Genomic DNA, 56,547 nt, shown 5'->3' on the forward strand with positions numbered 1-56,547 from the left:
CCAGTCATATCGATAATGATGATTATGTCAAATATGAAATTCGGCAGGGAACATCGCTGAAATCCTGACCTGACGCGACCAGAATCCCGCCTCACCGGTCGCCCGCCGCTCCGATTTCCATCGTGAACGCGGCTGCGGCAGGACCGGCGACAGGCAATGCACCGACGGCCGCCCACCAGACGCCGTGCAAACCCGCCCGCAACAGGACGATCAGGACAACCACATCCCCTGCATCTTGTGCGAGAAATGCGCGCGCTCGGCCGTCTCCATCAGCGACAGGAATTCGTCCTGCATCATATGGATCAGCGCTTCGTGGTCGCCGGCCTCGAAATACACTTCCGGCTGCTGCGCGAGGTGTTCCTCGAGGAACGTCTTCATCCCGTACGCCATGCACACCGGCGGCAACGCGCCGAGGTCGCAATCCTTGAACAGTTCGCGCAGTTTGATTTCCCTGGCGAGCACGAGATGACGACCGGTCTTGACCCAGAGGTCCGACAGGCGCACCGCGTGCGACGTCGGCAGCACGGCGGCGACGTATCCTTCGTCGTCCTCGAGCAGCACGGTTTTCGCGAGGCGATCGCCGGGGATATGCGCGGCGGCGGCCGTCTCCATGCTGGTATGGCTATACGGGTGGTACACGACTTCGTACCGCGATGACTTCTGGCGCAGGCAATCCTGCAGGGTGGCTGATACAGGCATGGCACACCTCGTCTGGACAAATCGGGCGAACGAAGTTCGCTCCGGATTCGTTCAGCATAGGTCGCATTGCGGCTAATGGAAATGCCCTCGCACGACGTCCACACGGACGGCCCGATACCGCCTTCGGCCCCTTTTCCGGTCGACACGGCCGCCCTCGCCGGCATGCGAAATTCGGGCCTGGAATGCACCTCAAACACACCGACAACGCCGCCTTTCCTGAAGACAAAGGGAGCGATAACCGGCGCAGTGTGATGACGCGAACCCATGCGATGACGGGCTCAGGCCAGACCGTTAGTTGCATTTAATGAAAGTGCGTCGGCACCTGAAAATCGTCCTCGTTGGCCGCCCGCGTTCAGCCGGCCCGGCAACGGCGAAACCGTCGCACACCGCGCCCGACAAAGACCGAACCGCGCCCTATACTGAGCCAACCGCCCATCATCCTGTGGCGGCCGATTTCGGGAGAGATCATGCATTACCAGTTGATCTACGAACTCGTCGACGATTACCTGTCCCGGCGTGAACAGTACCGCGCCGAGCACCTCGCACTCGCGCAGGCGGCAACCGAGCGCGGTGAGCTCATGCTTGCCGGCGCATTGCAGGATCCAGCCGACCGGGCCGTTCTCGTCTTCGAGGGCGATTCGCCGGAAGCCGCCGAATCGTTCGCCCGCGCCGATCCATACGTGCAGCACGGCCTCGTCAAATCCTGGTGCGTGCGTCCGTGGCGCGTCGTGGTCGGCAAGCACGCCCCGCACTAGCGGCGCCCCCTGCTACAGCCACCCCGCCCGCTTGAAGCGCCACCACAACGCGAGATCGGCGACGACCATCACCGCGATGCACCCGTAGAAGCCGTACTTGAGGTGCAGTTCGGGCATGTTCGCGAAGTTCATCCCGTAGATGCCGGCGATCATCGTCGGTATCGCGAACAGCGCGGCGAACGAGCCGAGCCGCTTGGTCACCTCGTTCTCCGCGAGCGAAATCATCCCGAGGTTGACCTGGATCGCGGTCACGACCATCTCGCGCCGTCCTTCGATCGTCTTCACGATCCGCTGCAGGTGGTCGTACACGTCGCGGAAGTAATGCTCCATCCCGCTGCAGACCTGCGGAATGCGTCCGCCGGTGAGCTTCGCGAGCGGCTCGATCAGCGGCGCGATGTGCTGGTGCAGCGTCACGAGCCGGCGTTTCAGCGAATAGAGATCCTCGATGATCGCGCGCGACGACGCGGGCGAGGCCTTGGTGAAGATGCGGTCCTCGAGCTCCTCGAGCTCGTTGCCGAGCGTCTCGAGGATCGGGAAATAGCGGTCGACGACCTGGTCCATCAGCGCATAGAAGACGAACGCCGACCCTTCCTGCAGCAGATGCGGTTCGCGCTCGCAGCGCTTGCGCACGTCGCGAAAATCCTGCTCGGTATGGTTACGGATCGACAGCACGTAGTTCGGGCCGACGAACACGTTCAACTCGCCGACCTTGAATTCGCCGTCGTCGTCGAGCTCGACCATATGCAGCACCGCAAACAGCGAATCGCCGTACTCCTCGATCTTCGGCCGCTGATGCCCCTTGCGGGCATCCTCGAGTGCGAGCTCGTGCAGCCCGAATTCCTCGCCCATCAGGTCGATCTCGTCCGGCGTCGGATCCTTCAGCGCGACCCACACGAAACACTCGGGCTTCGACACGTAGTCGCTGATGGCGTCGATATCGATTTCGGCCAGCTTGCGGCCGTCCTGGTATGCAGCACAGTTGATCAGCATGTTGTCCGTCATGTTGCAGTTTTCGCATCAGTTTACCGGTTTGACGCGCGGGCGGCCCCGGCTTGCGCGACACGCCGATATTGGTCATGATCGGACTACGTGCGACGCGGCACGCGCACGGCATCGCTTCGACAGACGCACGGCACGGCCGTGCGGTCCAACCGTCAAGGAGACAGACCCATGTGGTATTTCTCGTGGATACTCGGCATCGGCGTGGCGCTCGGCTTCGGAATCATCAACGCGATGTGGCTCGAAGCGGAAGTCTTCTCGCGCGGGGACAAGCGCACCGACGCATCGCGCGCGGATCCGGGGGGCCGGTATTCGTGACGCACCTGGTTTTCTTCTGCGGTCATGCCGGCACCGGCAAGACCACGCTCGCGAAGCGGCTGATCGGGCCGCTGATGCGCGCGACCGGCGAAGCCTTCTGCCTGCTCGACAAGGACACGCTCTACGGCCGCTACAGTTCGGCTGCGATGGGCGCCCTCACCTCCGATCCGAACGATCGCGACAGCCCGCTCTACCTGAAGCACCTGCGCGATCCCGAATACCAGGGCCTGCTCGACACGGCCCGCGAGAACCTCGCGCTCGGCATTGGCGTGCTCGTGGTCGGCCCGCTGTCGCGCGAAGTGCGTGATCGGCGCATCCTCGACCGCACGTGGCTCGGCATCGGGCCGGACGTCGTGCTGACGGTCGTGTGGGTCCATACCGCGGAAGACGTCGCGCACCAGCGGATCGTCGCGCGCGGCAATCCGAACGACGCGTACAAGCTCGCGCACTGGGACGAATACCGGCAACGCCGCTTCGTGCCGACCGGCCACGAATGCGACGGTATCGTGATGTTCGACAACACCGCGCCGTCCGACGCGGACATCGATGCGCTACTGTACCGCATCGCGCCGCCGGCGCCGCGGGCAACGATCGTTCCGCCGCTGCCCGCCTGAACGGCGCGCACCGCCCTGCTCTTTCCCGCCGCGACGCGTTTCGACGCGCTCAAAAAAACAACGCCGGAAGCGCTGTTGCGCTCCCGGCGTCGCACGGCCCTCGTGCCGGAGACCGTTCGTCAGGCGACTTCGTGCACGCGCTCCATCGTGCCACCTTCGTACAGCTTGCCGAAGCGGTTCGCGAGGAACGCCTTCAGCGACACTTTCTCCTGCGGGATGAAACCGCTCTGCGGCAGCTTCTTTTCGCGGAACAGATCCAGCACCGCGCACATCGCGCCAGCCGTCGTGATCTGGATCGCGCTCATGTGCATCCCGCACACGTCCTTCGCAAAAATCTTGCGCGTAAATACGTCCTGCACGAGCTGGCCGTCCTTCACGCCCGTCACCGTGACGAACACGAGCACGACGTCCTGCTTCGTCGACGGCACCGCGCGGCGCATGATCGACTTCAGCGTATCGCGGTCGCTCGACAGACGCAGGTCCTCGAGCAGGAACTGCACGAGCTCGCGGTGGCCCGGATAGCGCACCGACTTGTAGTCGAGCGTCTCGACCTTGCCCGACAGCGTCTCGCACAACGTGCCCAGGCCGCCCGACGTGTTGAACGCTTCGTATTCCGTGCCGTCGAGCGAGAAATGCTCGAGGCCTTCGAGCGGCTGCACCCACTGCTTGCGGCCGTCGCGGATCGCTTCGCACGGCTGGCAGTATTCGTTGATCAGGCCGTCGACGCTCCACGTCAGGTTGTACTTCAGCGCGTTGGTCGGATACTCGGGCAGCGCGCCGACACGCATCTTCACGTCGCGCACTTCGCTGAAACCGTTCACGAGCTCGTGTGCGGCGATGCCGATGAAGCCCGGCGCGAGCCCGCACTGCGGCATGAACGCGCGGTCCGAACCGTCCGCCAGTTCGCGGATTGCATGGGTCGCGCGCACGTCTTCGGTCAGGTCGAAGTAATGGACGCCGGCAGCCTTGGCTGCCGCGGCGACGTTGACCGCGAGGTAGTACGGCAGCGCGTTGACGAGCGCATCGAAGCCCTTCACGGCTTCACGGATCGCATTGGCATCGGCCGAATCGACACGCTGCGTCGCGATGCCTTCACGCGACAGCTTGGCGAGCGCATCCGCGTCGCGGTCGAACGCGACCACTTCGTAGTCGCCCGTTTCACGCAGCATGTGTGCAATGGTGTGGCCGATCAGACCTGCGCCGACGATGGCGATTTTCATGCGCTTATCTCCTGATGATGAGTGTGGTGTTGGTGTACGGCGTCGAGCCATGAACACAGTTTAGGGACGCTCAAAATCAGTTCCAAGACGAAGAATGATGCGAAACGACCGTTTAACTCGACGATATGACGATGCATTTCGTCACAACGACCAGATCGCCTAAAAATCGCGTATATGACGCGCCGCAAACGGGCCGTGACCGACGCGTCTGGACGGGCACGCAGGAACATGCAAGGCGGAAGATGCGCAAGCGAATGTATCGTTGCGCGCGCCCCGGCCGGCGGTCGACGCAACGACGCTCGCGTGCAGATGCTCGAGCCAACGCCCCGCCCCGCGGCGAGCGCCGGCGGCGGGTATCAGGGGAAGGGAAAGGAGGGAAAAACTGCGCGACGAATCGCATCGCGCCGCGATGTCACACGCGACACCGCACGCGATACGTCATCCGCCGATCGTGCCGCGATCGATCTTGCGCGACAGGATGATCGATGTCGTCGTGCGCTCGACGCCTTCGAGCGTGCCGATCTGGTCGAGCAGATCGTTGAGCCGCTCCGGCGAATCCGCACGCAGCCACGCAACATAGTCGTATTCGCCGCTCACCGCGCACAACAGCTGCACCTCGGGCATCCGGTCGAGCTTGCGCAGCACGTCCTTGCCGAACTTCGGCGTGAGGATGATGCCGACGTACGCATAAATGCTTGCATCGAGCACGTCCTGTCCGAGCCGCACGCTGTATCCGGCGATCACGTTGGTGCGCTCGAGCCGCGCGATGCGCGCGACGACCGTCGTGCGTGCGACGTCGAGCTGTCGCGCGAGATCGGCGACGCTTGCGCGCGCATCCGCTTGCAGCAGCGCGACGAGTTGCCGGTCGAGGTCGTCGAGTTGGTCGAGGCGAGGTGGACGCATGAGGCTGGGCCGGCGTGCAACGCGCCGGCGAAATGGAACGTGACGCGATGATAGCGCCGAACGCCGGTGCGCCCAAACGGCATCGCACGCGGTCAGGGGCTCGCGCGTTCGCATCGCCTGCCTCGTTCGCGTGCGGCGTCCGGCGTGTCGATCGAACGCTGTCGACCCTCGCCCGCCCGCTATGGCCCTTTCAATTGCGATTCGTATCGGATGTAAGCAAGTGTCGCTTTCGCTGTCGCGTTACGCGCAACGTGCTACTAATAACGGGTGACACGCGTTGCGTGCCCGCGGCATGAACCGCCGCGCCCGCTCGCACGACACCACCCCGGAGAGCCAACCATGAAGAAAATCTCGCTCACCCTCGCCACGCTCGCCGTTGCGGCCAGCGCATTCGCGCAAACTCCGCCGCAACCGCAGACGCCCGCCCCGGCGACGGCCGCATCGGCCCCGAGCGCCGAACAGCGCGCGGCGCGCCACGAAGCGCGCGTCGAGCAGCGCATCAAGTACCTGCACGATCAGCTGAAGATCACGTCGGCGCAGGAGCCGCAATGGAAGACGTTCGCCGAAACGATGCGTGAAAACGGCGACACGATGGGCCGCCTCTATCGCACGCGGATGGAAAGCCAGAACGTGTCCGCGGTCGACGACATGAAGCAGTACGCGGAACTCGCGCAGGCGAACGCGGACGGCGCGAAGAAGCTCGCCGATGCATTCGCGCCGCTCTACGAGAGCTTCCCGGCCGATCAAAAGGCTCTCGCCGACACGACGTTCCGCAGCTGGCTGCATCACGGCGGCGAACACCGCGGCAAGGGCAAGGCCGGGGCCAAGGAACGCAAGGCAGGCGCCGCGCCGGCCGCAAGCGCGCCCGCACAACCCTGACGTCCGCCCGCCGGCGCCACGCTGCCCGCCCGGGCCGAACGGCGTCGCGCACCCCGCAGGAACCCGGTGCGTCACACGGCGCGCCGGATTCGGGATAAGCTCCCGGCTTTTCCTGCACTCCCCCCCCCCGCCATGCTCGAACTCAAGCACATCGATCTGCATACCGACCCGCAGGCCCGTCGCGTCGTGAAGGACGAAACCGTCACGGTCGCATTCGCGGCGGCCGACGGCGAACTGATGAGCCTCGAAGGCCCGAATCGCTATGTCGCCGGCGACGCGCTGATCACCGGCTCGACCGGCGACCGCTGGGTCGTGTCGCGCGCACGCTTCGACGCGAAGTACCTGCCCGCCGATCCGGCGCTCGCGCACGGTGCGCCGGGCGCCTACCGGAACCGGCCGGCCGTCGTGCTCGCCCGCCGGATGGACGAGCCGTTCACGATCGCCCGCTCGGAAAATGGCGACACGCTGCACGGCATCGCCGGCGACTGGGTGATGCAGTATGCGCCCGGCGACTACGGCGTCGTCCAGGCGCAGCGTTTCGCGCAGGTCTACCGCGACGCGTAACGCATCGCGCCGGCGCGCGCGTTCACGTCAACGTTCAGGCAAAGTCTTCGTCGAGTTCGAGTTCCGCATCGCGCTCGACGGCCTCGCCGGCCGCGTGCCGCTCCTCGAGCGAGCCCAGCATCGCTTCCGTGTACGCATGCAGCACCGCATGGCTGCGGGCGCGCTGCATCGGCCGGAGCGCCAGATAGCGCGCCAGCGCGGCCGGCACGATGCGGATGTCGAGTGTCATCCGTTTCGGCGTCGAACCGAAACGCATCGCGACCCACTGCACGGACAGGAAACGCCCGCGTTCGTCGTTGCTTTCGGCAAAGCGCGTCTGCTCCGGAAAGAGATCGCAGATCACGCGCGCGAGCGCGTCGAATTCGGCGCTCTGGCATTCGATCAGATAGTCGTCCATTCCGCCTCTCCCGTCAGGCCGCCGCACGCGGCGACCGGCACGTCTTCATCAGCACGGCGACCAGGATCGCGGCCAGCACGAAATACACGGCCTCGAGCGATCCGGCCGGCAGCACGCGCACCTGATACAGCAGCGCCGGCGTGACCGCCAGAGCATGCAGCACCATCGCGAGCGGCAGCACGCCCGCGCGGCCGGCGCGCACGCCGCGCCACACCAGCACCGACAGCCCGAGTTGCACCACGAACGCCGAGCAGCGCTCGAGCAGCAACAGCAGCATCGACTGTGCCGACAAGGTCGCCAGCATCACGTGCAGCCGCACGACGGTATCGCCCGGCAGGTCCGCGAGCTGCGTCTCGAGCTGGCCGCGGCTCGCGAGCCATGCGAGATACGACCACTGGCCCCATACCAGCACGCCGACGAACCAGGCTTCGGCACCGGCATGGCCGATCCCGTAGCCGATGCCGCGCCCGTCGCCGGCCGACGCGCCGTAGCGGCGATTCAGGAATTGGATCCCGAGATAGCGGCCGACTTCCTCGAACACGGCGGTCGCGAGCGCGCTGTACGCGACGAACGCGAGCGGCTGCGTGAGCCAGCCGCCGGCGGGCGTCTGGCTCAGCACGAGGCCATGGAACGCGCGTTCGACGATCATCGCGAACAGCGTGAAGACGGCGACACCGACGATCGTGTCGCGGCGGTCGAGCGAAAGTGGCTTGCGCAGGATACGGAAGAGAACGAACGGCAGTAGCGCGATGATCAGCGTGGCGGCGATCAGCACCGCCAGCGTGACGGGAGCGACAGTCATGTATTTCCTTGTTCGGGGCAGCGCACCTGACGCGCCGCGTGCCCCGAATGATACTCAGCTTGCGGTCGACGCGCGCGCAATCAGCTCGCCCGGCAGCAACGCGACGCGCACGTCGCCGGCCGCGCCGTCGATGCGCTCGTGCACGAATTCGACGGCCTTGTAGCCGATCTCGTAGGTCGGCTGGCGAATCGTCGTGATGCCGATCAGTTCGGCCCACTCCGGATCGTCGATCGACAGCAGCGCGGCCTTTTCCTGCCACGTCGCGCCGAAACGCGCGCGCAGATGACGCGCGATCGCGAGCGCGACCGGCGCGTTGGCGGCGAACAGCGCCGCACGCACGCCGCGCCGCGCCGCGTCGTCGATGCGCGCGTCGACGTCGGCAAGCGCCGCCGCAGCCGCAGCGGGCTCGTTCAGGTCGAGCACGACCGTCGGCGGCACCGGCAGTCCGCGCGCGTCGAGCGCGGCGCGAAACGCGGCCTCGCGCAGGCGCCGCGAGCTGACGTGCTCGAACGGCTGCACGACGAAATGGATCGCATCGAAGCCGCGCGCCACCAGGTGCGCGATCGCCGTCTCGATTGCATCGGTATTGTCGAGCCCGATCAGGTCGGCCTCGAAGCCCTCGACCGTCCGGTCGACGAGCACGGCCGGAATGCCGGCACCGCGCAGCGGGCGCAGCACGTCTTCCTCCGCGCCGAGCGCGTTGACGATCAGCCCTTCGACCCGGTAGGTCGTGAGCAGCTGCAGGAAGCGCCGCTCCATCTCGACCTCATTGGCCGCGTGACAGATGAGCGGCATGTAGCCGAGCGCGTGGCACCCGGCCTCGACGCCCTGCAACACTTCGACGGTATATGGATTGGTCAGGTCGGCCGCGAGCATGCCGAGCAGCCGGTTGCGGCCGCGCTTCAGCCCGCGCGCCATCTGGTTCGGCCGGTAGTTGAGACGCGCGATCGCCGCCTCGATCCGCTGGCGCAGATCGGCGGACAGCACGTGCGTCTCGCCGTTCAGATAGCGCGAAACGCTGGTCTTGCCCGTGCCGGCTTCGCGTGCGACGTCGCTGATCGTCGCCGGACGCTGCGTGGAAGGTTGCGAATCGCTCAAGTCGTGCCTCGCGACGTACGATCCGCGCCGCGTCGTGTGCGGACGGACCTTTGTTGTGGGATACGAAAGCCACCCGGCGGACGCCGCCACTGCCCTGCTTCGCGGTCGATCGAAGCCGGCGCGTTCGCGCCCGCTCCGGTCGCCCGAAACGCACGGCGATCGGCCGCACCGGACCTGGCACGGATGCCCGCCGCCGAACGCCGCCGGCCACGTGGCCGGGTCGTCGATGCGACGAGCGGGCGATCATAACGCAGCCTGCCCTCCCGTACCAAGATCATCGCCTCTAACCCGGCCGGCTGACCGCCTCCCGCTCAGGCGCGCGCGAGCGCGTCGGGATTGACGAGGTTCGTGCGCAGCGTCCCGGCCAGCGCGCCGACCAGGTTTTCAGCAGCGCAGCGCGCCATCGCATGGCGCGTCTCGTGCGTCGCCGAGCCGATATGCGGCAGCGCGACGACATTGTTCATCCGCAACAGCGGCGAATCCGCCGGCAACGGCTCTTTCTCGAACACGTCGAGCCCCGCGCCGCGAATCGTGCCCGCGCGCAGCGCGTCGACCAGCGCGGCCTCGTCGACCACGGGCCCGCGCGATGCGTTGATCAGGATCGCGCCGCGCTTCATCTTCGCGAATTCGGCCGCGCCGATCAGGTGATGCGTCTCCGGCGACAGCGGCACCTGCAGGCACACGAAGTCCGACCGGGCGAGCAATTCGTCGAGCGTCACGCGACGGGCGCCGTACTGCGTTTCGGCTTCGGCATGCGCGGAACGATTCGCGTACAGCACCTGCATCCGGAAACCGAGCGCCGCGCGGCGCGCGACCGCGCCGCCGATCCGCCCGAGCCCGACGATGCCGAGCGTCTTGCCCTGCACGTCGGTGCCATACAGATCGGGGCCGATGCTGCGATGCCAGTGGCCGGCCTTGACCCACTCCGCCAGTTCGACCACACGCCTTGCGGACGCGAGGATCAGCGAAAACACGGTATCGGCGGTCGATTCCGTCAGCACGTCGGGCGTATGCGCGAGCACGATGCCGCGCCGCGTGAGATCCGCGACGTCGAAGTTGTCGTAGCCGACCGAGATCGTCGACCAGGCCTTCAGTCGCGGGGCGCGATCGAGCATCTGCGGCGTGACCTTCAGGCTCGCGCCGATCGCGCCGTCCGCGTCGCCGAGGGCATCGGCGAGCGCGTCGGCGCCGTCGGCCTGCACGACTTCCGCATGCTCGCGCAGATACGCGAGCACGTCATCGGGCAGCGGCTTGTACGCGACGATACGAAGCTTCATCGTTTTCATTTTCCTTGCAGCGGCGTCGCGAGCGGGTGCGCGTCGCGCGCCTGGGGTTTGACGGACAGCGTGAGGACCACCGCGGCCACGAGCGCGGCGCTCATGAACGCATACGATGCGACGGGCGACCCGGTCGCCCCGTTCAGATAGCCGACGAAGTACGAGCCGACGAACGAGCCGAGCGCGCCCATGCTGTTGATCAGCGCCATCGCGCCGCCTGCGACGTTCTTCGGCAGCAGCTCCGGGACGATCGCGAAGAACGGGCCGTACGGCGCGTACATCGCGGCGCCCGCGACGACCAGCAGCGCGTACGAGATCCAGAAATGCGACGAGCCGAGCGCATACGATGCGGCGAACGCAGCCGCGCCGACGAGCAGGAACGGCCACACGAAGCCGCGGCGCGACCCGACCTTGTCGGACGCCCACGACGCGACCAGCATCGCGATCGTCGCCGCGAGGTACGGCAGCGCCGACAGCCAGCCGGTCGCGATCATGCCGAGCTCGGAGCCGTTCTTGACGATCGACGGCAGCCACAGCACGAAGCCGTACACGCCGATGCTCCAGCAGAAGTATTGCGCGCACAGCTTGATCACCGCCGGCGAGCGGAACGCCTCGCCGTAGTTGCGCACGGGCTTGATCGCCGCCTGTTCGGCCGCGAGCGCGGCATCGAGGTCGCTCTTTTCCTGCGCGGTGAGCCACGGCGAATCGGCCGGCTTGTCCTGCACGAGGAACCACCAGCACACGGCCCAGATGATGGCCGGCACGCCTTCGGCGATGAACATGTGGCGCCAGCCGAATTCGTGCACGAGATAGCCCGACACGATCGACATCCACAGCACGGTGACCGGGTTGCCGAGGATCAGGAACGTGTTCGCGCGCGAGCGCTCGTTCCTCGTGAACCAGTTGCTGATGTAGATGAGCATCGCCGGCATCACGGCCGCTTCGACCACGCCGAGCATGAAGCGGATCACCATCAGCGACGGGATGTTGGTGACGACGCCCGTGAGCGCCGCGCAAGCGCCCCACAGCACGAGACTGGCAAACACGAGCTTCTTGACGCTGCGGCGCTCCGCATAGATCGCGCCCGGAATCTGGAAGAAGAAGTAGCCGAGGAAGAACAGCGCGCCGATCAGCGACGACAGGCCCTTGCTGATCCCGAGGTCCTGGTTGATGCCGGCCGCTGCCGCGAACCCGTAGTTCGCGCGGTCGAGGTAAGCGAGGCTGTACGTGATGAAGACGATCGGCATGATCGTCCACCAGCGTCGTGCTGCGAGATTGGCTGCCATCAGAGTGTCTCCTGGGTAGACCGGAGTGGGCGCTCGAGCGCTTGCTCCCGTCCCGTCCTTTCGGGAATCGACCGGCGTCGGCGCATCGGCACCTGCTCCGGCCTCCTGCAAAACCGTGCACGAAGCACGTAATGGGTCCGCGGATTGTGCCGTGTCCGGCCTCTCATTGCGCGGTGATGCTTTCCTCTAAGCGATCGGCGCGATTGCTGACGTTTTCGAGCCGATCGAGCGCCTCGCGGGTCGGCAGGCCTTCCGAATCGCCGATCACCTGGATCGCGAGCGCCCCGATCCGGTTGCCGCGCGCAACCGCCTGCTCGACGGACCGGCCTTCCAGCAGCGCGCTGACCACGCCGACCGCGAAGCCGTCGCCGGCGCCGACCGTGTCGACCACGTTCGCGACGCGCTCGCCCGCGACCGTGCCCTCGCGGCCGTCGGCCGTGCGGAAGTACGCGCCCTCGGCGCCCAGCTTGATCACCACGCCGCGCGCCCCCTGGGCCAGATAGAAGCCCGCGATGTCGGCGGGCGTGTCGTGCCCGGTGAGCTGCTGCCCTTCGGCGAGGCCCGGCAGCACCCAGTCAGCGAGCGTCGCGAGCGCGTTCAGCGTCTTCGCCATCACGTCGGCGGACGGCCACAGCGTCGGGCGAAGGTTCGGATCGAACGAGATCGTCTTGCCCGCCGCGCGCATCTCGCGCGCCAGCTGGAACGCGAGTTCGCACGACGTCGCGGAAATCGCCGGCGCGACGCCCGTCAAGTGCAGGTGACGCGCGCCAAGCACGTAGTCGGCCACGTAGTCGTCGCACGACAGGTGGCTCGCGGCCGAGCCCTTGCGGAAATATTCGACGGTCGGGTCGCTGCCGTCGTCGTTGCGCGACTTCAGCTGAAACCCGGTCGGATAGCGCGGGTCGACGGTCACGCACGACGCGTCGATACCTTCGCGCGCGAGCGTGTCGAGCACGTAACCGCCGAACGAATCGCGGCCCACCCGGCTCATCCAGCCGACCCGGAAGCCGAGCCGCGACAGGCCGATCGCGACGTTCAGGTCCGCGCCCGCGATCCGTTTCGTGAACTGCGACGCGTGCGCGAGGTGGCCGGGCTCGGCGGCGACGAACATCGCCATCGCTTCGCCGTAGGTCACGACATCGAGTGCTGCCTTCATGAGTGAATTCCTCCGTATCCTTCCTGCGTCACGCGGCGGCGAGCCACGCCACGCGCCGGCCGGCATCGCCCGCCAGGTCTGCGGCATCGAACGGGAATTCGATGCCGCGCGGCGCCGCTTGCGGCAGGGCCGCGAGCACGCCCGTGACGAGCGTGTCGCCCGGCGCCGGCGCCACCGCGAAACGGCGCGCGCCCTCGCCCTCGACTGCCTTGCAATGAATGTATTCCACATGCGGCGCGAGCGCGTGCGCGCACGCGAGCGGCGCTTCGCCCGGCCACTGCCAGTTGCCGATGTCGAACGTCATGCCGAGCGCATCGGGCACGCCCGCGTCGGTCAACGCGGCGAACAGCCCGCTGAATTGAGCGAGCGCGCCGCCCACCGGCAGCTGACCGTTCTCGACCACCACGCGGGCACGCGCGCCGCGCGACAGCGCGACGATCCCGGACGCATGGGCGTCGCCTGCGAAACCGCCGAGCTGGAACTTGACGAAGCGCGCGCCGAGTGCATCGGCTTCCGCGAGCGTGTCGCGCAACGCGTCGGCATCGAGCGCGCCGGTTTCCGTGTACAACGTGGCCGGCGTCGAATAGACCGACCATAGCCCATGCGCGGCCAGTGCCGTGCCGAGCTCGGCCAGCGCGCCGGGCGTCGCGTCGTCGTCCGATGCGAACAGCTCGCGCCGCACCTCGAAACCGGTCGCGCCGGATGCGGCCGCGGTCGCGATGAATGCACGGTGGCCCTCCTGACGCACGCGGTCCATCCCGAATGCGCTCGCCACGATCACGATGTCTGCCATTTCTGCCCTTTTTTTACCGGAATGGAACCGGTTCCATTTGCTTGAGACGGATGGTGCGCTTCGCGTCCGGTGCACGCCATAGAGGAAATCCCTAGGCCGGGCCGCCGCGGCGTTCCGGGACCCGCACCGGCGCCCCTATTCGTCGTGCGTGATGCACATGCCGAGGAACTGGGCCGCCACGCGCGACGGCGCGGCGCCGTGCGGCACGAGGATCGAGAAATGGCGCGTGAGCGGCGCCGGGGCCAGCGAGCGCGGCACGAGCGCCGCATCCTCGTGGCGCAGCGACATCGCGGACACGAAACCGACGCCCATCCCCGCGCGCACGGCCTCCTTCACGGCCTCGACACCCGCGATCTCGAACGCGACGCGCATCGGCGCGCCGCCATGCGCGAACGCGCGTTCGACGAGCTGGCGCACGCCGGAACCCTCCTCGCGCAGCACGAGCGGATGCGGGGCGAGCGCGTCGAGCGTGACGCCGGCTTCGTATTCCGGCCCGGCGAGCGGATGTCCGGCCGGCACGACCGCGACGATCTCGTCCTCGTGCCACGCATGCACGGCGGTGCCGGGCGGCAGCGCCTCGCCGGGCGGCCCTTCGATCATCGCGATGTCGAGCGACGCCAGCGCTGCGACCACGTCGGCCGTATTGCCGCTCATCGTGTGGATCGCCACCCGCGGCACCCGCGGCTGGAATGCCGCGATCAGATACGGCAGCAGATAGCTGGCGGGCGTCGTGCTCGCGCCGATCCGCAGCGTGCCTGCGTCGAGCCCGCGCACGGCGTCGCGAAACGCGCGCGCCTGCGCGAACGTGTCGCGCTGCGCCGTCGCGTACTGCGCAAGCTGTTCGCCGACCGGCGTCAGGCGGATGCCGCGGCCCTCGCGCTGGTACAGCGGCTCGCCGAATTCGTCCTGCAGCAGGCGCAGCTGGCCCGACACGGCTGGCTGCGACAGATGCAGCGCCACGGCGGCGCGGCTGATGTTCAGATGTTCGGCGACGGCGGCGAACGTTATCAGTTGATCCGGGGTCATGAGCGTGAATTATCGGATTTCCGGATAGTTTACGTCACAAATCACAATTTTTCATATCGATATAACCAAATTAGGATTAGGCCATCGCAACCTGTTTCATCACGGTGCCCCATGTCCACTGCTCCGACTCCCCATCTCAATCACGCCGCCCCGTCGATGCGCGGCCAGTTGAACGGCGTGCTGTTCGTCGCGCTGTTCGCCGCCGCCGACACCAGTCTGTCGCAGCTTCCTGCAATCGCCGGGCTCGGCCTGTCGCCGCTGATCGTCGGCATCGTCGCAGGCGCGCTGTACGGCAACGCGCTGCGCGACGGGATGCCTGCGAGCTGGGCGGCCGGCGTCAACTTTTCCGCGCGCAAGCTGCTGCGCATCGCGGTCGCGTTCTTCGGCCTGCGCGTGAGCCTGCAGGAAATCGCGCAGGTCGGCCTGCCGGGCCTGACTGTGTCGGTGCTGGTCGTCGTGAGCACACTCGCGATCGGCACCTGGGTCGGCATGAAGGTGATGAAGCTCGATCGCGACGCGGCGCTCTTGACCGCCGCCGGCAGCGCGATCTGCGGTGCGGCCGCCGTGCTCGCGTTCGAGTCGACGCTGCAGTCGAAGCCGCACCAGAGCGCGATGGCCGTGGGCAGCGTGGTGCTGTTCGGCACGCTGTCGATGTTCCTCTACCCGGTCGCGTATCACGCCGGCCTGCTCAATCTCGACCCGACCGGCCTCGGCCTGTTCTTCGGCGGCACGATCCATGAGGTCGCGCAGGTGGTCGGCGCGGCGAGCGACATCAGCCCGCAGGTCGCGCACGTCGCCACGATCGTGAAGATGACCCGCGTGATGCTGCTGGTGCCGGTGCTGCTCACGCTCGGCTGGTGGCTCGCCCGCTCCGCACGCTCGGCCGGTGCGAGCGCCGACGGCGCGCAAGGCAAGCGCAAGGTGGCGGTGCCGTGGTTCGCGCTCGGCTTCCTCGGCTTCGTGATCGTCAATTCGCTGAACGTGCTGCCCGCCGACGTCACGCACACGCTGAACGTGCTCGACACCTTCGCGCTGACGATGGCGATGACCGCGCTCGGCATCGAGACCCGCGTGTCGCAGATCCGCGAGGCCGGCCCGCGGGCCCTGACCACCGGCCTGATCCTGTACGTGTGGCTGATCGCCGGCGGCTACGGGATCACCTGGGCCGTACAGCGCTGGCTTGGCTGAGCCGCGCCTCCACGCCGCGACACGCGCCGCGCCCGACGGGAAGATCCCGCGGGCGCGGCGCAGTGCTATGCTTCGCGTCGTTTTCCTTCGTCCTTTTCACCATCCTCTTTCAGCCGTGCTCTCGTTCCTGCTGAAGCTGCGCACTCGCGCCCAGACGCTGTTCCGCCTGTCGGACGCTCATACGATGCTGATCTGGTCGGCCATCGTCGGCGTCGGCGGTGCCTTCGCCACCATGGCGTTTCGTGAAGGCATCGACTTGATGCAGCGCCTGATCTCCGGGCACAGCGGCAGCTTCGTGCAGATGGCGCGAAGCCTGCCGTGGTACGTGCGGTTCTGGATGCCGGCCGCGGGCGGCTTCCTGGCCGGCTGCGTGCTGCTGCTCGCGACGCGCGGCGTCCGGAAATCCGGCAACACCGACTACATGGAAGCCGTCGCACTCGGCGACGGCGTCGTGCCGGTACGGCAGAGCCTGTGGCGCAGCGTGTCGTCGCTGCTGACGATCGGCAGCGGCGGCTCGATCGGCCGCGAAGGCCCGATGGTCCAGCTCGCGGCGCTCGCCGCATCGCTGGTGGGCCGTTTCGTGCACTTCGACCCGCCGCGCCTGCGCCTGCTCGTCGCGTGCGGCGCGGCAGCCGGCATCACGTCCGCCTACAACGCGCCGATCGCCGGCGCGTTCTTCGTGTCCGAAATCGTGCTCGGCACGATCGCAATGGAGAGCTTCGGGCCGATGGTCGTCGCATCCGTCGTCGCGAACATCGTGATGCGGGAATTCGCCGGCTACCGGCCGCCGTACGAGATGCCGGTATTCCCGGCCGTGACGGGCCCCGAGGTCCTGCTGTTCGTCGTGCTCGGCGCGCTGTGCGGCGTGCTCGCGCCGCAGTTCCTGCACCTGCTCGATGCGTCGAAGACCCAGTTCAAGCGGCTGCCCGTGCCGTCGCCGGTGCGCCTCGCGCTCGGCGGGCTCGTGGTCGGCGTGATCTCGGTGTGGATTCCGGACGTGTGGGGCAACGGCTACAGCGTCGTGAACCAGATCCTGCATTCGCCGTGGACCTGGCAGGCGCTCGTCGCGGTGCTGGTGTTCAAGGTGATCGCGACCGCCGCGACCGCCGGCTCGGGCGCGGTCGGCGGCGTGTTTACGCCGACGCTGTTCGTCGGGGCCGTGTTCGGCTCGCTGTTCGGGCTCGCGATGAACGCGCTGTGGCCCGGCCACACGTCCGCGTATTTCGCGTATGCGATGGTCGGAATGGGCGCGTTCATGGCCGGCGCCACGCAGGCGCCGCTGATGGCCATCCTGATGATCTTCGAGATGACGCTCAGTTACCAGGTCGTGCTGCCGCTGCTGGTGTCGTGCGTGTTCGCGTATTTCGTCGCGCGCGCGACGGGCACGACGTCGATGTACGAGATCACGCTGCGCCACCACCAGGACGCGCAGGAACGGCTGCGGCTGCGCACCACCCAGATGCGCGAGCTGATCCAGCCCGCGCAGACGGTCGTGCCGCTCACCGCGAGCGTCGCCGACATGACGCGCGTGTTTCTCGAGTATCCGGTGAAGTATCTGTACGTGACCGACGACGCCGGGCGCTTCCGCGGCGCGGTCGCGTTGAAGGACATCACGTCCGACCTGCTCGAGAAGCGCGACACGACCGACAAGACGGCAGCGCACTACGCGCATACGCCGTTTCCGCTGCTCACGCCCGACATGCCGCTCGCGACCGCGCTCGAACGCTTCATGGCGTTCCAGGGCGAACGGCTGCCGGTGATCGAAAGCGAGGCCGAGCCGACGCTCGCGGGCGTCGTCTACAAGACGTCGCTGCTCGACGCGTACCGGCGGATGACCGGCGAGCGCTGACGTACACCGTGGGCGGCGCCCGATACGGCGTCGCCGCATCCGCGCTCGCGGAACCGTCCGCGCCGACCGACCGCCGCCCCGTTCAGTCCGGCGCGCGCCCCAGCACGACCCGCGCGAAGAACCCCGCCAACACCGATTCGGCCACGTCGGCCGAAACATGCTGCGGATCGGCCGTGTAGTACGACTGCACGCCGTCGCACAGGCACATCAGCCCGAACGCGAGCGTCTCGGCCGGCAGCAACAGCGGCGTGCCCGCGCGCTCGGCGAAGCGCTGGATGAACTCGGCCATCTGCAGCCGCTTGCCGTGCAGGAACTGGTTGAAGCGCACGCGAAACTTCGCGTCGCGCGCCGCCTGCAGCTTCGCCTCGCCCCACAGCAGCGAATATTCGTCGTCGCGAAACAGCGTCCGGTAGTACGCGAGCGCCATCGACTCCATTTGCTCGCGCGGCCCGCCCACCTCGAAGATCGCCTCGAAATCGGCCCGCACCGAATCATGGTCGCGCTCGAGCAGTTCGAGCAGCAGTTCCGACTTGCTGCGGAAATTCGAATAAAACGCGCCGCGCGTATAGCCGGCCGCCGCCGCGATGTCCTCGACGCTCGCGGCGACATAGCCTTTCTTCAGAAAAATCCGATGCGCGGCATTCAGCAGACGTTCGCGCGTCTGGTCCCTGCTCTGCTCGCGAGTTAAGCGCTGTGGTTTCATGGCGCGCAGTCTAGCACCAACTCCCTTTCAGATTCATCTTTGCATTCAGATACAGGTGTGTATTAGAATCCGCCACAGTTTCCGAACGACCTCGTTCGACTGTTTCGTGCGCGCCGGGCCGGCGCCACTCGGGGCAAGCGCCCGCCGCGCTTGCCGGCTTCGTTCCGTTCTCACCTCATCTGGGGGTTTCGTGAATCGCTCCGGTTCCCGCGCCGTGCTGCTGATCGGCACCGCGCTCGTCCTCGCCGCCTGCCACCCGAAGGAAGCCGCGCCGCCCGCGCCGCGCCCGGTCGTCGCGCTGCCCGCGCACGCCGACGGCGCCGCGGCGGCCGCCACGCTGCCCGGCGAGATCCAGCCGCGTTACGCGACGCCGCTGTCGTTCCGCATCGCGGGCAAGATCGTCGAACGCAAGGTGCGGCTTGGCGACACCGTCAAGGCCGGCCAGGTCGTCGCGCTGCTCGATCCGTCCGACGTCGAGAAGAACGCCGCGAGCGCGCAGGCGCAGCTCGATGCCGCATCGCACGGCCTCGCGTTCGCGAAGCAGCAGCTCGACCGCGATCGTGCACAGGCGCGCGAGAACCTGATCGCGACCGCGCAACTCGAACAGACCGAGAACAGCTACACGTCCGCGCTCGCGCAGCGCGACCAGGCGCAGCAGCAGCTCGCGCTCGCGAAGAACCAGCTCCGCTATGCGACGCTCGTCGCGGACCACGCGGGCACCATCACCGCCGAACAGGCCGACACCGGCCAGAACGTATCGGCCGGCCAGGCCGTCTACCAGCTTGCGTGGTCGGGCGACGTCGATGTCGTCAGCGACGTGCCCGAGGCCGCGCTCGCGTCGCTCGCGCCCGGGCACGCGGCGAGCGTCACGTTGCCGTCGCTGCCGGGCCGCCGGTTCGACGCGATGGTGCGCGAAATCGCGCCGGCCGCCGATCCGCAAAGCCGCACCTACCGCGTGAAGCTCACGCTCGCCGCGCCCGATCCGGCCGTGCGCCTCGGGATGACCGCGAACGTCGCTTTCGACGGCGCGCCGCTTGCCGGCAACGCGCCGAGCATCACGCTGCCCGCGACCGCGTTGTTCCACGACGGCCCGCATCCGGCCGTGTGGGTCGTGCGCACGAAGGACGACACGCTGGAACTGCGCCGCGTCGACGTCGCGCGCTTCAACGAACGCACCGTCACCGTATCGAGCGGCCTGCAGCCTGGCGAGCGCGTCGTGCTGCAAGGCGTGCATACGGTCAGCGCGGGCGAGAAGGTGCGGCCGATCGCACCGCTGCATGCGGAGGACTTCGCGTCATGAGCGGCCCCCGCGAAGAAGGCCGGTTCAATCTGTCGGCATGGGCGCTGCGCCACCAGGCGCTGGTCGTCTACCTGATCGCACTCGCGACGCTCGCGGGCATCCTCGCGTACACGCGGCTCGCGCAATCCGAAGACCCGCCGTTCACGTTCCGCGTGATGGTGATCCGCACGTTCTGGCCCGGCGCGAGCGCGCGCCAGGTGCAGGAGCAGGTGACCGACCGGATCGGCCGCAAGCTGCAGGAAACGCCGGCCATCGATTTCCTGCGCAGCTATTCACGGCCCGGCGAATCGCTGATCTTCTTCACGATGAAGGATTCGGCGCCCGTGAAGGACGTGCCCGAGACCTGGTACCAGATCCGCAAGAAGGTCGGTGACATCGGCTACACGCTGCCGCCCGGCGTTCAGGGTCCGTTCTTCAACGACGAGTTCGGCGACGTCTACACCAACATCTGGACGCTCGAAGGCGACGGCTTCACGCCCGCGCAACTCCACGACTACGCGGACCAGTTGCGCACGGTGCTGCTGCGCGTGCCGGGCGTCGGCAAGGTCGACTACTTCGGCGACCCCGACCAGCGGATCTTCATCGAGGCCGACAACACGCAGCTCACGCGCCTCGGCATCTCGCCGCAGCAGCTCGGGCAGGCGATCAACGCGCAGAACGACATCTCGTCGGCCGGCGTGCTCACGACCGCCGACGATCGCGTGTTCGTGCGGCCGAGCGGCCAGTTCGACAACGTCGCCGCGATCGCCGACACGCTGATCCGCATCAACGGCCGCACGTTCCGGCTCGGCGATCTCGCCACCGTGAAGCGCGGCTACGACGATCCGCCCGTCACGCAGATGCGCACCCAAGGCCATGCCGTGCTCGGCATCGGCGTGACGATGCAGCCGGGCGGCGACGTGATCCGGCTCGGCAAGGCGCTCGACGCCGAATCGAAGAACCTGCAGGCGCAGTTGCCGGCCGGGCTCAAGCTGACGCTGGTGTCGAGCATGCCGCATGCGGTGTCGCATTCGGTCGACGACTTCCTCGAAGCCGTCGCCGAAGCGATTGCGATCGTGCTGGTCGTGAGCCTCGTGTCGCTCGGCCTGCGCACCGGGATGGTCGTCGTGATCTCGATTCCGGTCGTGCTCGCCGTCACGGCCCTGTTCATGTACCTGTTCGACATCGGGCTGCACAAGGTGTCGCTCGGCACGCTGGTGCTCGCGCTCGGGCTGCTCGTCGACGACGCCATCATCGCGGTCGAGATGATGGCCGTGAAGCTCGAACAGGGCTACAGCCGCGCGCGCGCCGCCGCGTTCGCGTACACGAGCACCGCGTTCCCGATGCTGACGGGCACGCTCGTCACGGTGTCGGGCTTCCTGCCGATCGCGCTCGCGAAATCGAGCACCGGCGAGTACACGCGCTCGATCTTCGAGGTGTCGGCGATCGCGCTGATCGCGTCGTGGTTCGCGGCCGTCGTGCTGATTCCGCTGCTCGGCTATCACCTGCTGCCCGAGCGCAAGAAGCACGCGCACGAAGCGCACCTGCCGGACGATCACGAGCACGACATCTACGACACGCGCTTCTACACGCGCCTGCGCGGCTGGATCGACTGGTGCATCGAGCGCCGCTTCGTCGTGCTGCTGATCACCGGCGCCCTCTTCGTCGTCGCGCTGATGGGTTTCTCGCTCGTGCCGCAGCAGTTCTTCCCGAGCTCCGATCGCCCCGAGCTGCTCGTCGACCTGCGGCTGCCCGAAGGTGCGTCGTTCGCCGCGACGCTGCGCGAGACCGAACGCCTCGAGAAGGTGCTCGACAAGCGGCCCGAGATCGACCATTCGGTGAATTTCGTCGGCAGCGGCGCGCCGCGCTTCTACCTGCCGCTGGACCAGCAACTGCAATTGCCGAACTTCGCGCAGTTCGTCGTCACCGCGAAATCCGTCGAGGATCGCGAGAAGCTCGCGGCCTGGCTCGAAACCACGCTGCGCGACCGCTTCCCGGCCGTGCGCTGGCGCCTGTCGCGGCTCGAGAACGGGCCGCCGGTCGGCTACCCCGTGCAGTTCCGCGTGAGCGGCGACGACATCGCGACGGTGCGCTCGATCGCCGAGAAGGTCGCGGCGACGATGCGCGGCGACGCACGCACGATGAACGTGCAGTTCGACTGGGATGAGCCGGCCGAGCGCTCGGTGCGCTTCGAGCTCGATCAGAAGAAGGCGCGCGCGCTGAACGTCACGTCGCAGGACGTGTCGAGCTTCCTCGCGATGACGCTGTCCGGCACGACCGTCACGCAGTATCGCGAACGCGACAAGCTGATCGCGGTCGACCTGCGTGCGCCGCGCCCCGATCGCGTCGATCCCGCGAAGCTCGCGGGCCTGGCGATGCCGACGCCGAACGGCCCCGTGCCGCTCGGCTCGCTCGGCCGCTTCACGCCGGCGCTCGAATACGGCGTGGTGTGGGAGCGCGATCGCCAGCCGACCATCACCGTGCAGTCCGACGTGCGCGCCGGCGCGCAGGGCATCGATGTCACGCATGCGATCGACGGCAAGCTGAATGCGTTGCGCGCGCAACTGCCGGTCGGCTACCAGATCAACATCGGCGGGTCGGTCGAGGAAAGCGCGAAGGCGCAGACGTCGATCAACGCGCAGATGCCGCTGATGGCGATCGCCGTGTTCACGCTGCTGATGATCCAGCTGCAGAGCTTCTCGCGCGTGCTGATGGTCGTGCTGACCGCACCGCTCGGGCTGATCGGCGTGGTCGGCACGCTGCTGCTGTTCGGGCAGCCGTTCGGCTTCGTCGCGATGCTCGGCGTGATCGCGATGTTCGGGATCATCATGCGCAACTCGGTGATTCTCGTCGACCAGATCGAGCAGGACATCGCGGCCGGCCACGGCCGCTTCGACGCGATCGTCGGCGCGACCGTGCGGCGCTTCCGCCCGATTACGCTGACGGCCGCGGCCGCCGTGCTCGCGCTGATCCCGCTGTTGCGCTCGAACTTCTTCGGGCCGATGGCGACCGCGCTGATGGGCGGGATCACGAGCGCGACCGTGCTGACGCTGTTCTACCTGCCCGCGCTGTACGCCGCGTGGTTCCGCGTGAAGCGCGACGAACGCGACCCGCGCGACGGCCCGCCACACGACGGCTCGCCTGCCGCCCCGTCGGGAGCCTGATCATGGAACTGTCGATGAACCTGAAAACGAAGGCCGCGCGGGCGCTCGCGGCCGTGAGCCTCGCCGGCCCGCTCGCCGGCTGCGCATGGTTCGCGCCGAGCGGCGAGCCGCCCGCGATGCCGTCGCCCGCGCATTACGGCGCCGCGCCGCAAGTGCAGCAGACCGTCGCCGCGCAAGGCGTCGCGCAGCAGTTCGAGGTCGGCGCGCAGCCCGTGCCCGACTGGTGGACGCAGTACCGCTCCGATGCGCTGAACGCGCTCGTCGACGAAGGGCTGCGCAACAGCCCGACGCTCAGCGCGGCTTCGCATTCGCTGGATGCCGCGCGCGAGCAGTTGCGCGGGCAGATCGGCAGCTCGATGCTGCCGTCGATCGATGCGGGCGCCCAGGCCACGCGCCAGCGCGCACTCGGCGTGCCGATCCCCGCGCTCGGCGCGCCGACGCTGCTGTACGACACGTTCGTCGGGCAATTGCAGGCGAGCTACACGATCGACCTGTTCGGCGTGTCGCGCTTCGCGAACCGCGCGCTCGCGAAGCGCGTCGACGTCAGCGCGTTCCAGCTCGAATCGGCGCGTCGGGCACTCGCCGCGAACATCGTCACCGCGTCGATTACGGTGTCGGTGCTCAACGCGCAGATCGCGACGACCGAACGGCTCGTCGCGCTCGCGAACGACCAGGCGCACGACGCGCAACGCCGCTACGCGCTCGGCTCGGCGTCGCACAGCGACGCGCTGAACGCACGGCAAAGCGCGGACACCTTCGCCGCGAGCCTGCCCGCGCTGCGCCAGCAGCGCGACTCGGCGCGCCACGCGCTGGCGGTGCTGGTCGGCCGCACACCCGACCGGCCACCCGCCGACCTCACGCTCGCCGACCTGCACCTGCCCACGCAGGTGCCCGTGGTCGTGCCGTCCGACCTGCTGCAAAGCCGCCCCGACATCCAGGCCGCCGACGCGGGGCTGAAGGCGGCCGCCGCCGAAGTCGGCGTCGCGACCGCGCAGTTGTTCCCGCAGCTGTCGCTGTCGGCAGCCATGGGCAAAGGCGGCTTCAGCTGGCCGACGATGCTGTCGGGCGCCGGCGCGATCTGGAACGTCGGGGCGTCGCTGAGCCAGCCGCTGTTTCACGGCGGCGCGCTGCTCGCGCAGCGGCGTGCGGCGAAGGCCACTTACGAAGCCGCGGTCGACCAGTACAGGCAGACCGTGCTGAGCGCGTTCCAGAACGTCGCCGATTCGCTCGCCGCGCTCGAGCACGACGCGGAGGCGCTCGATGCGTCGTCGCGGGCCGCGCTGTCCGCGCGCGGCGCGTACGACGACGCGGCCGCCCGCGTGCGGCTCGGCGCGTTGCCGCCGTCGGCGGCGCGCGCGAGCGAGCTGCAGTACCGCAATGCGCGGCTCGACGAGTTTCGCGCGACCGGCGCACGCTTCGCGGATACCGCGCGGCTCTATCAGGCGATGGGTACGCCGCCGGTCGAGCCGACCGGCAACGCAGCGACGGCCAGGAACGTCGGCAACGCGGATCAAGGCGCTCCCGCCGCCCAGGCACGCGCGGCCGCGCCCGACGCACCGCCGTCACCGCAATAACGCACCCTTGCCCCGGACGGGCGGCGCGCGGGACCACCCCGCGCGCCGTTCCGCGATCTTCCGCTTGACCCTCACGTAGCGTAACGTTCGAGACTCCAGCGTGCGCACCGAACGGAGGACACCATGCGGCTGAAAGTGGGAGAACTGGCGAAACGCAGCGGCCTGACCGTCCGCACGCTTCATCACTATCACGCGATCGGCCTCCTGACGCCTTCGGCGCGTGCCGACAACGGCTACCGGCTGTACGACCGCGACGACATCGCCCGGCTCCACCAGATCCAGGCCCTGCGTCGCTTCGGACTGTCGCTCGCCGAAATCGGCGACTACCTGAACCAGCCCGGCACCCCGCTCGTCGAGCTCGTCGCGAAGCAGATCGCGTCGCTCGATCACCAGCTCGCGCAGGCCGCGCAGCTGCGCGAGCGGCTCGTGCACCTGCACGCGCAACTCGCCGCGGGCACCGAGCCGGAACTGGCCGATTGGCTCACCACACTGGAGTTGATGACCGTGTACGACAAATATTTTTCCGAGGAAGAACTCGCGCGTCTGCCGATGTACCGCAAGAGCCAGGCGGGCGACGCCGAATGGATCGCGCTCGTCACCGACGTGCGTGCGCTGCACGACGCGGGCGTGCCGCCCGAGGACGAGCGCGTGCGTGCGCTCGCCGGCCGCTGGATGGCGCTGCTCGTGCGCGACACGAACAACGATCCGCGGCTGCTCGCGAAGCTGAACCTGATGCACGAGCGCGAACCGGCGATGCAGTCGAAACTCGGCATCTCGACCGTGCTGCGCGACTATGTGCTGCGCGCGTCCTCGGAAACGAAGATGCGGATCTTCGAGAAGTATCTCGCCCCGGACGAGATCCGCTTCATGCGCGCGCACTTCAGCGAACACGCGATGGAATGGCCGCAACTGATGGGCGACGTGCGCGATGCGATCGATACGGGCGCACGGCCCGATTCACCGGAAGGCCGCGCGCTCGCGCAACGCTGGCTCGGCCTGTTCCGCAGCTATGCGGGCAGCGACCCGGCCACGCACGCGAAATTCCGGCACGCGATGATGACCGAGCCGGCGCTGACGAAGGATTCGTGGGTCGACGACACGCTGCTCGGTTTCATCCGCGAGGCGATGGCGCAGTTGGCGCCGGCGCGTTGACGGTGTAGCCCCCGCGGGCTGTGCGTGGTGGTTTCACGCGCCGCCCGCGCGAGCGGTCCGGCTTCCGCTCACCGCTCGCGCACGCCGAGCCCGAGCGCCTTCATCCGTCGGTACAGCGTGCGCTCGCTCAACCCGACGTGCTCGGCCAGCTGCTTGCGCGTACCGTCGAACGTGCGTGCAATCCGCACGAGTTCCGCGTCCGACACGCCGCGCGTGTCCGCCGCATGCGCGTGCGGCGCGGCCGATGCCGCGACCAGCTCGGCCGGCAGATGCTCGACGCGGATCGTCCCGTCGTCCGCGAACAGGCACGCACGTTCGAGCACGTTGCGCAGCTCGCGGATGTTGCCCGGCCACGCATACGCGTCGAGGCACGCACGCGCATGCTCGCTCAGCACGAATTGCCGGGCCGCGAACGGTCGCGCGCTCGCATCGCCCGCGCCGGCACGCGCGTTCGCGATGCGCCGCAGGATCGATTCGGCCAGCAGCGCGACGTCGCCGCGCCGCTCGCGCAGCGGCGGCAGCGGAATCGGAAACGCGTTGATCCGGTAGTAGAGATCCTGCCGGAACCGGCCGTCGTCGATCATCTCGCGCAGCGGCTTGTGAGTCGCCGCGACGAGCCGGAAATCCGCGCGCAGCGCCTCGACGCCGCCGACGCGCCGGAACGTCCCCGACTCGATCAGCCGCAGCAGCTTCACCTGCATCGGCAGCGGCACGTCGCCGATCTCGTCGAGAAACAGCGTGCCGCCCTGCGCGGTCTCGACGAGGCCCGGCTTGCGCTGGTTCGCGCCGGTAAACGCCCCCTTCTCGTAGCCGAACAGTTCGCTCTCGAACAGCGTCTCGGCGATGCCCGAACAGTCGACAACCACGAACGGCCCCATCGCGCGCGCGCTCGCCTCGTGCAGCGCCCGCGCAAACAATTCCTTGCCGGTGCCCGATTCGCCGAGCAGCAGCACCGGCAGCATCGACGGCGCGACACGCTGCAGCGCGCCGAGCGCCGCATTGAACGCGTCGGCGCCGCCGACGAGCCCTTCCGCGCTCGGCTGCGCGGACGCGCTGCGCACGGTCGTCAGCCGCTCGACGTACGCGATCACGTCGCCGCGCGCATCGAAGATGGGCCGCAACTCCACATCGACGTGCTCGGGGCCGCGCGGCGTATGGTGGATGTGCAGCACGCGGTTCAGGCTGCGCGACTCGAGCGCCTGCTTCATCGGGCAATGCTCGCCGGCCTGATCGCACGGCACGTCGTAGTGATGCGAGACCTGGAAGCAGCGCCGGCCGACGTGCTCGACACCTGCCACGCCGAACTGGCGCCGGTACGCATCGTTCGCCGCGAGGATGCGGTACTCGGGATCGACGACGATCATCGGCTGCGGATCCTGCTCCAGATACGCGACGAGCGCGCGCACGTCGGGCATGACGTCGCGCGACGGCGCGGGAACGATCGGAATGGTGTCGTGCGGATTCATGAGGAGGCTCGGGTACGGATGGACAAGTCGGACTGCCAGACTAACTGCCAATTCTGCCACAACACTGCCACATATGGCAGTCGACATCGACGACGCTCCGTCCGCCCTGCCCGCGGCGCACCGCGACCGGGCCGGAAATCCGAGCCGAATCAAGTACCTGCCACATCGTCCGGCATCGCGGCTCGGACTGGCATGCTTCTTGAACATGGAATCCCGGATTGCAGATGCAGAACCCGATCGAGGAGATCCCGTGAGCCATGCCCCCCAACTGTCGGTCGAAGGCTTTTTCGACCCGGCGACCCATACCGTCAGCTACCTGTTGCTCGATACCGCGAGCCGCGCGTGCGCGCTGATCGACAGTGTGCTCGACTACGACCCCAAATCGGGCCGCACGCGCACTGCCAGCGCCGATCGGCTGATCGCCCGCGTCGCCGAACTTGGCGCGACCGTGCACTGGCTGCTGGAAACGCACGTGCATGCCGACCATCTGTCGGCCGCGCCGTACCTGAAGGCGCATGTCGGCGGGCAGATCGCGATCGGCTCGCACGTCCGCCGCGTGCAGCACGTGTTCGGCACGCTGTTCAATGCCGGCCCGGGCTTCGCGCGGGACGGCAGCCAGTTCGACCGCCTGCTCGATGACGGCGACACGCTCGCGCTCGGCGCGCTGACGATCCGCGCGCTGCACACGCCGGGCCACACGCCCGCATGCCTGACGTACTGCGTCGACGACGCGACGCAGCGTGCCGCGTTCGTCGGCGACACGCTGTTCATGCCCGACTACGGCACCGCCCGCTGCGACTTTCCGGGCGGCGACGCACGCACGCTGTACCGCTCGATCGCGCGCGTGCTCGCCCTGCCGCCCGACACGCGCCTGTACCTGTGCCACGACTACCAGCCGGGCGGCCGCGACGTGCAGTTCGTGACGACCGTGGCCGAGCAGCGCCGCGCGAACGTGCACGTGAAGGACGGCGTGACCGAGGACGATTTCGTCGCCATGCGCACCGCACGCGATGCGACGCTCGACATGCCCGTGCTGATGCTGCCGTCCGTGCAGGTCAACATGCGCGCCGGCCACCTGCCCGAGCCCGAAAACAATGGCGTGCGTTACCTGAAGATCCCGCTCGACGCGATCTGAGCCGCCACCCCGACCGGAGAACCCCCGACATGACCATCCGCTCGCTAACCGACCTGCTGTCGGTCTCGCCCCAGATCGCCGCGGCCGACCTGCCCGCGCTCCACGCCGCCGGCATCCGCACGATCGTCTGCAACCGCCCGGACGGCGAAGGCGCGGACCAGCCGACCGTCGCCGAAATCCGCGCCGCCGCCGCGCCGCTCGGCATCGCCGTCCATTACCTGCCCGTCGATACCGGCAAGGTCACCGACGATCAGGCCCGGCAATTCGACGCGCTCGTCGCGTCGCTCGCGGGCCCGGTACTCGCATACTGCCGCAGCGGCACGCGTTCGGCGACGCTGTGGGCGCTGTCGCAGGCCGACAGGCGTCCCGCCGGCGACATCGTCGCGATCGCCGCCGCGGCCGGCTATGATCTCGCCGCGCTCGCGCCGCGTCTCACACGAGGTTCCGCGCAAGGACTCGCGCAGGACGGCCGCCAGGCCGCGCCGGCCGTCGACGCGCGGCACGACATCGTGATCGTCGGCGCGGGCGCGGCCGGCGTCGCGGTCGCGTCGAGCCTGCTTGCGCGCGACGCATCGCTCGATATCGCGGTGATCGACCCGGCCGATACGCACTACTACCAGCCCGGCTGGACGATGGTCGGCGCAGGCGTGTTCCGGCCCGACACGACCGCGCGCCGGATCGTCGACCTGCTGCCGCGCGGCGTGAAATGGATCCAGGCCGCCGTCGCCGGCTTCGAGCCCGACACGCACACGGTGGTGCTCGACGGCTGCCGGCGCATCGGCTACCGCAAGCTGATCGTGTGCCCGGGGCTCAAGCTCGACTGGCACGCGATCGACGGCCTCGCGGAAACGCTCGGCCGCAACGGCGTCACGTCGAACTATCGCTACGACCTCGCGCCGTACACGTGGGAACTGGTGCAGGCGTTCCGCGGCGGCAATGCGCTGTTCACGCAGCCGCCGATGCCGATCAAGTGCGCGGGCGCGCCGCAGAAGGCGATGTACCTGTCGTGCGATCACTGGCGGCGCACGGGCCGCCTCGGCGCCGCGAACGTCGAGTTCCTGAATGCGGGCGCCGCGCTGTTCGGGGTCGCCGACTACGTGCCCGCGTTGATGGAGTACGTGAAAAGCTACGACATCGCGCTGTCGTTCGGCCACAACCTCGTCGCGATCGACGGGCCCGCGCGGCGCGCGACGTTCCGGCGCGCCTTGCCCGACGGCGGCACGGAAACCGTCGAGCGCGCGTTCGACATGATCCACGTCGTGCCGCCGCAGAAGGCGCCCGATTTCGTGCGCGCGAGCCCGCTCGCCGACGCGGCCGGCTGGATCGACGTCGATCCGGCGACGCTGCGGCACAAGCAGTTCGCGGACATCTTCGCGCTCGGCGACGTCACCAACACGACCAATGCGAAGACCGCCGCGGCCGCGCGCAAGCAGGCGCCCGTCGTCGCGCACAATGTGCTCGCGTCGCTGGGCCGCGCGCACGGCGACGCCGCGTACGACGGCTACGGGTCGTGCCCGCTCACCGTCGAGCGCGGCAAGATCGTGCTCGCCGAATTCCTCTACGGCGGCAAGGTCGCGCCGACCTTCCCCGCGTGGCTGATCGACGGCCGGCGTCCGTCCCGGCTCGCGTGGCTGCTCAAGGAGCGCCTGCTGCCGCCGCTCTACTGGAAGGCGATGCTCAAGGGCCGCGAATGGCTCGCGAAGCCCGCGATCGCACGTTGACCGGAACCCGATGACACCATGCTGATTTCCCTCGTACTCGGCAGCCTCGTCGGCGCCGTGCTCGGCCTCACCGGCGCGGGCGGCGGCATTCTCGCGGTACCCGCGCTCGTCGTCGGGATGGGCTGGCCGATGCAACAGGCCACGCCCGTCGCGCTCGTCGCGGTCGCGGGCAGCGCCGCGCTCGGCGCGCTCGAAGGGTTTCGTCGCGGGCTCGTGCGCTATCGCGCGGCGCTGTTGATGGCCGTGGCGGGCGTGCCGCTCACGACGCTCGGCGTAAAGCTCGCGCACGTACTGCCGCAGCGCGTGCTGCTGGCGCTGTTCGCGCTGACGATGCTGGTCGTCGCGAGCCGCCTGCTGCGGCAGGCACTGCGCCACGCCTCCGGCGACGCGGACGAATCGCGGTTGTGCGTCGGCCGCGTGAATCCCGATACGGGCCGCCTCGTGTGGTCCTGGCCGGTCGGGCTCGCGCTCGCGTCGACCGGCGCGGTGACGGGGCTGATGACGGGCTTGCTCGGCGTCGGCGGCGGCTTCGTGATCGTGCCGATGCTGCGCAAGTTCACGAACGTGTCGATGCACGGCGTCGTCGCGACGTCGCTGATGGTGATCGCGCTGGTCGGCACCGGCGGCGTGCTCGCGACGCTCGTGTCGGGCACGCGCGCGCCGCTCGACATGATGCTGTGGTTCACGGTCGCGACCGCAATTGGCATGGCGATCGGACGCAATGCGTCCCGGCACCTGTCCGCGCGGCACGTGCAGGCCGGCTTCGCTGCCGTGCTCGTCTGCGTTGCACTTGGGTTGCTGGCGAAGGCGGCGTTCGGCGCGTGAACCGGGGCGCGGGAATCGCCCTCGCGTCCTGCGCCGGAGCCGCCCCCGCCGTCGCAAAACCGCCGCGAGCCGCATGCTAGACTCCCCGCGCGCCCTTGCCCGGCGCGTCGACACCAACAAGAACAATGGAGTCCGGTCATGCACATCGGTAAACGAGGAAGCGCGGCACTTGCCGCACTGCTGTTGACGCCACTCACCGCGCTAGCCGCATCCGCCTATACGGCGACGCTGACGCTCGCCAGTCTCTCCCCGTCGGTCGGCGGAACCGACAAGGCAACGCTCAAGCTCGCCAACACCGGCACCGCGCCCGCTGCCGCCGGGCTCTTCATCGGCATGCCATCCGGTTTCAGCGCGAGCGGCCTCACCAGCACGTGTGGCGGCACGCTCACCGACGACGGCACGTCGCACATCGCGTTGTCGGGCATGACGGTGCCGGCGGGCGGCACCTGCACGCTCGGCTTCACGCTCGGTGTGCCGCCGGTCGCGGCGCTGCCGCCGGCAGGCGCGCGCAGCTTCACGATCACGGCCGATACGGCCGCAGGGTTCGCGACGCTGACGGCCGCCACCGCGCCGACGCTGTCCGGTTTCCTCGGCTCGACGCCGGGACTTTACAGCGACACGTGGTTCCCGTCGACGGTGCGCAGCGTCGGCACGCTCGACCTGTTCATCACGCCGGCAACGGACCCGGGCCCGAACTCGAACGTCTTCTGGTCGAACCAGATCGGTTCGCTCAACGGCTACACCGGCCTGCAGTCGACCGAGCTGGTGTCGGCCAGCGAAGGCGTCGGCAAGCAGTTCCTGTTCAGCCTGTGGGGCGCGACCGCCGCCAAACCCGGCACGCCCGCGAGCGCGGGCATCGGCGCGGGAAGCTATTGCACGGTCAGCGGCTCGGCGACGGACGGCAGCGCGGGCGCGCAATGCCGCTATCGCTACGAGTGGCACGCGGGCCACACGTACCGGTTCCGCATCACGCCGGACACGAGCCAGGGCCCCGGCTGGTTCAAGAGCAACGTGACCGACGTGACGAACGGTACAACCGGCGACAGCTTCGATATCGGCAGCATCTACGTCGGCACCACGCAGACGCAGGTGCCCGTCGGCTGGATCAGCCAGTGGGTCGAGTATTTCGACTGGAACTCGAGCCGCACGAGCTGCGCGTCGATCGCGCATACGGACGCGCAGTTCAGCATTCGCGCGTATGACGCGATCGGCAACGCGGTGTCGGTCCCGGCACCCTCGGTCACGGTCAACAAGTCGTGTCCGGCGAGCTATGCGAACGCGTCGCAAGCGAATGGCGTCGCCACGCTGATCGGCGGGCCGCAGCAATCGGCCGCCGGCCTCGTGAAAAGCGGCGGCGCGTGCCTGGCGGCGTCGGGCGGCCTGACCGACGGCAGCGTCGCAACGCTCGGCGCATGCCCGACGCTCGCGTCGGTGCGCGCATCCGGCGGCACGCACTTCAATCCGCAACTGTGGGTCGTGGCCGGTGACGGCACGCTGCAGTCCAAGTACAGCTACTGCCTCACCGCGCAGCCCGCCGGCTCGGCCAACGGCGCGCTGCTGCGCACCTGCGTGCCCGGCACGGCGAGCCAGCAGTGGCAGGTGAAGGCCGGCACGCTGCCGGGCACAGCGCAACTCGTGTCGCAGGCCACCGGCCGCTGCCTCGCGCCGGCCGGCGGCACACTGACCCTCCAGGCATGCACGGCGACCACCTCCGTCTGGACGACGCCAGGCAAGAGCTTCAAGTACTGACCGGCGCGCGCCACGCCCATTCATGTAAAACGCCCGGCTCGACTCGTCGTCGGCACCGGGCGTTTTTTCGTTGCGTCGGCAACCTGTGCGCAAGGAGACGTCAGGCCGCGAACGCAGCCACCCGCTTGCGCTCCTGACGCAGCATCACGAAGTTCGCGATCACCACGCCGGCCGTCACCGCGACGATGAACAGCGTCGCGAGCGCGTTCATCTCCGGGTTCAGGCCGAGGCGCACGCGCGAGAACACGACGAGCGGCAGCGTCGTCGAGCCTGGGCCGGACAGGAACGCCGACAGCACGAGGTCATCGATCGACAGCGTGAACGACAGCAGCCAGCCCGCGATCAGCGCCTGCGAGATCAGCGGCAGCGTGATCGTGAAGAACACCTTCAACGGCGTCGCGCCCAGATCGAGCGCGGCTTCCTCGAGCGACGGGTTCAGTTCGCGCACGCGCGACTGCACGATGATCGCGACGTAGGAGATGCACAGCATCACGTGGCCCAGCCAGATCGTGAACACGCCGCGCTCGGCCGGCCAGCCGATCCACTTCGCCAGTTCGATGAACAGCAGCAGCAGCGAGATCCCCTGGATCACCTCGGGAATCACCAGCGGCGCGTTGATCATCCCGCTGAACAGCGCGAAGCCGCGAAAGCGGCCCATGCGCGCGAGCACGAACCCGGCCCACGTGCCGATGAACACCGACGCGAACGCGGTCAGCACGCCGATCTTCAGCGACAGCCATGCGGCCGTCAGCAGTTCGTCGTCCTCCACGAGCGCCGAGTACCAGCGGAAAGAGAAACCCGACCACACGGTGACGAGCTTCGACTCGTTGAACGAATAGACGATCAGGCTGATGATCGGGATGTACAGGAACGCGAAACCGGCGAATAGCGCCGCGAACTGCAGGTAACGATTCGGCTTCATCGACGGCGGCCCTCCTGCTCCTTCGCCTGGAAGTGCTGGAACATCGCCATCGGCACGAGCAGCAGCAGCACCATCGCGCAGGTCACGGCCGACGCCATCGGCCAGTCTGCGTTGTTGAAGAACTCATTCCACATCACGCGGCCGATCATCAGCGTGTTCGCGCCGCCGAGCAGCTCCGGGATCACGTACTCGCCGACCGCCGGAATGAACACCAGCAGGCAGCCCGCGATGATCCCGTTCTTCGACAGCGGCAGCGTGATCTGCACGAACGCCCTCCGCGGCCTGGCTCCCAGGTCGTACGCAGCCTCGAGCAGGCGCAGGTCCATCTTCACGAGGTGCGCGTACAGCGGCATCACGAGGAACGGCAGGTACGAATACACCATCCCGATGTATACCGCGTAGTTCGTGCGGTACAGCTCGATCGGCGTATGGGTCAGGCCGATCCACATCAGGAAGTTGTTCAGGAGCCCGTTGTTCTTCAGGATCCCGATCCATGCATACACGCGAATCAGGAACGACGTCCAGAACGGCAGCATCACACCCATCATCAGCAGGTTGCGGGTCGCCGGGTTCGAACGCGCGATGTAGTACGCCATCGGATAGCCGATCAGCAGGCACAGCAGCGTCGTGATCGCCGCGACCACCACCGAATTCACGTAGGTCGCGAAATACAGGCTGTCGGTGAGCAGGAACGCGTAGTGCGACAGGTTCAGCGCGATGTGCACCACGCCGTCCGCGTATGACGCGAGTTCCGTATATGGCGGAATGCCGAGCTGCAGCTCCGCGAAGCTGATCTTCACGACCAGCACGAACGGCACGAGGAAGAACAGCACGAGCCACGTATACGGCCCCGCGACGACCGCCGAGCCGCCGGTCAGGTTGAAGCGCCGCACGGGCCATGCGAGCAGGGACTTGAGCGTGCTCATGACGTCAGCACCACGCCCGCGGTCGCGCTCCAGCGCACGTAGATCTCGTCGCCGAGCGACGGTGTGTCGAGCTCGGAGATCGCGAGGCTCGACACGTTCGCGATCACCGTCTTGCCCGCATCGAGCTTTACGTGATACAGCGAATAGCCACCCATGTACGCGACATTGGTGATCTTGCCGCGCGCCCAGTTGAACGCGCCTTCGGGCGGCTTGCGCGTGAGCGCGATCCGCTCGGGGCGCACCGACACCGTGACCGGCATTCCGAGCGGGCCCGTGATCCCGTGGCTCACGTACAGCCGGCTCGGCAGCTCCGGCGATTCGATGTACACGTGGTCGGGTTCGTCCTCGACGGTGACGCCTTCGAACAGGTTGGTCGAGCCGATGAACTCGGCCGAGAAGCGACTGTTCGGATATTCGTAGACTTCGTTCGGCGAGCCGATCTGCACGATCTGCCCTTCGCTCATCACGGCGAGCCGGTTCGCCATCGTCATCGCCTCTTCCTGGTCGTGCGTGACCATGATGCAGGTGACGCCGACCTTGTTCAGGATGTTGACGAGCTCGATCTGCGTGCGCTGGCGGATCTGCTTGTCGAGCGCCGACATCGGCTCGTCGAGCAGCAGCACCTTCGGGCGCTTGACGAGCGAACGCGCGAGCGCGACGCGCTGCTGCTGGCCGCCCGACAGCTGGTGCGGCTTGCGCTTCGCGTACTTGCTCATCTGCACGAGCTCGAGCGCCGCCGCGACGCGCTCCTTCAGCTCCGCCTTGGGCGTGCCTTCCTGTTTGAGGCCGTATGCGACGTTCGATTCGACCGACATGTGCGGGAACAGCGCATACGACTGGAACATCATGTTCACGGGCCGCTTGTACGGCGGCATCTGCGCGAGGTCCTCGCCGTCGATCAGGATCTTGCCCGACGTGACCGTCTCGAGGCCCGCGAGCATGCGCAGCAGCGTCGACTTGCCGGAACCCGAGCTGCCGAGCAGCGCGAACAGCTCGCCCTGGCGCACCGTCAGGTTCACGTTGCGTACCACTTCGGTCTCGCCGAATTTCTTGACGACGTCGACGATCTGGACAAAGTTCTCGGCGCGCGCATCGGCGCCGGACGAAGGAACGAAGGACGGCGCGCCCGCGACCGGCGCACCCGACTGGCTATTCATGATGTGCTGCTTCTCTCCTGCGTTTGACGAACAAAGCCCCCGGGGACACCAGGGGCTTCATGACTGCTGGCCTGCTCCGGCTCGCTTCAGCGGCCCGATTTCAGCTCGGTCCACAGACGCGTCTGCAGACGCTGGATTTCAGGCGGCAGCGGCTTGAGCAGGAACAGCGTCTTCACGACGTCGGCCGGCGGGTAGACGGCCGGGTCGTTCGCGACGTCCGGCCGCACGTACTTGCGTGCCTCGGCGTTCGCGCTCGGGTAGTACACGGCGTTCGTGATCGCCGCGTGCACCTTCGGATCCTCGATGTAGTTGATCCACTGCAGCGCGGCGTCCTTGTTCTTCGCGTCCTTCGGAATCGCCATCACGTCGAACCACACCGGCGCACCGCCCTTCGGAATGTAGTACTCGATCTTGTACGGCTTCTTCGCCTCGATCGCGCGATGCTTCGCGATCACGACGTCGCCCGACCAGCCGAACGCGAAGCAGATGTCGCCGCCGACCAGGTCGTTGATGTAGCCCGACGAGTTGAACTGCGTGATGTACGGGCGGATCTTCTTCAGCACTTCCATCGCGGCCTTGTAGTCGGCCGGGTTCGTGCTCATCGGATCCTTGCCGATGTAGTGCAGCGCCGCCGCGAACATCTGGTCAGGCGCGTCGAGCACCGACACGCCGCAGGTCTTCAGCTTCGAGATGTTTTCCGGCTTGAACAGGATGTCCCAGTTGTCGAGCGGGACCTTGCCGAGCGCCTGCTGCGCCTTCGTCAGGTTGTACGCGAGACCGGTCGTGCCGTACGCCCAGGGCACCGAATACTTGTTGCCAGGGTCCGCGCCGGCGACGAGCGCCATCAGTTGCGGATCGAGGTACTTGAGGTTCGGCAGCTTCGACTTGTCGAGCGGCGTGAAGATGCCGGCCGCGATCTGCTTGCCTGCGTAGTTGCTGGTCGGCACCACGATGTCGTAGCCGGAACTGCCCGTCAGCAGCTTCGCCTGCAGCGTGTCGTCGCTGTCGTAGTTGTCGTAGCGAACCTTGACGCCCGCCTGCTTCTCGAAGTTCGGGATCGTGTCCTTCGCAATGTAATCGGACCAGTTATAGACATTGAGCTGCGTATCCTTCGCCGCCGCCGCCGATGCACCCACGCACAGCGCAAGCGCTGCGAACCGGCCCACTACCTTTGCTTTCATCCCGTTCTCCCTCCGGCCGGACCCGTGTCCGGCTGCCGTCTGCCTCGTCATGGCGGCGCATCCCGGCACGCCGCCCCTCGAAAACCCCGAACGCTACCACCATTCGCGCTCCGTCACAAAAAAATCATGCCGGTGTCGCGCAAACGGAACAGATTCCCGCCGCCGGCCGCTCGGGCGGCCCGCGCAGCGGGGCGTTCCGGGGGAATTCTATCGGGTAATCGGCGTCTGTCCATCAGGAAAAGAAGGCGGCCGCGAAACCGTCCGGACGGGTAGCCGTCGCGCCGCCGGGATCGCGGCCGGGGCGCGTCGTCGCCATGCATTAAAATGACGCCCTGACGATTCAACGTGCGAACCCTTCCGATGGCCTCCAACCTCCACGACCTGCCCGACAGCCCCTGCATCGGCGTGTGCTCGACCCTCTTCGACGAAGTCTGCAAGGGCTGTGGCCGCACGGCCGGCGAAGTGTCGAACTGGGTGTTCCTGAGCGACGACGAGAAACGCGCGGTGTGGGAGCGCATCACGCGCGAAGGCACCGCGATGCGCTTCCAGTACGACAAGCTGTAAATCCGCCGCACAAAAAAAGAGCGGCATGCCGACCGCCATGCCGCCAACCCCAACTCTGTTCTTTTTCGCTCGCGTCTAGAACTTCATCCCGACGCCCACGCCGACGATCAGCGGGTCGATGTGCAGCGTGCCGATGCCCTTGTCGCCAAGCGTCGCATCGGTGCTCATCCAGATCTTCTTCACGTCGACGTTCATGAACACCTTCTTGGTCAACTGCACGTCGACGCCGAACTGCAGCGCGGGACCGAAGCTGCTCTTGTTGATCGACACGCCCTCCCCGCCGACGTTGAGCCCGTTGTTGTAGAAGTACGTGTAGTTCAGGCCCGCGCCGACGTACGGACGCACCTTGCCGGCATGGTTGAAGTGGTACTGCAGCAGCAGCGTCGGCGGCAGCACGCCCACGCCGCCGAGATTGCCGAGGCTCGACGTCATCTGGTGCCGCGACGTGCCCAGAATCAGCTCCACGCCCAGGTAGTCGCGGATCATGTAGGTGAAGTCGAGTTCCGGCACGATCGCGTTGTTCACGCCGGTATTGATCGCGCCGAGCGTATCGCTCGCGCGCTCGTTCGGTTGAATGCTGATCGCGCGCAACCGGACCAGGACGTCACCCTGGTTGATTCCGTCTCCCGCCGACGCCGCGTGCGACAGCGAGGGCATCATGACGAGGCTCGCCGCCACGGCGGCAGCGGTGACGCATGTTCGAATCGTTTTGTGCATGGTATGGACCCCTTGAAGAATTTATTCCATTCTCTCTGTAGGGTCTTTGCGTCGTTTTGATATCCGTCAAGCAAGCGTAAACATCGGGCGGTTTGTCGCAGGCTCCGCCGCCCGGCCCGTCAGCAGCAGGTCGAGCAGATCGTGCACGCTGCGGATCGCGTTGCCGAACGGCAGCGCTTCGCGGCCGCGGAAGAACAAGCCGTTCGCGACGTCGCCGCGCAACGCGGCCGCGAGCCGCGTGTCGATGCAGAAATGGCCGAACTTTTCGATGCCGTCGCGCAACCCGCAGACGCTCAGGCACTCGAGCGCGGTCGGGCAGCGTTGCTTGAACGCGCCGAGCTTGTCGCGAATGCGCGTTTCGTTGCGCAGGTAACGATCGAGCCAGGGGGTCTTCACCGCGCGCGCCGGCAGCCCCGTCACGCTGACGAATTCGACGATGTCCTCGGGCAGCGCATCGGCCAGCACGCGCTTGAAATTCGGATGCGCATCGCCTTCCTCCGTCACCGCGAACGGCGTTCCCACCTGCACGCCGTTCGCCCCGGCCGCGAGCGCCGCACGCACCGTGTCGTGACTGTTGATCCCGCCCGCAACGATCAGCGGGATCGTGTCGCGCCCGAGGCCGAGTGACGCCATCACTTGCGCGGTCTCGTCCAGCACGCGCGCGAAATCGAAGCGTGCATCATGCATGTCGTCGATCTGCGTGACACCCAGGTGGCCGCCCGCATGCGCGGGATGCTCGATCACGATCGCATCGGGCAGCCGCCCCTTCTTCATCCACTTCTTCAGCACCAGCGCGATCCCGCGGCTGTCCGACAGGATCGGGATCAGCGCGATGTCATGACCCTGCGTGAGATCGGGCAGATCGAGCGGCAGGCCCGCACCCATCACGATCGCGTCCGCGCCTTCGTCGCACGCGACGCGCACGTAGTCCGCATGCGCGCTCACCGCCTTCATCACGTTGACCGCGATCATCCCGCGTCCTTCGCTGTAGGTCTTCGCGAGGCGAATCTCGCGCGCGAGCGCGTCGAGGTTCGCGGCCTCCAGCGTCGCGCGATCGGGATTCGCGCGACAGCGCGCGAGCAAGTCCGCATGGTGGTGACGCAGGTCGATGCTCGCGATCGTGCCGAGCGCGCCTTCGCGCGCGACGCTGCCCGCGAGGCGGTGCGCGGAGATGCCGACGCCCATGCCGCCCTGCACCACGGGCAGCAAGGTGCGGCCGCGAATCGTGAGCGGCGGGAAGGAAGTGCGTGCGGTCATCTGAACCTCGTCGAAACATCGGAAATCGGAAACGCGATGATCGACGGATCCACCGGCGCGCACCTTGACGGCCGTCAATAAAAAAACGGCACGCGTGCCGTTCCAGGTCAATCGGCGTGAAACGCTCAGGCCGGATTCGCAGGCTTGAGCTGCATCGACTTGTATTCGAGATACTCCTCGAGCCCGTACACGCCGTTTTCGCGGCCGTGTCCCGACTGCTTGAAACCGCCGAACGGCGCGGCGCCGTTCCACGTGCCGCCGTTGATGTCGACCTGCCCCGTGCGGATGCGGCGCGCGACGCGCATCGCGCGTTCGTCGCTGCCCGCCCATACCGCGCCGCCGAGCCCGTACGGCGAATCGTTCGCGATGCGCACGGCTTCGTCTTCGTCGCGATACGTGATGATCGACAGCACCGGCCCGAAGATCTCTTCCTGCGCGATCGCCGATTTCGGATCGACGCGGCCGAACACCGTCGGCTTCACGAAGAAGCCCTTCGCGAGCCCTTCCGGCAGGCCCGTGCCGCCGGTCACGAGTTCCGCGCCGTCGTCGATTCCGCGCTGGATGTAGGCCTGCACGCGCTGCTGCTGCACGGCCGATGCGAGTGCGCCGAGGCGCGTCGTTTCCTGACGCGGGTCGCCCGCGACATACGCTTCGGCTGCCGCCTTCGCGATCGCGCGCGCCTCGTCGTAGCGCGCCTCCGGCACCAGCATCCGCGTGTGCGCCGAACAGGTCTGGCCCGCGTTCAGGTAGCACGCGTTGACCGTGCCCTTCACCGCCGCCGCGAAATCGGCATCATCGAGAATCACCGACGCCGACTTGCCACCGAGTTCGAGCGCGACGCGCTTCACGCCCGCCGCCGCGAGTTCGGCCACGCGCTTGCCGGCGCGCGTCGAACCCGTGAACGACACCATGTCGACGTCCGGATCGGTCGCCAGCACCTCGCCGACGACCGGGCCATAACCGCACACGAGGTTGAACACACCCGCCGGCAGGCCCGCTTCGTGAATCGCCTCGGCGAGCATGAACGCGTTGAGCGGCGCGACCTCGGACGGCTTCAGGACGACCGTGCAGCCGGCCGCGAGCGCCGGCGCGACCTTCAGCGTGATCTGGTTGAGCGGGTAGTTCCATGGCGTGATCGCTGCGACGACGCCGACCGGCTCGCGCACCACCAGCGAGTTACCGACCGTCGCCTCGAATTCGAACGATTCGGCAAGCTTCGCGTATGCCTTCCAGTTGTAGATCGGACCGCCGACCTGGATCGCACGCGACAGCTTGATCGGCATCCCGACTTCGCCGGTGATCGACTGCGCGAGCTCCTCGCTGCGCGCCTGCAGACGCTCGACGATCTTGCGCAGGTAGCCCGCCCGCGTCGCTGCCGGCGTCGCAGCCCATGCGTCGAACGCCGCGCGCGCCGCGCGGATCGCGTCCTGCGCGTCTGACGCCACGCCCTCGGGAATCCGGCCGATCACGGCCTCGGTGCCCGAGTCGATCACGTCGATCGTGCCCGTTCCGGCCGGCTTGCGCCATGCGCCGTCGATATAGAACTGATCGTAGATTTTCATCGCTTCCTGTCTCCCGGAAAACGGCCATTCTAACGAGTGCGGCGCGGCTCCGCGACGACGCCGAACGGGACCTCGGGCATCGCCGAACGCGCCACCCGGCCGCCGGGGGACGGGCGCCGGACGCCGGCTTCCCGCAACCGCACCATCCGCGCCGCGCCGGTGCAACACGAGGCCGCACCTCGCGCCCCGCATCGTGCTATGTTTTTACTATCGGCGCCGGCTGCTGCAGGCCGCGCCACCTGGAATCGATGCCTTCGTGAGCGCTGCCATGACCGACGCACCCCATATCCTCGGCTCGCAAGATCGCCTGGAGCTGCTGTGCTGGCTCACCTGCGGCAATCTCGGCGCGTTTTACCTGAACGAATCCTGGCCGGATGCGTCGTTCCAGGTGCAGGCCGCACACCGCTGGCTCGACCGTCACCACCGGCAGTCCGACTGGCTCGCGATCGCGAAGCTGGCCGCGCTGGCGCAGGACATCGCGAAGCGGCACGCCGACTTCGTCGATGCGCCATGGGCGCGCGACGCGGTCGAGGAAATCGTCGATACCGACGATCTCGACTACCGGGCGAAACTCGTGCAATGGGTGTACGAAGACTGCTGCAAGGCGCTCGCCGACAAGCGGCTCGCGGATTGACGCACCGGGCGGCGCGCGATGTGATGCATGCGGCTGCAGGCGCGGAACGGCGCCCCCGCGTCGAATCGTGATCGCGGGCGCAACACCCGACCTGACATTTTCCCTTCATCGTGCCGCCGGGCCGGCGATGGCCGCGAGGCGTGCCACCGCGTATCGACGCGTGCCGCGCGCAAGCGCGGCACGCGCACATTCTCGGTTAGCCTAGATACGAAAAAGCCCGCCGGGCTTCCACCTGGCGGGCTTCCGGTACATCAGATCGGGCATGGCTGCCCGGGCAATTACTCCTGCCCCTGGCTCGTGAGGAACTCCTCGTAATTCCCGCCGAAGTCGAACAGCGTGCCGTCCGTGCGCACTTCGATGATCCGGTTCGCCAGCCCGCTCACGAATTCGCGGTCGTGCGACACGAAGATCAGCGTGCCTTCGAACTGCTCGAGCGCGATCTGCAGCGACTCGATCGACTCCATGTCCATGTGGTTGGTCGGCTCGTCCATCAGCAGCACGTTGTGGCGGCCGAGCATCAGCTTGCCCCAGATCATGCGGCCCTTCTCGCCGCCCGACAGCACCTTCACCGACTTCTTGATGTCGTCCGACGAGAACAGCAGGCGGCCCAGCGTGCCGCGAACCATCGTTTCGTCGTCGCCGTCCTTGCGGTACTGGTCGATCCAGTCCATCAGCGTGATGTCGTTCGGGAACTCCTCGTACGTGTCCTGCGGCATGTAGCCGACATTCGCGTTCTCGGACCACTTCACCGTGCCGTGATCGAGTTGCAGCGCGCCGAGCAGCGAACGCAGCAGCGTCGTCTTGCCCGCACCGTTCTCGCCGATGATCGCGATGCGCTCGCCCGGCTGCACCGACAAGTTGAAGTTCTGGAAGATCGTACGCTCGTACTTCTTCGTGATGTCTTCGGCGACCACCGCGACGTTGTGCAGCTTCTTCTCGAACTCGAAGCGGATGAACGGATTCTGACGCGACGACGGCTTGAATTCCTCGATCTTGATCTTGTCGATCTGCTTCGCGCGGCTCGTTGCCTGGCGGGCCTTCGACTTGTTCGCCGAGAAGCGGCGCACGAAGTCCTGCAGCTCGGCGACGCGCTCCTTCGCGCGCGCGTTCGCCGCGGCCTGGCGCTCGCGCGCCTGTGCCGATGCGAGCATGTAGTCGTCGTAGTTGCCCGGCCAGACCTTCAGCGTGCCGAAGTCCATGTCGGCCATGTGCGTGCACACCGAGTTCAGGAAGTGGCGATCGTGCGAGATGATGATCATCGTCGAGTTGTACTCGTTGAGCGTGTGCTCGAGCCAACGGATCGAGTTGATGTCCAGGTTGTTGGTCGGTTCGTCGAGCAGCAGCACGTCCGGCTTCGAGAACAGCGCCTGCGCGAGCAGCACGCGCAGCTTCCAGCCCGGCGCGACGTCGGCCATCGTGCCGTTGTGGAACTTCTCCTCGATGCCGATGCCGAGCAGCAGCGCGCCGGCGCGCGCCTCGGCGTCGTAGCCGCCGTATTCGGCGAACTTGCCTTCGAGCTCGGCGGCGTGCATGTAGTCGTCGTCGGTGGCATCCGGGTTCGCGTAGATCGCGTCGCGCTCGGTCATCGCGGCCCACATCTCGGTGTGGCCCATCATCACGACGTCGAGCACGCGCACGTCTTCATACGCGAACTGGTCCTGGCGCAGCTTGCCCAGGCGCACGTTCGGCTCCAGCGCGACGTTGCCGGCACTCGGCTCGAGGTCGCCGCCCAGGATCTTCATGAAGGTCGACTTGCCGCAGCCGTTCGCGCCGATCAGACCATAGCGGTTGCCCTCGCCGAATTTGACCGAGATATTCTCGAACAAGGGCTTCGGCCCGAATTGCATCGTGATGTTGGCAGTAGAAAGCACGGCAGGTCCCGTAAGAGAGAAATCGACGGAAAACCGTGTATTTTAGCAGGTGTCGGAGAAACTGCCGACCGGCCTGTTCCGGCCCCGCCAGCCGCGCCGCCGCGCGCGGCGCCGGCCCTGCGTCGGACATCGTCACTTGCCGGCCTTCACCGCCTCCTTCTGCGCCGCCTTGGCCTTCATCTGCCCGAACAGCTCCGAGCACGGCACGTCGCGGTTATTGCTCGGCGCGATCAGCGGGATCAGCGCCGCGAACGGGTTGATCAGGCCCAGCCCGACCATCGCGCCCGCGCGCAGCGCGAGCGCGCCGGCGTCGACGCCGACCTTCGGGTTCTTGAACGTGCCCTTCGCGTACAACGGCGAACGCAACGAGAAGACACGGAAACCCTTCGTATGCGGATGGATCTTCAGGTCGATCGATTCGTCGCGCAGGTTGATCGGGCCGTCGACGTTGATCAGCGCGTCGTCCGTATCGAGCGCGAACACCTTCGGGTCGAGCATGCCGTCGTTCGCGACGAAGTCGAGCGCCGCGCAATTGATGTTCACGTCGCGCGTGCCGAACAGCTTCTCGTAGACGACGTTCGCGACGTTCAGCCCCGCCGCCTCCATCAGCAGCAGGCTGATGCGGCCATCCGTGATGAGCGCCTTCACTTCGCCGGTCGATGTCGCCGCGAGCGCGGCCGGCGAGTTGCCGGTCGCCGACAGCGACGCGTCGCCGTTGATTTCGCCGAGCGCGCTCTGCATCACCTTCTGCGTCGGGAACAGTTGCTTCAGCCTCAAGTGACGCGCGGCCAGCGTAAAGCGGCCCTTGAGCGGCGTGCGGCTGCCGTCGAGATGCGCGTTGGTCGCGAGCGTGCCGCCCGCGACGCCGAACTGCAACGGTTCGAGCGACAGCACGCCGTCCTGCAGCAGGATGTGCGTGTAGAGGTCGGTGATCGGCAGTTGCGGGCTCTTGATCAGCTTGCGCCCGGTGAACTTCACGTCCGCGTCGATCGCGCTCCAGCGCTCGGTGCGGAACGTCGCGACCGGCAGCACGCGGTCGGGCGGCTGGCGCGTCGTGTCGCCGCGCTTCGCCTTGCTCGCGGCCGAATCGGCGCCGATCACCGGCGCGAGGTCGGAGAACTGCAGCAGGTTCGACACGAGCTCGCCCGACAGCTTCGGCCGCGGCTCGCGCTGCGCCCAGGTGAGCGTGCCGCGGAGATCGCTGCCGCCGACGCGGCCGTTGAAATTCTCGTAGCGGAACGTGCTTGCGTGCTGCTTGATGTTGCCGATCAGGCGCCCCTCGGTCGCATACGGCGGCGTATCCGGCAGCGTGATGCCGGTGATCTGGTAGAGGTGCGACATCGACGTGCCCTGCAGCCACAGACGCAGGTCGAGTGCCGCGAGATGCATCGGGTCGGTCAGCGTGCCGACGAGCGCCAGCCGCGTGTCGCCGGCCTTCACGTCGGCCTGCAGCGGGAACGGCTGCGTCGCGTTCTCGATCGCCAGCACGCCGCCCACCTTGCCGGTGCCGCTGATCGGCACGTTCTTGTAGCGGCCGTCGACCTTGAGCCCGAACGCATACGTCGGGCCGGCCGGCTTCGCGGGCGCAGCGGCACCCGACGCAGCGGACGCACCGCTCGCGCCGGATGCCGGCACGACCGTGGATGCGGAGGAAACCGAAGTAGCCGGCGCGGCAGCGGATGCACCCGACGGTGCGACGGCGGACGCCCCGCTCGCGCCTTGCGCCGCCGACGCACCCGACGCGGCCTCGGCACTCGCCTTCGCGCTCAGTCGGGCGGCACCGCTCTTGCCGACACGCTGCGCCGACGCCGCGCGCGACGTTTGCTCCTGCTCCTTGAGCACGTCGCCGAGCGGAATCGGCTGGCCGAGCGTATCGATCGCGACCGTGAGATCGGCCTTCGTGATCGCATCGCGATACGTGACGATGCCCTTCGCGAAACCGAAGCTGTCGAGCCGCACCTTCCACGGCGATGGCTGCGACGATTGCTTGAACTGGAAGGTCCACGTATTGCGGCCGTCGGCGAGCCGCTCGAGGTCGACGGCGGGATTGACGACATCGATCGACGGAATGACGATTTCGTGCGCGAGGAGCGGAAGAATCGCGAGATCGAAATGCGCGGCATCGAGCGTGACGAACTTGGGCACCTTCGCCCAGTCCGGGTTGCCGATCTCGAGTTGCGTTGCGGAGAAGCTCGGCCAGGGTACCCATGCGCGCCAGCCGGTCTCGCCGTCGGGCCGGCGCCAGCCGACCTTGAGGTCGCCGTTGATCGCGAACGGGCGGCCAAGTGCGGTACTCACGTGTTCGTTGACCCACGGTTTCGCGTGGTTCCAGTCGAACGTGAAAATGAAGATGCCGGCCGCCGCGAGGATCAGTGCGACGATACCGACGATCCATGCAGCCGATTTGCCGATGGCTCGTGCTAGCGTCATGGCGGTTCCGTTGTTGTTCTGCAGAGTTTGCGCGCCATGTCGGGCCACTTGCGTGAGTGAACGGAGCACGACACCGGCGGCTTTTCAATAGGTATTATGGCGCACGCTGCAACGACGCTTCGGCGCCATTAACGCTTTTTTTCATTTGTGACATGACAGTCCCCTCCGGTCTCATCGATGCGCAGCACATTACGCGCCGCGACGCCAGCAGCGGCAAGACGCTGCTGGCGCCGACCGACTTCAGCCTCGCCGCGGGATCGCGAATTGCTATCACGGGACCGTCGGGCTCCGGCAAGAGCGTGCTGCTGCGCGCGCTCGCGTTGCTCGACCCGCTCGACGGCGGGCATATCCTCTGGCGCGGCAAGCGGATCAGACGCGGCGCGATTCCGCGCTACCGGCGCAGCGTCGCCTACGTGCGCCAGCGGCCCGCGCAGATGGACGGGACCGTCGAAGCGCAGTTGCGCTATCCGTATTCACTCGCGGTCTATCGCGACGTGACGTTCGACCGTGCCCACGCCGAAGCGCTCGCGGCACGCGCCGGTCGCGGCGCCGATTTTCTCGACAAGCGGGCGAGCGAACTGTCGGGCGGCGAAGCGCAGATCGCCGCGCTTCTGCGCGTGCTGCAGCTCGACCCCGACGTGCTGTTGCTCGACGAACCGACGTCCGCGCTCGACCCCGACTCGACGCGCGCGATCGAAGCGCTCGTCGGCGCTTGGTTCGACGCGGCTCCCGATGCACGCGCCTACATGTGGATCTCGCACGATCCGGCGCAAGCCGCCCGAATCGGCACGATGCGGCTCGTGATGCGGGCCGGCGTGCTGCACGCCGCGAATGCGATGGAGGCGCAGCAATGAGCCCCGCTCTGCAGGACCTGAGTCTCGTCGACGTCGGCATCGCTGCCGCGCTCGTCGCGGTCAACGGCGCGATCTCGGCCGCGCTGTCGCTTGGCCTCGGGCGCAAGCTCGCGCTCGCCGCCGTGCGCACCGTCGTGCAGTTGCTGGCAATCGGCTACGTGCTCGGCTGGGTGTTCGGTCATCCGCACTGGACCGTCGTGCTGCCGCTCACCGCGTTGATGACGCTGATTGCAGGCTTCGCGGGCGCCGGTCGCGGCAAGCGCACGTATCGCGGACAGCGCGTCGACAGCATCGCGTCGATCTGGTTCAGCAGCTGGTTCGTCGCGGCCGTCGGCCTGTTCGTCGTGATCCGCATTCATCCGTGGTACACGCCGCAATATACGATCCCGATCCTCGGAATGATCCTCGGCAATACGCTCACGGGCGTGTCGCTCGGCGTCGAACGGATGATGGAGGAACTGACCGCGCGGCGCGACCGCGTCGAGACGGCACTGGCGCTCGGTGCGACGCGCTGGGAAGCCGCGCAGGATGCCGCGCGCCAGGCCGTACGCGCCGGCATGCTGCCGACGCTCAACCAGATGGCCGTCGTCGGCGTCGTGAGCCTGCCGGGGATGATGACGGGCCAGGTGCTGGCCGGCCAGTCACCGCTGCAGGCCGTGCGCTACCAGATCGTGATCATGTTCCTGATCGCCGCGGCGTCCGCGCTCGGTACCGTCGGCGCGGTGCTGATGACGTATCGCCGGCTGTTCTCGGCCGATCACCGCTTTCTTGCATCTCGGCTCGAGGAACGCGCACATTGACCCGTGGCGCCGCGACGCATGCGGCATTCGCGTGGCGTGCGGTCAGCGGGCGGCGCGGCGTTTGCCGATGGCCTGGCGCAACGCGGCCGTAACGTCGGCGTCGGGCGCCAGCCCGTCGACCGACGCGACGAGCCGCACCGCACGCGGCGTCGTCAGATAGGCCTGCGCACCGACGTAACCGCCGCTGCCGGCCGAGCGCGTCGTGACGACGAGCGCCTGCGGCGCACGCGCGCCGAGGTCGGCCGTGAAGGCATCGGCGACGGTGCCGTCACGCGCATGCAGCACGCCGGTCACGTAGTCGTCCGTATCGAAGCCGGGGGCGGCATGCGCAGTCGAATACACGCGCACCGCATAACTTCCGGTCGAGCACGGTTCGAGCGCGCCGCTCGACACGACGGCGATCTGCTGTCGCGACGGAAGCTCGACTTTCTTCACGAAGCTGCAATCGTCGGCCGCCTGCGCATGGGCAGTGACGAACGCAGCAGCCGACAGCAGCACACGCATGCAATGTTTCATCGGAATGTCGTTCGGGGAAGATGGAGAATGCCGGAAGGATAGCGTGACATCCGCATGACGTCACGCACGCCGCCGCGCGAATGGCCGCGCTACCGGCTCGCGCCGGGCGTGACGAAAGTCGAACATCGCTCAATGGAAAGGCCCGAAGCCGCGCGCCACGAAACCGTCACGCGCGACCCTGCCCGAATCGCCCGGACGCGCATCGCGATGGTTGTTGCGCGCACACCGGACGCCTCGCCGGCCCGCCCGCCCCGCTCAGCGCTTGATCGACACCGTCACCTTCGTGCCGTCGCTCATCGTGACGGACTTCGACCCGCCATTGGTCGAAATCGACACCCACTTGACCTGGCTCACCGATACGACGTCCGGGCACTGCAGCGACTTGCCGCCCGCGCTCACGTTGCGCGTGCCTTTCGGCGCGGCGGCCTGGAAGCTCAGCTGCACGTTCGCGATCCCCTTCGCGTCGACCGACGGCGCGAGCCGCACCTGGGTCTGGCGGACCATCGCGCCGTTCGCGTCGCGCGGCAGGTTGTCGGCGTTCGGGCAACCGTCGGGCATCGCGACCGAGCCGCCCGGCGGCACCGACTTCCAGTTGAAGTCGTCCGTTTCGCCCGAGCGGATCTTGCGCGTCTCCTGCGTATTGCCGAAGGTCTTCGAGTCGACCTTGACGGTGTATTCGAGCTGCCCCGTCCCGCCGCCCTTCAGGCTGCCCTTGACCGGGGGCGCCGCGAATACGCTCGCGCTGACGCACGCCGCCGCGAACACGACAGACCACGATGCGGCGACTGACAAGCTGCGTTGGCTCATGCTGACCTCCTTGTAATGCGGCGGCACGCGCGTGCCGCGCGGTTTTCGATGCATGATGCGTTGCCAGTCTACCGCCAAGCGGCATGCAATGCGCCGCAAACGCATCGGGTGTTACCCCGCTTGCGTTCGCGACGCCGTATCCCGTACGGGCGATGCCGCCTCTCGAGAAAACGCCGGGCCACCTCGGGTTTTCCGCCCCGACCTCCAGGTCAGAATCCGCTCAGCACCAGCTTGCCGATCGCGCGCCCGGCCTCGAGCAGTTGGTGCGCGCGCCGCAGGTTCGCGGCGTTGATCGAGCCGAGTTGCTCGCCGAGCGTCGTGCGCAGCGTGCCGCCGTCGACGAGCCTCGCCACCTCGCTCAGGATCTTGTGCTGTTCGACCATGTCCGGCGTCTCGAACATCGCGCGCGTGAACATGAACTCCCAGTGAAACGCGGCGCTCTTCGCTTTCAGCAGCTCGACCGGAATCGGCTTCTCGTTCTCGACGATCGTGCAAATGCCGCCCTGCGGCCGGATGACTTCCGCCGCGGCAGGGAAATGACGATCCGTGTCGTTGAAGATCAGTACATAGTCGACGTTCGCATGACCGATCTCGCGCAGTTGTGCGGGCAAGTCGCCGAAATGGTCGACCACGTCGTCCGCGCCGAGCGAGCGCACCCATTCGGCCGACGCCGGCCGCGACGCGGTCGCGATCACGTGCAGCTTGCCGAGTGACTTCGCCAGCTGGATCGCGATCGAACCCACCCCGCCCGCGCCGCCGACGATCAGCACCGACTTGCCCGCGTCCGCGCCCTGCGGCGACACGCGCAGCCGGTCGAACAGCGCCTCCCACGCGGTCAGCGCGGTGAGCGGCAACGCAGCCGACGCCGCGAAATCGAGCGAGCGCGGCTTGATCGCCGCGATCCGCTCGTCGACCGTGTGAAATTCGCTGTTCGCGCCGGGGCGTGTGATGCTGCCCGCGTAGAACACCTCGTCGCCCGGCCGGAACATCGTCACCTCGGCACCGACCGCGACGACCGTGCCGGCCGCATCCCAGCCGAGCACGCGCGGGGCCGCCTCGACCTGCGGCTTCGGCGCGCGCACCTTGGTGTCGACCGGGTTCACGGAGATCGCCTCGACCTTCACGAGCAGGTCGCGCGGGCCCGGCACGGGTTGCGGCAGCTCCACGTCGACGAGCGCCTGCGGGTCGTCGATCGGCAGATAACGGGTCAGTCCAACGGCTTTCATCACGAAACTCCTTCAGGGAAATCGGGCGGGCCGCGGCGCAGCCCCATGCCTGCCATCGTAGGCGGCCCGATCCTTCGAGAAAACCGCTATATTTCCTGAAACATTTTCAGGAATTTCAGAATAATGGCATCCGATCCGATTCCTGCCCCCGACAAGCCGCTCGACCTGCTCGATGTCGGCCTGTTCGTGCGCGCGGCGCTGCTCGCGAACGTGAGCGCGGCCGGACGCGAGTTCGGCGTGTCGGCCGCGGTCGCAAGCGCGCGCATCGCGCAACTGGAGCGCCAGCTCGGCGCGCGGCTGCTGCACCGCACCACGCGCCGCATCAGCCTCACGCAGGACGGCGAAGTCTTCATGGCCCGCGCCGAGGCGCTGCTGTCGGCCGCCGACGCCGCGCGCGCGTCGGTCGGCCACGGCCGCAGCGAGCCGTACGGACGGCTGAAGGTGTCGATGTCGTCGTCGTTCGGCCGCCAGCACGTCGCGCCCGTGATTCCCGCTTTCCTGCGCCGCTATCCGTCCGTGTCACTCGACCTGCGGCTATCCGACGAGATCGTCGACCTCGTCGACGACGGCTACGACGTCGCGATCCGCCTCGGCGCGCTGAAGGACTCGACGCTGGTCGCGCGCAAGCTCGCCACGAACCGGCGTGTGCTGTGCTGCTCGCCCGCGTATCTCGCCGAACACGGGACGCCGCGCCATCCAGCCGATCTCGCGCAGCACGAATGCGTGATCCTCGGCGACCAGCGCGACTGGTCGTTCGTCACGCCGCAAGGCCCGCTCGCCGTGCGGGTCGGCGGCCGGCTCGTCGCGAGCAACGGCGAGGCGATTCGCGAAGCGCTCGTCGACGGTTTCGGCATCGCGATCAAGTCGACCTGGGACGTCGGCTCGCTGCTCGCGAGCGGCGCACTCGTCACGGTGCTCGACGACTACCCGTTCGCGAACGACGTCGCGATCTGGGCCGTCTATCCGAGCCGCGCGCACGTGCCGCTCAAGACGCTCGCGTTCATCGCGTTCCTGGCCGAACACTTCGGCGATCCGCCTTACTGGGATGCCGCGGGCGAACGATAGGCGCCGTCCCGTCAGCGGAGCTTGCGGCGGCGCCAGCCGGGCATCCGCGGCGATCCGATCGCGCCCCGACACCAACCGGCTACAATGGCGCGTTCGCGACGCGACGGCCCGACGCCGGACGGGGCCCGCGTTCGCAAGTGGCCGCATGCCGGCCGCGCACGCGTTTCATTCGCTTCCAATCATTCCGTCATGACCCACAACCTCGTCATCCAGAGTCTCGCGCCGTTGTCGGACGCGCATCACAAACCGCTGCTCGCGCTGTCGCGCGGCACCCGCATCGTGCAGACCGACGATCACGCGCTTCGTATCGAAAACGCAAACCCCGCGCAGCGGCTCGACATCGACGCGTACTGCGGCACGCACGCGCTCGACTTCGGCTTCGTCGAAGCCGGCCGTACGCTCGGCGAGTTCGGGCTCGTCGTGATGGACATGGATTCGACGCTGATCACGATCGAATGCATCGACGAGATCGCCGATTTCTGCGGGCTGAAAACGCAGGTCGCGGAGATCACCGAAGCGTCGATGCGCGGTGAGATCCGCGACTTCAACGAAAGCCTCACGCGCCGTGTCGCGCTGCTCGCGGGGCTCGACGCGCAGGCGCTCGAGCGCGTGTACGAGGAACGGCTGCAATTGTCGCCGGGCGCGGAGACGATGCTCGCCGGCGTGAAAGCCGCGGGACTGAAGACGCTGCTCGTGTCGGGCGGCTTCACGTTCTTCACCGAGCGCCTGAAGGCGCGCCTCGGCCTCGACTACGCGCACGCGAACACGCTCGAGATCGTCGACGGCAAGCTGACCGGCAAGGTGCTCGGCGAAATCGTCAACGCGGACGTGAAGGCGCGCATGCTGCGCGATACCTGTGCATCGCTCGGCCTCGAGCCAGGCCGCGCGATCGCGATGGGCGACGGGTCGAACGATCTGAAGATGATGGCCGAAGCCGGGCTGTCGGTCGCGTTCCACGCAAAGCCCGTCGTGCGCGATGCGGCCACCGTCGCATTCGACCACGTCGGCCTCGACGGGCTGCTGCGGCTGTTCTGATTTCCGGTCTGCGCACGTCGTCCATGAACAAACGCCCGCGCGATATCGCATCGCGCGGGCGTTTCGTTTTTCCGCTTCGGCTCCGTTATCGGCCGAGCGTAGCCTGCAGCGCGTGCTCGATGTCCGCACGCAGGTCGGCTTCGTCTTCGAGACCGACGTAGAAGCGCACCAGCGTGCCGCGATGCGGCCACTCCGCACGCATCGACGCCACGTCGTAAGGCATCGCCAGGCTGCATGCACCGCCCCAGCTCCAGCCGATCGCGAACAGCTCGAGCGCCTCGACGAAGCGATCGATCTGCTCGCTGCTGTAGCGTTCGTCGAACACCACCGAGAACAGCCCGCCCGCACCGGTGAAGTCGCGCACGAACGATGCGTGCCCCGGACAGTCCGGCAGTTGCGGATGCAGCACGGCGGCGATCTCCGGCCGCGCTTTCAGCCATTGCGCGAGCGCGAGCGCGCTCTTGCTGTGCGCGTCGAAGCGCACCTGCATGCTCGGCAGGCTGCGCAGCACGAGCGAGCAGTCGTCGACCGACACGCCGATCCCGCAGCGCATCCGCGCGAGCTTCAGTTGCGCGTGCAGTTCCGCGTTCGCGGTAATCGTCGCGCCCATCAGCACGTCGCTGCCGCCCGATTGATACTTGGTCAGCGCCTGCACCGAGATGTCGACGCCATGCTCGAACGGCTTGAACGCGAGGCCGGCCGAATACGTGTTGTCGATCGCGGTGACGATGCCGCGCGCCTGCGCGACCGTCGTGATCGCGCGCACGTCGGGTACTTCCATCGTCACCGAGCCCGGCGCCTCGATCCAGATCAGCCGCGTGTTCGGCTGGATCAGGTCGGCGATGCCGGCCCCGACGAGCGGATCGTAGAAGCGTGCGGTGATGCCGAAATCCTTCGCGAGCCAGCTGCCGAAATCGGCGTTCGGCCCGTAGATGTTGTGCGGAATCAGCACGTCGTCGCCCGCCTTCACGATCCCGAAATAGACGTTCGTGATCGCCGCGAGGCCCGACGGCTGCAGCAGCGCGTGCGTGCCGCCCTCGATCTCGGCGAGCCGCTGCGCGAGCGCGAGCGACGTCGGCGTTGCGTGCAGCCCGTAGCGCCACTGGTTGTCGTTGTGCCAGACCAGCGCGCGCATCGTCGCGAGATCGGGGAACACGACCGTCGATGCCCGCGCGACCGGCGGGACGAACGAGCGGAAGCCTTCCGGAATGATGTCGTCGGGTTGAACGATGCGGGTCTGGAGTGCGCGCTTCGGATTGGATGCAGTCATGGCAGGAGGCCGGGCGAGAGGCCGTTCAGTTGCGGAATATGTCGCTAGAGTAGTCAAAATCGGCGCGCTTGGCCCGGTACAATGCGCGCCGCGCGCACCGAGCCAGCGCGCGCTCAGTCGTCGGCGCGGGGGTTGACGATGCCGCCGACCGTCTCGATTTCCCGTACGCGGCCGTCGCGCACCTGCAGCGCCGCGCGCTTGCCCGGCGCCAGGCGCAGCACGACGGGTTGCGGATCCGATTCGTCCGAGTTCATCCGGTCGGCCTTCAGGTCGCCCGTCGCGTCGAAGCGGCCGATCCACACGCCCGTGATGTTCGTGCCGTCGTTTGATTCCTCGATTTCGAGCGTGTCGCCGTCGCGATCGCCGGCGAGCAGCACCACCTCGCCCGTGTCCGCGAACTGGTATTCGCCGTGCACGCCTTCCTCGTCCGTCTTCGGCCCGAGATGCACGACGATCGGCCGGTCGCCGAGCGTGCCTTCGTAGCGCGGCAGGCGGGCGAATTCCGGATTCGGCCGCAGCGGCCGCGCGGGTGTCGCTTCGTTCTGCTGCACGCCCGGCGCGGCGGCCTGCGCCGCGGCCACGCCCGGCATCGCGAGGCCCGCCGCCAGCGCACCGGCGATCACCAGCGCACGTTGCCATTCCGAATATCGACCCACCTTGTGTTGCTCCTTGCTTCAGATTCGCTCGAAAAAACACGGCGACATGCTGCCTGCCGCCGATGATCGTCGTCACGCGCGCGTAGCGATCGCGCGTGCGAAAACGCCGATCGCGGTACGCACGCCGCTTGCCACCTTCACGTTGCATGTCACGCGTCATCCAGGGATTGCGGATGCGTGCGTCACGCGAGCGAGGTCACGACCGGCGTGCGTGATCCGCGTCAGCCCTGCATCAGGCGTTCCACGGCCTCGCGGTGCGGAATCGGCGCGACCGCGCCGTAACCCGTCGTCGACAGCGCCGCAGCCGCATTCGCATAACGCGCAGCCGCGAATGGATCGTCGCCCGCGACGATCCGCGCCACGAACGCGCCACCGAAGCAGTCGCCCGCGCCCGTCGCATCGACGGCCTCGACCGCGACGCCCGGCACCACTCGCCGTTCGTTCGGGGTCGCCACGTACGCGCCTTCCTTGCCGAGCTTCAGCGCGACGACCCGCGGCCCGTGTTCGAGCATCGCATCGACGATCGCGTCGCGATCGTTCGCGCCCGTGAGCGCCGTGACGTCGTCCCAGCTCGGCAGGCAGATGTCCGTCTGGCGCAGCGCCTCGCGCATCACCGCGCGGGCGCGCGGCAGCGGCCACAGCTTCAGGCGCAGGTTCGTATCGAAGCTGACCTGCGCGCCGTTGCCGCGCGCGTGGTCGATCGCCGCGAACGCGGCGTCGCACGCGGTCGTGCTGATCGCGAGGCTGATGCCCGACAGGTGCACGGCCTTCGCCGCGGCCAGCGCATCGAGCGGCAGGTCGGCCACCGCGTAGCGGCTCGCCGCGGAGCCCGCGCGCAGATAGTCGAACTGGTGACCATCAGCGCCGTGCGTGACGAAATACACGCCGGTCGGCGCCGAGCGGTCGATCCGTACGCACGTCGTGTCGACCTGCTCCGCCGCCCACATGTCGGCCAGCAAGCGACCGAACGGATCGTCGCCGATCGCCGACACGAAGCCCGTCGACGCGCCCTGCCGCGCCGCGGCGATGCAGAAGTTCGACGTATCGCCGCCGAAGCCCTGGAGGAACTCCGGACGCCCCGGCCGCGACTGGTTGAATTCGATCATCGCCTCGCCGAGCGCGAGGATCTGCGCAAACGCTGCGGTCATCGCTTAGACCTCGCCCCACAGGTCGTGGCCGTCCGCGCCGGTGATCTTCACCGACACGAAATCGCCGACCTTGTAGCGCTTGGACGCCTTCATTGCTGGTTCGACGTAGACGACCCCGTCGATCTCCGGCGCATCCGCTGCCGTGCGGCCGATGCCACCTTCCTCGCTGACTTCGTCGATCAGCACCTTGAGGGTCTTGCCGACCTTGCGCTGGATACGCCGCGCCGACACTTCCTCGGCGACCTCCATGAAGCGCGCGCGGCGTTCTTCGCGAACGTCGTCCGGCAGTGCGCCGTCCAGGTCGTTCGCGGTCGCACCTTCGACTGGCGAATAGGCGAAGCAGCCGACGCGATCGAGTTCCGCTTCGCGAATGAAGTCGAGCAGCGTTTCGAACTGCTCTTCCGTCTCGCCGGGGAAGCCGGCGATGAACGTGCTGCGGATCGTCAGGTCCGGGCAGATCTCGCGCCACTTCTGCACGCGCTCGAGCACCTTCTCGGCGTTCGCCGGGCGCTTCATGCGCTTCAGCACTTCCGGATGCGCGTGCTGGAACGGCACGTCGAGATACGGCAGCACGTGGCCCTTGAACGGGCCTTCGGCCATCAGCGGAATGACTTCGTCGACGCTCGGATACGGATACACGTAGTGCAGGCGCACCCATGCGCCGTACTGCGCGGCGAGTTCGCCGAGCGCGGCGACCAGGTCGGTCATGCGCGTCTTGATCGGCTTGCCGTTCCAGAAGCCCGTGCGGTACTTCACGTCGACGCCGTACGCGCTCGTGTCCTGCGAGATCACGAGCAGTTCCTTCACGCCCGACTTGAACAGGTTCTCCGCCTCGAGCATCACTTCCGCGACCGGACGCGACACGAGATCGCCGCGCATCGACGGGATGATGCAAAACGTGCAGCGGTGGTTGCAGCCTTCGGAGATCTTCAGGTACGCGTAGTGGCGCGGCGTGAGCTTGATGCCGGCGGCCGGCACGAGGTCGACGAACGGATCATGCGGCTTCGGCAGGTGCGAGTGCACGGCCTGCATCACTTCGCCCACCGCGTGCGGGCCGGTGACGGCGAGCACCTTCGGGTGGACTTCCTCGATCAGGTTCGAGCCGCTGGCGCTCGACTTCGCGCCGAGGCAGCCGGTGACGATCACCTTGCCGTTCTCGGTCAGCGCTTCGCCGATCGCGTCGAGACTTTCCTGCACGGCTTCGTCGATGAAGCCGCAGGTGTTGACGACGACGAGGTCGGCACCGTCGTAGGTGCCGGAGATTTCATAACCTTCGGCGCGCAGTTGGGTGATGATTTGTTCGGAGTCGACGAGCGCCTTCGGGCACCCGAGCGACACGAAGCCTACTTTTGGGGACT

General features: G+C 67.7%; 51 protein-coding genes (1 of these 51 only partly in view). 21 read left to right on the forward strand and 30 right to left on the reverse strand.

Annotation, left to right across the window (positions count from 1 at the left end; all coding sequences use genetic code 11):
• Positions 1-210: 210 nt before the first annotated feature.
• Positions 211-699 (reverse strand): aminoacyl-tRNA deacylase, encoded by a 489-nt coding sequence (locus ACV22W_RS29265; RefSeq protein ID WP_059814369.1) that lies wholly within the window; start codon positions 697-699, stop codon positions 211-213.
• Between the two features lie 467 nt (positions 700-1,166).
• On the opposite strand from ACV22W_RS29265, the gene ACV22W_RS29270 reads away from it, so the two are divergent.
• Entirely contained in the window at positions 1,167-1,454 is a 288-nt protein-coding gene (locus ACV22W_RS29270; RefSeq protein WP_448022923.1) for a YciI-like protein, read from the forward strand.
• 12 nt (positions 1,455-1,466) lie between these two features.
• On the opposite strand, the gene corA is transcribed toward ACV22W_RS29270, so the two are convergent.
• The gene (gene corA, locus ACV22W_RS29275) at positions 1,467-2,444 is read right to left on the reverse strand and encodes a magnesium/cobalt transporter CorA (RefSeq protein WP_448022965.1); all 978 of its coding nucleotides are present in this window, start codon (positions 2,442-2,444) and stop codon (positions 1,467-1,469) included.
• 180 nt (positions 2,445-2,624) lie between these two features.
• Here corA and cydX point away from each other — a divergent pair, with 180 nt between their 5' ends.
• Both cydX and ACV22W_RS29285 read left to right on the forward strand, forming a co-directional pair.
• Entirely contained in the window at positions 2,625-2,771 is a 147-nt protein-coding gene (cydX, locus tag ACV22W_RS29280; protein ID WP_448022924.1) for a cytochrome bd-I oxidase subunit CydX, read from the forward strand.
• A complete protein-coding gene (locus tag ACV22W_RS29285) occupies positions 2,768-3,385 on the forward strand; it encodes an AAA family ATPase (RefSeq protein ID WP_448022925.1) in 618 nt (205 codons plus the stop codon). The genes cydX and ACV22W_RS29285 overlap by 4 nt, the downstream gene beginning before the upstream one ends.
• A gap of 119 nt (positions 3,386-3,504) precedes the next feature.
• On the opposite strand, the gene ACV22W_RS29290 is transcribed toward ACV22W_RS29285, so the two are convergent.
• Together ACV22W_RS29290 and ACV22W_RS29295 are read right to left on the reverse strand one after the other, a co-directional pair.
• On the reverse strand, positions 3,505-4,605 hold the full coding sequence (locus tag ACV22W_RS29290; protein ID WP_040144221.1) for a saccharopine dehydrogenase family protein: 1,101 nt from the start codon (positions 4,603-4,605) through the stop codon (positions 3,505-3,507).
• A 438-nt stretch (positions 4,606-5,043) separates the two neighbouring features.
• Complete coding sequence (locus ACV22W_RS29295; RefSeq protein ID WP_006481526.1) at positions 5,044-5,508, reverse strand: Lrp/AsnC family transcriptional regulator; 465 nt, start codon at positions 5,506-5,508, stop codon at positions 5,044-5,046.
• A 339-nt stretch (positions 5,509-5,847) separates the two neighbouring features.
• Here ACV22W_RS29295 and ACV22W_RS29300 point away from each other — a divergent pair, with 339 nt between their 5' ends.
• Complete coding sequence (locus tag ACV22W_RS29300; RefSeq protein WP_448022926.1) at positions 5,848-6,387, forward strand: Spy/CpxP family protein refolding chaperone; 540 nt, start codon at positions 5,848-5,850, stop codon at positions 6,385-6,387.
• Between the two features lie 132 nt (positions 6,388-6,519).
• A complete protein-coding gene (locus ACV22W_RS29305) occupies positions 6,520-6,951 on the forward strand; it encodes a PGDYG domain-containing protein (protein ID WP_448022927.1) in 432 nt (143 codons plus the stop codon).
• 34 nt (positions 6,952-6,985) lie between these two features.
• Here the strand turns inward: ACV22W_RS29305 and ACV22W_RS29310 are convergent, their stop codons facing one another.
• From ACV22W_RS29310 to ACV22W_RS29345, 8 genes are all read right to left on the reverse strand, one after another.
• The gene (locus ACV22W_RS29310; RefSeq protein ID WP_448022928.1) at positions 6,986-7,348 is read right to left on the reverse strand and encodes a DUF3022 domain-containing protein; all 363 of its coding nucleotides are present in this window, start codon (positions 7,346-7,348) and stop codon (positions 6,986-6,988) included.
• Positions 7,349-7,361: 13 nt separating this feature from the next.
• On the reverse strand, positions 7,362-8,150 hold the full coding sequence (locus tag ACV22W_RS29315) for a YhfC family intramembrane metalloprotease (protein ID WP_448022929.1): 789 nt from the start codon (positions 8,148-8,150) through the stop codon (positions 7,362-7,364).
• A 54-nt stretch (positions 8,151-8,204) separates the two neighbouring features.
• Positions 8,205-9,248 carry a LacI family DNA-binding transcriptional regulator gene (locus tag ACV22W_RS29320; RefSeq protein WP_448022930.1) on the reverse strand — a complete coding sequence of 348 codons (1,044 nt, stop codon included), beginning with the start codon at positions 9,246-9,248 and terminating at the stop codon, positions 8,205-8,207.
• A 311-nt stretch (positions 9,249-9,559) separates the two neighbouring features.
• Complete coding sequence (locus ACV22W_RS29325) at positions 9,560-10,525, reverse strand: NAD(P)-dependent oxidoreductase (protein WP_448022931.1); 966 nt, start codon at positions 10,523-10,525, stop codon at positions 9,560-9,562.
• Positions 10,526-10,530: 5 nt separating this feature from the next.
• Positions 10,531-11,811 carry an MFS transporter gene (locus tag ACV22W_RS29330; protein WP_448022932.1) on the reverse strand — a complete coding sequence of 427 codons (1,281 nt, stop codon included), beginning with the start codon at positions 11,809-11,811 and terminating at the stop codon, positions 10,531-10,533.
• Between the two features lie 163 nt (positions 11,812-11,974).
• Positions 11,975-12,967 carry a sugar kinase gene (locus ACV22W_RS29335; protein WP_448022933.1) on the reverse strand — a complete coding sequence of 331 codons (993 nt, stop codon included), beginning with the start codon at positions 12,965-12,967 and terminating at the stop codon, positions 11,975-11,977.
• 28 nt (positions 12,968-12,995) lie between these two features.
• Positions 12,996-13,760: a sugar phosphate isomerase/epimerase family protein gene (locus tag ACV22W_RS29340; protein WP_448022934.1), complete on the reverse strand. Its 765-nt coding sequence runs from the start codon at positions 13,758-13,760 to the stop codon at positions 12,996-12,998.
• A 135-nt stretch (positions 13,761-13,895) separates the two neighbouring features.
• Complete coding sequence (locus ACV22W_RS29345) at positions 13,896-14,786, reverse strand: LysR family transcriptional regulator (RefSeq protein WP_448022935.1); 891 nt, start codon at positions 14,784-14,786, stop codon at positions 13,896-13,898.
• Between the two features lie 111 nt (positions 14,787-14,897).
• On the opposite strand from ACV22W_RS29345, the gene ACV22W_RS29350 reads away from it, so the two are divergent.
• Complete coding sequence (locus tag ACV22W_RS29350) at positions 14,898-15,974, forward strand: YeiH family protein (RefSeq protein WP_448022936.1); 1,077 nt, start codon at positions 14,898-14,900, stop codon at positions 15,972-15,974.
• 115 nt (positions 15,975-16,089) lie between these two features.
• On the forward strand, positions 16,090-17,823 hold the full coding sequence (locus ACV22W_RS29355; RefSeq protein WP_448022937.1) for a ClcB-like voltage-gated chloride channel protein: 1,734 nt from the start codon (positions 16,090-16,092) through the stop codon (positions 17,821-17,823).
• An 82-nt stretch (positions 17,824-17,905) separates the two neighbouring features.
• Here ACV22W_RS29355 and ACV22W_RS29360 read toward each other — a convergent pair whose 3' ends face one another.
• Positions 17,906-18,526 carry a TetR/AcrR family transcriptional regulator gene (locus ACV22W_RS29360; protein ID WP_059524255.1) on the reverse strand — a complete coding sequence of 207 codons (621 nt, stop codon included), beginning with the start codon at positions 18,524-18,526 and terminating at the stop codon, positions 17,906-17,908.
• A gap of 190 nt (positions 18,527-18,716) precedes the next feature.
• On the opposite strand from ACV22W_RS29360, the gene ACV22W_RS29365 reads away from it, so the two are divergent.
• From ACV22W_RS29365 to ACV22W_RS29380, 4 genes are all read left to right on the forward strand, one after another.
• Positions 18,717-19,826 carry an efflux RND transporter periplasmic adaptor subunit gene (locus ACV22W_RS29365; RefSeq protein WP_448022938.1) on the forward strand — a complete coding sequence of 370 codons (1,110 nt, stop codon included), beginning with the start codon at positions 18,717-18,719 and terminating at the stop codon, positions 19,824-19,826.
• A complete protein-coding gene (locus ACV22W_RS29370; protein ID WP_448022939.1) occupies positions 19,823-22,969 on the forward strand; it encodes an efflux RND transporter permease subunit in 3,147 nt (1,048 codons plus the stop codon). Before ACV22W_RS29365 ends, ACV22W_RS29370 begins: the two co-directional genes overlap by 4 nt.
• Positions 22,970-22,971: 2 nt before the next feature.
• Positions 22,972-24,543 carry an efflux transporter outer membrane subunit gene (locus ACV22W_RS29375; RefSeq protein WP_448022940.1) on the forward strand — a complete coding sequence of 524 codons (1,572 nt, stop codon included), beginning with the start codon at positions 22,972-22,974 and terminating at the stop codon, positions 24,541-24,543.
• Between the two features lie 123 nt (positions 24,544-24,666).
• Positions 24,667-25,695: a MerR family transcriptional regulator gene (locus ACV22W_RS29380; RefSeq protein ID WP_448022941.1), complete on the forward strand. Its 1,029-nt coding sequence runs from the start codon at positions 24,667-24,669 to the stop codon at positions 25,693-25,695.
• 68 nt (positions 25,696-25,763) lie between these two features.
• Here ACV22W_RS29380 and ACV22W_RS29385 read toward each other — a convergent pair whose 3' ends face one another.
• Positions 25,764-27,161 carry a sigma-54 interaction domain-containing protein gene (locus ACV22W_RS29385; protein WP_448022942.1) on the reverse strand — a complete coding sequence of 466 codons (1,398 nt, stop codon included), beginning with the start codon at positions 27,159-27,161 and terminating at the stop codon, positions 25,764-25,766.
• Positions 27,162-27,411: 250 nt separating this feature from the next.
• On the opposite strand from ACV22W_RS29385, the gene ACV22W_RS29390 reads away from it, so the two are divergent.
• The 4 genes from ACV22W_RS29390 (at position 27,412) to ACV22W_RS29405 (ending at position 32,591) form a co-directional block, all read left to right on the forward strand.
• Positions 27,412-28,296, forward strand: coding sequence for an MBL fold metallo-hydrolase (locus tag ACV22W_RS29390; RefSeq protein WP_448022943.1), 885 nt, complete (start codon positions 27,412-27,414; stop codon positions 28,294-28,296).
• 29 nt (positions 28,297-28,325) lie between these two features.
• Positions 28,326-30,017 (forward strand): TIGR01244 family sulfur transferase, encoded by a 1,692-nt coding sequence (locus ACV22W_RS29395; protein ID WP_448022944.1) that lies wholly within the window; start codon positions 28,326-28,328, stop codon positions 30,015-30,017.
• Between the two features lie 18 nt (positions 30,018-30,035).
• A complete protein-coding gene (locus ACV22W_RS29400; protein ID WP_059814425.1) occupies positions 30,036-30,842 on the forward strand; it encodes a sulfite exporter TauE/SafE family protein in 807 nt (268 codons plus the stop codon).
• Positions 30,843-30,980: 138 nt separating this feature from the next.
• A complete protein-coding gene (locus ACV22W_RS29405; RefSeq protein ID WP_448022945.1) occupies positions 30,981-32,591 on the forward strand; it encodes a ricin-type beta-trefoil lectin domain protein in 1,611 nt (536 codons plus the stop codon).
• 100 nt (positions 32,592-32,691) lie between these two features.
• On the opposite strand, the gene ACV22W_RS29410 is transcribed toward ACV22W_RS29405, so the two are convergent.
• The 4 genes from ACV22W_RS29410 to ACV22W_RS29425 form a co-directional block, all read right to left on the reverse strand.
• Positions 32,692-33,513, reverse strand: coding sequence for an ABC transporter permease subunit (locus tag ACV22W_RS29410; RefSeq protein WP_448022946.1), 822 nt, complete (start codon positions 33,511-33,513; stop codon positions 32,692-32,694).
• On the reverse strand, positions 33,510-34,439 hold the full coding sequence (locus ACV22W_RS29415; protein WP_448022947.1) for an ABC transporter permease subunit: 930 nt from the start codon (positions 34,437-34,439) through the stop codon (positions 33,510-33,512). The genes ACV22W_RS29410 and ACV22W_RS29415 overlap by 4 nt, the downstream gene beginning before the upstream one ends.
• Positions 34,436-35,596 carry an ABC transporter ATP-binding protein gene (locus ACV22W_RS29420; RefSeq protein ID WP_059524233.1) on the reverse strand — a complete coding sequence of 387 codons (1,161 nt, stop codon included), beginning with the start codon at positions 35,594-35,596 and terminating at the stop codon, positions 34,436-34,438. Before ACV22W_RS29420 ends, ACV22W_RS29415 begins: the two co-directional genes overlap by 4 nt.
• An 86-nt stretch (positions 35,597-35,682) precedes the next feature.
• Positions 35,683-36,777: a polyamine ABC transporter substrate-binding protein gene (locus tag ACV22W_RS29425; protein ID WP_448022948.1), complete on the reverse strand. Its 1,095-nt coding sequence runs from the start codon at positions 36,775-36,777 to the stop codon at positions 35,683-35,685.
• 360 nt (positions 36,778-37,137) lie between these two features.
• On the opposite strand from ACV22W_RS29425, the gene ACV22W_RS29430 reads away from it, so the two are divergent.
• Positions 37,138-37,341 (forward strand): DUF1289 domain-containing protein, encoded by a 204-nt coding sequence (locus ACV22W_RS29430; RefSeq protein ID WP_027784516.1) that lies wholly within the window; start codon positions 37,138-37,140, stop codon positions 37,339-37,341.
• A 75-nt stretch (positions 37,342-37,416) separates the two neighbouring features.
• Here ACV22W_RS29430 and ACV22W_RS29435 read toward each other — a convergent pair whose 3' ends face one another.
• The 3 genes from ACV22W_RS29435 to ACV22W_RS29445 all read right to left on the reverse strand — a co-directional run bounded on the left by ACV22W_RS29435 (position 37,417) and on the right by ACV22W_RS29445 (position 40,877).
• Positions 37,417-38,058: an OmpW/AlkL family protein gene (locus tag ACV22W_RS29435; protein WP_059683537.1), complete on the reverse strand. Its 642-nt coding sequence runs from the start codon at positions 38,056-38,058 to the stop codon at positions 37,417-37,419.
• A 66-nt stretch (positions 38,059-38,124) separates the two neighbouring features.
• Positions 38,125-39,315 carry an NAD(P)H-dependent flavin oxidoreductase gene (locus ACV22W_RS29440; protein ID WP_448022949.1) on the reverse strand — a complete coding sequence of 397 codons (1,191 nt, stop codon included), beginning with the start codon at positions 39,313-39,315 and terminating at the stop codon, positions 38,125-38,127.
• 125 nt (positions 39,316-39,440) lie between these two features.
• Positions 39,441-40,877 carry an aldehyde dehydrogenase family protein gene (locus ACV22W_RS29445; protein WP_448022950.1) on the reverse strand — a complete coding sequence of 479 codons (1,437 nt, stop codon included), beginning with the start codon at positions 40,875-40,877 and terminating at the stop codon, positions 39,441-39,443.
• A 268-nt stretch (positions 40,878-41,145) separates the two neighbouring features.
• On the opposite strand from ACV22W_RS29445, the gene ACV22W_RS29450 reads away from it, so the two are divergent.
• Entirely contained in the window at positions 41,146-41,511 is a 366-nt protein-coding gene (locus tag ACV22W_RS29450) for a hypothetical protein (RefSeq protein WP_448022951.1), read from the forward strand.
• A gap of 278 nt (positions 41,512-41,789) precedes the next feature.
• Here ACV22W_RS29450 and ACV22W_RS29455 read toward each other — a convergent pair whose 3' ends face one another.
• Both ACV22W_RS29455 and ACV22W_RS29460 read right to left on the reverse strand, forming a co-directional pair.
• A complete protein-coding gene (locus tag ACV22W_RS29455; RefSeq protein ID WP_059524228.1) occupies positions 41,790-43,382 on the reverse strand; it encodes an ABC-F family ATPase in 1,593 nt (530 codons plus the stop codon).
• 132 nt (positions 43,383-43,514) lie between these two features.
• Positions 43,515-45,812: an AsmA family protein gene (locus ACV22W_RS29460; protein ID WP_448022952.1), complete on the reverse strand. Its 2,298-nt coding sequence runs from the start codon at positions 45,810-45,812 to the stop codon at positions 43,515-43,517.
• Between the two features lie 152 nt (positions 45,813-45,964).
• On the opposite strand from ACV22W_RS29460, the gene ACV22W_RS29465 reads away from it, so the two are divergent.
• Together ACV22W_RS29465 and ACV22W_RS29470 are read left to right on the forward strand one after the other, a co-directional pair.
• On the forward strand, positions 45,965-46,666 hold the full coding sequence (locus tag ACV22W_RS29465; protein ID WP_448022953.1) for an ABC transporter ATP-binding protein: 702 nt from the start codon (positions 45,965-45,967) through the stop codon (positions 46,664-46,666).
• Positions 46,663-47,466 (forward strand): ABC transporter permease, encoded by an 804-nt coding sequence (locus tag ACV22W_RS29470; RefSeq protein ID WP_448022954.1) that lies wholly within the window; start codon positions 46,663-46,665, stop codon positions 47,464-47,466. Before ACV22W_RS29465 ends, ACV22W_RS29470 begins: the two co-directional genes overlap by 4 nt.
• 42 nt (positions 47,467-47,508) lie before the next feature.
• On the opposite strand, the gene ACV22W_RS29475 is transcribed toward ACV22W_RS29470, so the two are convergent.
• The 3 genes from ACV22W_RS29475 to ACV22W_RS29485 form a co-directional block, all read right to left on the reverse strand.
• Complete coding sequence (locus ACV22W_RS29475; RefSeq protein WP_448022955.1) at positions 47,509-47,982, reverse strand: PliI family lysozyme inhibitor of I-type lysozyme; 474 nt, start codon at positions 47,980-47,982, stop codon at positions 47,509-47,511.
• Positions 47,983-48,237: 255 nt separating this feature from the next.
• Positions 48,238-48,789 carry a DUF6013 family protein gene (locus ACV22W_RS29480; protein ID WP_448022956.1) on the reverse strand — a complete coding sequence of 184 codons (552 nt, stop codon included), beginning with the start codon at positions 48,787-48,789 and terminating at the stop codon, positions 48,238-48,240.
• Positions 48,790-48,998: 209 nt separating this feature from the next.
• Complete coding sequence (locus ACV22W_RS29485; RefSeq protein ID WP_448022957.1) at positions 48,999-50,015, reverse strand: zinc-binding alcohol dehydrogenase family protein; 1,017 nt, start codon at positions 50,013-50,015, stop codon at positions 48,999-49,001.
• Between the two features lie 123 nt (positions 50,016-50,138).
• Here ACV22W_RS29485 and ACV22W_RS29490 point away from each other — a divergent pair, with 123 nt between their 5' ends.
• Both ACV22W_RS29490 and serB read left to right on the forward strand, forming a co-directional pair.
• A complete protein-coding gene (locus ACV22W_RS29490; RefSeq protein WP_448022958.1) occupies positions 50,139-51,080 on the forward strand; it encodes a LysR family transcriptional regulator in 942 nt (313 codons plus the stop codon).
• A gap of 189 nt (positions 51,081-51,269) precedes the next feature.
• Positions 51,270-52,115: a phosphoserine phosphatase SerB gene (serB, locus tag ACV22W_RS29495; RefSeq protein WP_448022959.1), complete on the forward strand. Its 846-nt coding sequence runs from the start codon at positions 51,270-51,272 to the stop codon at positions 52,113-52,115.
• 85 nt (positions 52,116-52,200) lie between these two features.
• Here serB and ACV22W_RS29500 read toward each other — a convergent pair whose 3' ends face one another.
• The 4 genes from ACV22W_RS29500 to rimO all read right to left on the reverse strand — a co-directional run.
• Positions 52,201-53,385 (reverse strand): cystathionine beta-lyase, encoded by a 1,185-nt coding sequence (locus ACV22W_RS29500; protein ID WP_448022960.1) that lies wholly within the window; start codon positions 53,383-53,385, stop codon positions 52,201-52,203.
• Positions 53,386-53,498: 113 nt separating this feature from the next.
• Positions 53,499-54,041, reverse strand: coding sequence for a hypothetical protein (locus ACV22W_RS29505; protein WP_448022961.1), 543 nt, complete (start codon positions 54,039-54,041; stop codon positions 53,499-53,501).
• A gap of 221 nt (positions 54,042-54,262) precedes the next feature.
• Entirely contained in the window at positions 54,263-55,189 is a 927-nt protein-coding gene (locus ACV22W_RS29510; protein WP_448022962.1) for a sugar kinase, read from the reverse strand.
• A gap of 3 nt (positions 55,190-55,192) precedes the next feature.
• A protein-coding gene (gene rimO, locus ACV22W_RS29515) for a 30S ribosomal protein S12 methylthiotransferase RimO (RefSeq protein WP_448022963.1) crosses the window boundary here: on the reverse strand, positions 55,193-56,547 show its 3' portion. Its footprint extends 7 nt past the window's final position; only the last 1,355 of its 1,362 coding nucleotides appear in the window; its start codon lies beyond the right edge, outside the window; its stop codon occupies positions 55,193-55,195.

It is taken from the genome of Burkholderia sp. AW49-1 (genome assembly GCF_053427845.1).

What these genes read in the sequence shown, in the direction of transcription:
- ACV22W_RS29265 (WP_059814369.1), bottom strand. Translation starts at nt 699, where the DNA reads ATGCCTGTATCAGCCACCCTGCAGGATTGCCTGCGCCAGAAGTCATCG.
- ACV22W_RS29270 (WP_448022923.1), top strand. Translation starts at nt 1,167, where the DNA reads ATGCATTACCAGTTGATCTACGAACTCGTCGACGATTACCTGTCCCGG.
- corA (WP_448022965.1), bottom strand. Translation starts at nt 2,444, where the DNA reads ATGCTGATCAACTGTGCTGCATACCAGGACGGCCGCAAGCTGGCCGAA.
- cydX (WP_448022924.1), top strand. Translation starts at nt 2,625, where the DNA reads ATGTGGTATTTCTCGTGGATACTCGGCATCGGCGTGGCGCTCGGCTTC.
- ACV22W_RS29290 (WP_040144221.1), bottom strand. Translation starts at nt 4,605, where the DNA reads ATGAAAATCGCCATCGTCGGCGCAGGTCTGATCGGCCACACCATTGCA.
- ACV22W_RS29295 (WP_006481526.1), bottom strand. Translation starts at nt 5,508, where the DNA reads ATGCGTCCACCTCGCCTCGACCAACTCGACGACCTCGACCGGCAACTC.
- ACV22W_RS29300 (WP_448022926.1), top strand. Translation starts at nt 5,848, where the DNA reads ATGAAGAAAATCTCGCTCACCCTCGCCACGCTCGCCGTTGCGGCCAGC.
- ACV22W_RS29305 (WP_448022927.1), top strand. Translation starts at nt 6,520, where the DNA reads ATGCTCGAACTCAAGCACATCGATCTGCATACCGACCCGCAGGCCCGT.
- ACV22W_RS29310 (WP_448022928.1), bottom strand. Translation starts at nt 7,348, where the DNA reads ATGGACGACTATCTGATCGAATGCCAGAGCGCCGAATTCGACGCGCTC.
- ACV22W_RS29315 (WP_448022929.1), bottom strand. Translation starts at nt 8,150, where the DNA reads ATGACTGTCGCTCCCGTCACGCTGGCGGTGCTGATCGCCGCCACGCTG.
- ACV22W_RS29325 (WP_448022931.1), bottom strand. Translation starts at nt 10,525, where the DNA reads ATGAAGCTTCGTATCGTCGCGTACAAGCCGCTGCCCGATGACGTGCTC.
- ACV22W_RS29330 (WP_448022932.1), bottom strand. Translation starts at nt 11,811, where the DNA reads ATGGCAGCCAATCTCGCAGCACGACGCTGGTGGACGATCATGCCGATC.
- ACV22W_RS29335 (WP_448022933.1), bottom strand. Translation starts at nt 12,967, where the DNA reads ATGAAGGCAGCACTCGATGTCGTGACCTACGGCGAAGCGATGGCGATG.
- ACV22W_RS29340 (WP_448022934.1), bottom strand. Translation starts at nt 13,760, where the DNA reads ATGGCAGACATCGTGATCGTGGCGAGCGCATTCGGGATGGACCGCGTG.
- ACV22W_RS29345 (WP_448022935.1), bottom strand. Translation starts at nt 14,786, where the DNA reads ATGACCCCGGATCAACTGATAACGTTCGCCGCCGTCGCCGAACATCTG.
- ACV22W_RS29350 (WP_448022936.1), top strand. Translation starts at nt 14,898, where the DNA reads ATGTCCACTGCTCCGACTCCCCATCTCAATCACGCCGCCCCGTCGATG.
- ACV22W_RS29360 (WP_059524255.1), bottom strand. Translation starts at nt 18,526, where the DNA reads ATGAAACCACAGCGCTTAACTCGCGAGCAGAGCAGGGACCAGACGCGC.
- ACV22W_RS29370 (WP_448022939.1), top strand. Translation starts at nt 19,823, where the DNA reads ATGAGCGGCCCCCGCGAAGAAGGCCGGTTCAATCTGTCGGCATGGGCG.
- ACV22W_RS29375 (WP_448022940.1), top strand. Translation starts at nt 22,972, where the DNA reads ATGGAACTGTCGATGAACCTGAAAACGAAGGCCGCGCGGGCGCTCGCG.
- ACV22W_RS29380 (WP_448022941.1), top strand. Translation starts at nt 24,667, where the DNA reads ATGCGGCTGAAAGTGGGAGAACTGGCGAAACGCAGCGGCCTGACCGTC.
- ACV22W_RS29385 (WP_448022942.1), bottom strand. Translation starts at nt 27,161, where the DNA reads ATGAATCCGCACGACACCATTCCGATCGTTCCCGCGCCGTCGCGCGAC.
- ACV22W_RS29395 (WP_448022944.1), top strand. Translation starts at nt 28,326, where the DNA reads ATGACCATCCGCTCGCTAACCGACCTGCTGTCGGTCTCGCCCCAGATC.
- ACV22W_RS29400 (WP_059814425.1), top strand. Translation starts at nt 30,036, where the DNA reads ATGCTGATTTCCCTCGTACTCGGCAGCCTCGTCGGCGCCGTGCTCGGC.
- ACV22W_RS29405 (WP_448022945.1), top strand. Translation starts at nt 30,981, where the DNA reads ATGCACATCGGTAAACGAGGAAGCGCGGCACTTGCCGCACTGCTGTTG.
- ACV22W_RS29410 (WP_448022946.1), bottom strand. Translation starts at nt 33,513, where the DNA reads ATGAAGCCGAATCGTTACCTGCAGTTCGCGGCGCTATTCGCCGGTTTC.
- ACV22W_RS29415 (WP_448022947.1), bottom strand. Translation starts at nt 34,439, where the DNA reads ATGAGCACGCTCAAGTCCCTGCTCGCATGGCCCGTGCGGCGCTTCAAC.
- ACV22W_RS29420 (WP_059524233.1), bottom strand. Translation starts at nt 35,596, where the DNA reads ATGAATAGCCAGTCGGGTGCGCCGGTCGCGGGCGCGCCGTCCTTCGTT.
- ACV22W_RS29425 (WP_448022948.1), bottom strand. Translation starts at nt 36,777, where the DNA reads ATGAAAGCAAAGGTAGTGGGCCGGTTCGCAGCGCTTGCGCTGTGCGTG.
- ACV22W_RS29430 (WP_027784516.1), top strand. Translation starts at nt 37,138, where the DNA reads ATGGCCTCCAACCTCCACGACCTGCCCGACAGCCCCTGCATCGGCGTG.
- ACV22W_RS29435 (WP_059683537.1), bottom strand. Translation starts at nt 38,058, where the DNA reads ATGCACAAAACGATTCGAACATGCGTCACCGCTGCCGCCGTGGCGGCG.
- ACV22W_RS29440 (WP_448022949.1), bottom strand. Translation starts at nt 39,315, where the DNA reads ATGACCGCACGCACTTCCTTCCCGCCGCTCACGATTCGCGGCCGCACC.
- ACV22W_RS29445 (WP_448022950.1), bottom strand. Translation starts at nt 40,877, where the DNA reads ATGAAAATCTACGATCAGTTCTATATCGACGGCGCATGGCGCAAGCCG.
- ACV22W_RS29450 (WP_448022951.1), top strand. Translation starts at nt 41,146, where the DNA reads ATGACCGACGCACCCCATATCCTCGGCTCGCAAGATCGCCTGGAGCTG.
- ACV22W_RS29460 (WP_448022952.1), bottom strand. Translation starts at nt 45,812, where the DNA reads ATGACGCTAGCACGAGCCATCGGCAAATCGGCTGCATGGATCGTCGGT.
- ACV22W_RS29465 (WP_448022953.1), top strand. Translation starts at nt 45,965, where the DNA reads ATGACAGTCCCCTCCGGTCTCATCGATGCGCAGCACATTACGCGCCGC.
- ACV22W_RS29470 (WP_448022954.1), top strand. Translation starts at nt 46,663, where the DNA reads ATGAGCCCCGCTCTGCAGGACCTGAGTCTCGTCGACGTCGGCATCGCT.
- ACV22W_RS29475 (WP_448022955.1), bottom strand. Translation starts at nt 47,982, where the DNA reads ATGAAACATTGCATGCGTGTGCTGCTGTCGGCTGCTGCGTTCGTCACT.
- ACV22W_RS29480 (WP_448022956.1), bottom strand. Translation starts at nt 48,789, where the DNA reads ATGAGCCAACGCAGCTTGTCAGTCGCCGCATCGTGGTCTGTCGTGTTC.
- ACV22W_RS29485 (WP_448022957.1), bottom strand. Translation starts at nt 50,015, where the DNA reads ATGAAAGCCGTTGGACTGACCCGTTATCTGCCGATCGACGACCCGCAG.
- ACV22W_RS29490 (WP_448022958.1), top strand. Translation starts at nt 50,139, where the DNA reads ATGGCATCCGATCCGATTCCTGCCCCCGACAAGCCGCTCGACCTGCTC.
- serB (WP_448022959.1), top strand. Translation starts at nt 51,270, where the DNA reads ATGACCCACAACCTCGTCATCCAGAGTCTCGCGCCGTTGTCGGACGCG.
- ACV22W_RS29500 (WP_448022960.1), bottom strand. Translation starts at nt 53,385, where the DNA reads ATGACTGCATCCAATCCGAAGCGCGCACTCCAGACCCGCATCGTTCAA.
- ACV22W_RS29510 (WP_448022962.1), bottom strand. Translation starts at nt 55,189, where the DNA reads ATGACCGCAGCGTTTGCGCAGATCCTCGCGCTCGGCGAGGCGATGATC.